This window comes from Abyssibacter profundi (genome assembly GCF_003151135.1).
Taxonomy (GTDB): Bacteria; Pseudomonadota; Gammaproteobacteria; order Nevskiales; family OUC007; genus Abyssibacter; species Abyssibacter profundi.
This window is the reverse complement of record NZ_QEQK01000009.1, coordinates 1-55,133: the sequence shown is the minus strand read 5'-3', so window position 1 is coordinate 55,133 and position 55,133 is coordinate 1. Positions and strand designations below refer to the sequence as shown.

61 protein-coding genes and 2 pseudogenes (1 of these 63 running past the window's edge) are annotated in these 55,133 nt (G+C 60.8%); 42 read left to right on the top strand and 21 right to left on the bottom strand.

The features are described 5' to 3' along the window. The 4 genes from aroQ to cutA all read right to left on the bottom strand — a co-directional run. On the bottom strand, positions 1-340 hold the 5' portion of the coding sequence (gene aroQ / locus DEH80_RS11095) for a type II 3-dehydroquinate dehydratase (RefSeq protein ID WP_109720666.1). The gene continues 116 nt to the left of window position 1, outside the view; the window shows 340 of its 456 coding nt (coding positions 1-340); its start codon is at positions 338-340; its stop codon lies beyond the left edge, outside the window. Positions 341-461: 121 nt separating this feature from the next. Continuing rightward, the gene (locus DEH80_RS11090) at positions 462-989 is read right to left on the bottom strand and encodes a TlpA family protein disulfide reductase (RefSeq protein WP_109720567.1); all 528 of its coding nucleotides are present in this window, start codon (positions 987-989) and stop codon (positions 462-464) included. A 3-nt stretch (positions 990-992) separates the two neighbouring features. Then, positions 993-1,400 (bottom strand): protein-disulfide reductase DsbD domain-containing protein, encoded by a 408-nt coding sequence (locus DEH80_RS11085; protein WP_109720566.1) that lies wholly within the window; start codon positions 1,398-1,400, stop codon positions 993-995. Next, positions 1,373-1,705 carry a divalent-cation tolerance protein CutA gene (gene cutA, locus DEH80_RS11080; protein ID WP_109720565.1) on the bottom strand — a complete coding sequence of 111 codons (333 nt, stop codon included), beginning with the start codon at positions 1,703-1,705 and terminating at the stop codon, positions 1,373-1,375. The genes DEH80_RS11085 and cutA overlap by 28 nt, the downstream gene beginning before the upstream one ends. Positions 1,706-1,775: 70 nt before the next feature. On the opposite strand from cutA, the gene yajC reads away from it, so the two are divergent. The 5 genes from yajC to DEH80_RS11055 all read left to right on the top strand — a co-directional run bounded on the left by yajC (position 1,776) and on the right by DEH80_RS11055 (position 6,956). Then, entirely contained in the window at positions 1,776-2,105 is a 330-nt protein-coding gene (gene yajC, locus DEH80_RS11075; RefSeq protein ID WP_109720564.1) for a preprotein translocase subunit YajC, read from the top strand. Beyond that, positions 2,105-3,961: a protein translocase subunit SecD gene (gene secD / locus DEH80_RS11070; protein WP_109720563.1), complete on the top strand. Its 1,857-nt coding sequence runs from the start codon at positions 2,105-2,107 to the stop codon at positions 3,959-3,961. Before yajC ends, secD begins: the two co-directional genes overlap by 1 nt. 3 nt (positions 3,962-3,964) lie before the next feature. Next, on the top strand, positions 3,965-4,906 hold the full coding sequence (gene secF, locus DEH80_RS11065; RefSeq protein WP_109720562.1) for a protein translocase subunit SecF: 942 nt from the start codon (positions 3,965-3,967) through the stop codon (positions 4,904-4,906). Positions 4,907-5,054: 148 nt separating this feature from the next. After that, complete coding sequence (locus tag DEH80_RS11060) at positions 5,055-6,194, top strand: acyl-CoA dehydrogenase family protein (RefSeq protein WP_109720561.1); 1,140 nt, start codon at positions 5,055-5,057, stop codon at positions 6,192-6,194. 75 nt (positions 6,195-6,269) lie between these two features. After that, positions 6,270-6,956 (top strand): hypothetical protein, encoded by a 687-nt coding sequence (locus DEH80_RS11055; protein WP_109720560.1) that lies wholly within the window; start codon positions 6,270-6,272, stop codon positions 6,954-6,956. 33 nt (positions 6,957-6,989) lie between these two features. Here DEH80_RS11055 and DEH80_RS11050 read toward each other — a convergent pair whose 3' ends face one another. Further along, on the bottom strand, positions 6,990-7,778 hold the full coding sequence (locus DEH80_RS11050; RefSeq protein ID WP_109720559.1) for an inositol monophosphatase family protein: 789 nt from the start codon (positions 7,776-7,778) through the stop codon (positions 6,990-6,992). Positions 7,779-7,844: 66 nt separating this feature from the next. On the opposite strand from DEH80_RS11050, the gene DEH80_RS11045 reads away from it, so the two are divergent. Then, positions 7,845-8,576, top strand: coding sequence for an RNA methyltransferase (locus DEH80_RS11045; RefSeq protein WP_109720558.1), 732 nt, complete (start codon positions 7,845-7,847; stop codon positions 8,574-8,576). A gap of 24 nt (positions 8,577-8,600) precedes the next feature. Here DEH80_RS11045 and DEH80_RS11040 read toward each other — a convergent pair whose 3' ends face one another. Next, positions 8,601-8,963 carry a hypothetical protein gene (locus DEH80_RS11040; RefSeq protein ID WP_165831427.1) on the bottom strand — a complete coding sequence of 121 codons (363 nt, stop codon included), beginning with the start codon at positions 8,961-8,963 and terminating at the stop codon, positions 8,601-8,603. Between DEH80_RS11040 and cysE the strand changes: the two genes are divergently transcribed. The 17 genes from cysE (at position 8,905) to DEH80_RS10955 (ending at position 24,329) form a co-directional block, all read left to right on the top strand. After that, positions 8,905-9,765 carry a serine O-acetyltransferase gene (gene cysE, locus DEH80_RS11035; RefSeq protein ID WP_109720556.1) on the top strand — a complete coding sequence of 287 codons (861 nt, stop codon included), beginning with the start codon at positions 8,905-8,907 and terminating at the stop codon, positions 9,763-9,765. The two genes, DEH80_RS11040 and cysE, sit on opposite strands and share 59 nt — an antisense overlap. Continuing rightward, complete coding sequence (locus DEH80_RS11030) at positions 9,762-10,202, top strand: Rrf2 family transcriptional regulator (protein ID WP_109720555.1); 441 nt, start codon at positions 9,762-9,764, stop codon at positions 10,200-10,202. The genes cysE and DEH80_RS11030 overlap by 4 nt, the downstream gene beginning before the upstream one ends. Positions 10,203-10,204: 2 nt before the next feature. Further along, positions 10,205-11,362, top strand: coding sequence for a cysteine desulfurase family protein (locus tag DEH80_RS11025; protein ID WP_109720554.1), 1,158 nt, complete (start codon positions 10,205-10,207; stop codon positions 11,360-11,362). Continuing rightward, positions 11,359-12,513 (top strand): cysteine desulfurase family protein, encoded by a 1,155-nt coding sequence (locus DEH80_RS11020; protein WP_109720553.1) that lies wholly within the window; start codon positions 11,359-11,361, stop codon positions 12,511-12,513. Before DEH80_RS11025 ends, DEH80_RS11020 begins: the two co-directional genes overlap by 4 nt. Further along, the gene (locus tag DEH80_RS11015; protein WP_165831430.1) at positions 12,513-12,899 is read left to right on the top strand and encodes an iron-sulfur cluster assembly scaffold protein; all 387 of its coding nucleotides are present in this window, start codon (positions 12,513-12,515) and stop codon (positions 12,897-12,899) included. The genes DEH80_RS11020 and DEH80_RS11015 overlap by 1 nt, the downstream gene beginning before the upstream one ends. Further along, positions 12,896-13,237, top strand: coding sequence for a HesB/IscA family protein (locus DEH80_RS11010; RefSeq protein ID WP_109720551.1), 342 nt, complete (start codon positions 12,896-12,898; stop codon positions 13,235-13,237). The genes DEH80_RS11015 and DEH80_RS11010 overlap by 4 nt, the downstream gene beginning before the upstream one ends. A gap of 154 nt (positions 13,238-13,391) precedes the next feature. Next, on the top strand, positions 13,392-13,823 hold the full coding sequence (gene ndk, locus DEH80_RS11005; RefSeq protein ID WP_109720550.1) for a nucleoside-diphosphate kinase: 432 nt from the start codon (positions 13,392-13,394) through the stop codon (positions 13,821-13,823). 4 nt (positions 13,824-13,827) lie between these two features. Continuing rightward, on the top strand, positions 13,828-14,937 hold the full coding sequence (gene rlmN, locus DEH80_RS11000) for a dual-specificity RNA methyltransferase RlmN (RefSeq protein ID WP_109720549.1): 1,110 nt from the start codon (positions 13,828-13,830) through the stop codon (positions 14,935-14,937). Then, complete coding sequence (pilW, locus tag DEH80_RS10995) at positions 14,934-15,701, top strand: type IV pilus biogenesis/stability protein PilW (protein WP_109720548.1); 768 nt, start codon at positions 14,934-14,936, stop codon at positions 15,699-15,701. The genes rlmN and pilW overlap by 4 nt, the downstream gene beginning before the upstream one ends. After that, positions 15,694-16,614 carry a RodZ domain-containing protein gene (locus DEH80_RS10990; RefSeq protein ID WP_109720547.1) on the top strand — a complete coding sequence of 307 codons (921 nt, stop codon included), beginning with the start codon at positions 15,694-15,696 and terminating at the stop codon, positions 16,612-16,614. Before pilW ends, DEH80_RS10990 begins: the two co-directional genes overlap by 8 nt. 41 nt (positions 16,615-16,655) lie before the next feature. Beyond that, positions 16,656-17,744, top strand: coding sequence for a flavodoxin-dependent (E)-4-hydroxy-3-methylbut-2-enyl-diphosphate synthase (gene ispG, locus DEH80_RS10985; protein ID WP_438938291.1), 1,089 nt, complete (start codon positions 16,656-16,658; stop codon positions 17,742-17,744). Then, positions 17,738-19,021 carry a histidine--tRNA ligase gene (gene hisS / locus DEH80_RS10980; RefSeq protein WP_109720545.1) on the top strand — a complete coding sequence of 428 codons (1,284 nt, stop codon included), beginning with the start codon at positions 17,738-17,740 and terminating at the stop codon, positions 19,019-19,021. Before ispG ends, hisS begins: the two co-directional genes overlap by 7 nt. Positions 19,022-19,045: 24 nt before the next feature. Beyond that, a complete protein-coding gene (locus DEH80_RS10975) occupies positions 19,046-19,699 on the top strand; it encodes a YfgM family protein (protein ID WP_109720544.1) in 654 nt (217 codons plus the stop codon). Continuing rightward, on the top strand, positions 19,699-20,844 hold the full coding sequence (gene bamB / locus DEH80_RS10970; protein WP_109720543.1) for an outer membrane protein assembly factor BamB: 1,146 nt from the start codon (positions 19,699-19,701) through the stop codon (positions 20,842-20,844). Before DEH80_RS10975 ends, bamB begins: the two co-directional genes overlap by 1 nt. A gap of 23 nt (positions 20,845-20,867) precedes the next feature. Next, the gene (gene der, locus DEH80_RS10965) at positions 20,868-22,295 is read left to right on the top strand and encodes a ribosome biogenesis GTPase Der (protein ID WP_109720542.1); all 1,428 of its coding nucleotides are present in this window, start codon (positions 20,868-20,870) and stop codon (positions 22,293-22,295) included. Between the two features lie 460 nt (positions 22,296-22,755). Beyond that, positions 22,756-23,274, top strand: coding sequence for an EF-hand domain-containing protein (locus DEH80_RS10960; RefSeq protein WP_109720541.1), 519 nt, complete (start codon positions 22,756-22,758; stop codon positions 23,272-23,274). 146 nt (positions 23,275-23,420) lie between these two features. Next, complete coding sequence (locus DEH80_RS10955; protein ID WP_133249213.1) at positions 23,421-24,329, top strand: hypothetical protein; 909 nt, start codon at positions 23,421-23,423, stop codon at positions 24,327-24,329. Here DEH80_RS10955 and xseA read toward each other — a convergent pair. Beyond that, positions 24,326-25,681 (bottom strand): exodeoxyribonuclease VII large subunit, encoded by a 1,356-nt coding sequence (gene xseA, locus DEH80_RS10950; RefSeq protein ID WP_109720539.1) that lies wholly within the window; start codon positions 25,679-25,681, stop codon positions 24,326-24,328. The genes DEH80_RS10955 and xseA overlap by 4 nt on opposite strands. A gap of 72 nt (positions 25,682-25,753) precedes the next feature. Here xseA and guaB point away from each other — a divergent pair, with 72 nt between their 5' ends. Both guaB and guaA read left to right on the top strand, forming a co-directional pair. Then, positions 25,754-27,217 (top strand): IMP dehydrogenase, encoded by a 1,464-nt coding sequence (gene guaB, locus DEH80_RS10945; RefSeq protein ID WP_109720538.1) that lies wholly within the window; start codon positions 25,754-25,756, stop codon positions 27,215-27,217. 39 nt (positions 27,218-27,256) lie between these two features. Continuing rightward, on the top strand, positions 27,257-28,828 hold the full coding sequence (guaA, locus tag DEH80_RS10940; RefSeq protein WP_109720537.1) for a glutamine-hydrolyzing GMP synthase: 1,572 nt from the start codon (positions 27,257-27,259) through the stop codon (positions 28,826-28,828). A 170-nt stretch (positions 28,829-28,998) separates the two neighbouring features. Here the strand turns inward: guaA and DEH80_RS10935 are convergent. Then, a pseudogene (locus DEH80_RS10935) lies at positions 28,999-29,727 on the bottom strand (IS3 family transposase); the annotation flags it as partial. 93 nt (positions 29,728-29,820) lie between these two features. Here DEH80_RS10935 and istA point away from each other — a divergent pair. Then, complete coding sequence (gene istA / locus DEH80_RS10930) at positions 29,821-30,843, top strand: IS21 family transposase (RefSeq protein WP_109720536.1); 1,023 nt, start codon at positions 29,821-29,823, stop codon at positions 30,841-30,843. Continuing rightward, positions 30,840-31,607 carry an IS21-like element helper ATPase IstB gene (istB, locus tag DEH80_RS10925; protein WP_109720535.1) on the top strand — a complete coding sequence of 256 codons (768 nt, stop codon included), beginning with the start codon at positions 30,840-30,842 and terminating at the stop codon, positions 31,605-31,607. Before istA ends, istB begins: the two co-directional genes overlap by 4 nt. Positions 31,608-31,663: 56 nt before the next feature. On the opposite strand, the pseudogene DEH80_RS17600 reads toward istB, so the two are convergent. Next, positions 31,664-32,181 (bottom strand): annotated as a pseudogene (locus DEH80_RS17600) (transposase); the annotation flags it as partial. A 555-nt stretch (positions 32,182-32,736) separates the two neighbouring features. Here DEH80_RS17600 and DEH80_RS10910 point away from each other — a divergent pair. From DEH80_RS10910 to DEH80_RS10860, 11 genes are all read left to right on the top strand, one after another. Beyond that, positions 32,737-33,141, top strand: a complete 405-nt coding sequence (locus DEH80_RS10910; protein WP_109720665.1) for a MerR family transcriptional regulator — start codon at positions 32,737-32,739, stop codon at positions 33,139-33,141. Positions 33,142-33,161: 20 nt separating this feature from the next. Next, positions 33,162-33,479: a heavy-metal-associated domain-containing protein gene (locus DEH80_RS17810; protein WP_102792496.1), complete on the top strand. Its 318-nt coding sequence runs from the start codon at positions 33,162-33,164 to the stop codon at positions 33,477-33,479. Positions 33,480-33,619: 140 nt separating this feature from the next. Beyond that, on the top strand, positions 33,620-36,154 hold the full coding sequence (locus DEH80_RS10900) for a heavy metal translocating P-type ATPase (protein ID WP_109720532.1): 2,535 nt from the start codon (positions 33,620-33,622) through the stop codon (positions 36,152-36,154). 66 nt (positions 36,155-36,220) lie between these two features. Then, complete coding sequence (locus DEH80_RS10895) at positions 36,221-36,490, top strand: DUF2933 domain-containing protein (RefSeq protein ID WP_109720531.1); 270 nt, start codon at positions 36,221-36,223, stop codon at positions 36,488-36,490. Between the two features lie 24 nt (positions 36,491-36,514). Continuing rightward, positions 36,515-37,165 carry a methyltransferase family protein gene (locus DEH80_RS10890; RefSeq protein ID WP_068812488.1) on the top strand — a complete coding sequence of 217 codons (651 nt, stop codon included), beginning with the start codon at positions 36,515-36,517 and terminating at the stop codon, positions 37,163-37,165. After that, positions 37,146-37,601 (top strand): hypothetical protein, encoded by a 456-nt coding sequence (locus tag DEH80_RS10885; protein WP_207774569.1) that lies wholly within the window; start codon positions 37,146-37,148, stop codon positions 37,599-37,601. The genes DEH80_RS10890 and DEH80_RS10885 overlap by 20 nt, the downstream gene beginning before the upstream one ends. 47 nt (positions 37,602-37,648) lie before the next feature. Further along, complete coding sequence (locus DEH80_RS10880) at positions 37,649-37,996, top strand: hypothetical protein (protein ID WP_068812743.1); 348 nt, start codon at positions 37,649-37,651, stop codon at positions 37,994-37,996. Between the two features lie 12 nt (positions 37,997-38,008). Beyond that, positions 38,009-38,377, top strand: coding sequence for a hypothetical protein (locus tag DEH80_RS10875; protein ID WP_109720529.1), 369 nt, complete (start codon positions 38,009-38,011; stop codon positions 38,375-38,377). A gap of 111 nt (positions 38,378-38,488) precedes the next feature. Continuing rightward, on the top strand, positions 38,489-39,841 hold the full coding sequence (locus DEH80_RS10870) for an APC family permease (RefSeq protein ID WP_109720528.1): 1,353 nt from the start codon (positions 38,489-38,491) through the stop codon (positions 39,839-39,841). 208 nt (positions 39,842-40,049) lie between these two features. Beyond that, positions 40,050-40,508, top strand: coding sequence for a hypothetical protein (locus DEH80_RS10865; protein ID WP_008296005.1), 459 nt, complete (start codon positions 40,050-40,052; stop codon positions 40,506-40,508). A 47-nt stretch (positions 40,509-40,555) separates the two neighbouring features. Next, on the top strand, positions 40,556-40,810 hold the full coding sequence (locus tag DEH80_RS10860; protein ID WP_022960193.1) for a DUF5676 family membrane protein: 255 nt from the start codon (positions 40,556-40,558) through the stop codon (positions 40,808-40,810). A gap of 24 nt (positions 40,811-40,834) precedes the next feature. Here the strand turns inward: DEH80_RS10860 and DEH80_RS10855 are convergent, their stop codons facing one another. From DEH80_RS10855 to DEH80_RS10840, 4 genes are read right to left on the bottom strand one after another with little or no spacing between them, the layout of a single operon-like run. Beyond that, positions 40,835-41,416 carry a c-type cytochrome gene (locus tag DEH80_RS10855; RefSeq protein ID WP_109720527.1) on the bottom strand — a complete coding sequence of 194 codons (582 nt, stop codon included), beginning with the start codon at positions 41,414-41,416 and terminating at the stop codon, positions 40,835-40,837. Between the two features lie 18 nt (positions 41,417-41,434). Next, the gene (locus DEH80_RS10850) at positions 41,435-41,722 is read right to left on the bottom strand and encodes a hypothetical protein (RefSeq protein ID WP_165831428.1); all 288 of its coding nucleotides are present in this window, start codon (positions 41,720-41,722) and stop codon (positions 41,435-41,437) included. Positions 41,723-41,779: 57 nt separating this feature from the next. Next, positions 41,780-42,610 (bottom strand): copper resistance protein B, encoded by an 831-nt coding sequence (locus DEH80_RS10845; RefSeq protein ID WP_243412797.1) that lies wholly within the window; start codon positions 42,608-42,610, stop codon positions 41,780-41,782. 11 nt (positions 42,611-42,621) lie between these two features. After that, positions 42,622-44,496, bottom strand: a complete 1,875-nt coding sequence (locus DEH80_RS10840; protein ID WP_109720524.1) for a copper resistance system multicopper oxidase — start codon at positions 44,494-44,496, stop codon at positions 42,622-42,624. A 184-nt stretch (positions 44,497-44,680) separates the two neighbouring features. On the opposite strand from DEH80_RS10840, the gene DEH80_RS10835 reads away from it, so the two are divergent. From DEH80_RS10835 to tadA, 3 genes are all read left to right on the top strand, one after another. After that, positions 44,681-45,373 carry a heavy metal response regulator transcription factor gene (locus tag DEH80_RS10835; RefSeq protein WP_109720523.1) on the top strand — a complete coding sequence of 231 codons (693 nt, stop codon included), beginning with the start codon at positions 44,681-44,683 and terminating at the stop codon, positions 45,371-45,373. Continuing rightward, positions 45,360-46,823, top strand: coding sequence for a Cu(+)/Ag(+) sensor histidine kinase (locus DEH80_RS10830; RefSeq protein WP_207774568.1), 1,464 nt, complete (start codon positions 45,360-45,362; stop codon positions 46,821-46,823). The genes DEH80_RS10835 and DEH80_RS10830 overlap by 14 nt, the downstream gene beginning before the upstream one ends. A 261-nt stretch (positions 46,824-47,084) precedes the next feature. Beyond that, the gene (tadA, locus tag DEH80_RS10825) at positions 47,085-47,582 is read left to right on the top strand and encodes a tRNA adenosine(34) deaminase TadA (RefSeq protein WP_109720522.1); all 498 of its coding nucleotides are present in this window, start codon (positions 47,085-47,087) and stop codon (positions 47,580-47,582) included. 27 nt (positions 47,583-47,609) lie between these two features. Here the strand turns inward: tadA and DEH80_RS10820 are convergent, their stop codons facing one another. From DEH80_RS10820 to DEH80_RS10790, 7 genes are all read right to left on the bottom strand, one after another. Further along, complete coding sequence (locus DEH80_RS10820) at positions 47,610-48,179, bottom strand: NADPH-dependent FMN reductase (protein ID WP_109720521.1); 570 nt, start codon at positions 48,177-48,179, stop codon at positions 47,610-47,612. 17 nt (positions 48,180-48,196) lie between these two features. Next, positions 48,197-48,826 (bottom strand): carbonic anhydrase, encoded by a 630-nt coding sequence (locus DEH80_RS10815; protein ID WP_109720520.1) that lies wholly within the window; start codon positions 48,824-48,826, stop codon positions 48,197-48,199. Between the two features lie 8 nt (positions 48,827-48,834). Beyond that, on the bottom strand, positions 48,835-49,359 hold the full coding sequence (locus DEH80_RS10810; RefSeq protein WP_109720519.1) for a GNAT family N-acetyltransferase: 525 nt from the start codon (positions 49,357-49,359) through the stop codon (positions 48,835-48,837). Between the two features lie 58 nt (positions 49,360-49,417). Beyond that, complete coding sequence (locus tag DEH80_RS10805; protein ID WP_109720664.1) at positions 49,418-49,891, bottom strand: gamma-glutamylcyclotransferase family protein; 474 nt, start codon at positions 49,889-49,891, stop codon at positions 49,418-49,420. Further along, entirely contained in the window at positions 49,846-50,589 is a 744-nt protein-coding gene (locus tag DEH80_RS10800) for a dienelactone hydrolase family protein (protein WP_109720518.1), read from the bottom strand. Before DEH80_RS10800 ends, DEH80_RS10805 begins: the two co-directional genes overlap by 46 nt. A 125-nt stretch (positions 50,590-50,714) precedes the next feature. Then, positions 50,715-51,698, bottom strand: a complete 984-nt coding sequence (locus DEH80_RS10795; RefSeq protein ID WP_109720517.1) for a DUF4382 domain-containing protein — start codon at positions 51,696-51,698, stop codon at positions 50,715-50,717. Positions 51,699-51,717: 19 nt separating this feature from the next. Continuing rightward, positions 51,718-52,557, bottom strand: coding sequence for a DUF6502 family protein (locus DEH80_RS10790; RefSeq protein ID WP_133249211.1), 840 nt, complete (start codon positions 52,555-52,557; stop codon positions 51,718-51,720). Between the two features lie 255 nt (positions 52,558-52,812). Here DEH80_RS10790 and DEH80_RS10785 point away from each other — a divergent pair, with 255 nt between their 5' ends. After that, positions 52,813-53,523, top strand: a complete 711-nt coding sequence (locus DEH80_RS10785; RefSeq protein WP_133249210.1) for a hypothetical protein — start codon at positions 52,813-52,815, stop codon at positions 53,521-53,523. On the opposite strand, the gene DEH80_RS10780 is transcribed toward DEH80_RS10785, so the two are convergent. Further along, the gene (locus DEH80_RS10780) at positions 53,520-54,899 is read right to left on the bottom strand and encodes a flavin monoamine oxidase family protein (RefSeq protein WP_109720514.1); all 1,380 of its coding nucleotides are present in this window, start codon (positions 54,897-54,899) and stop codon (positions 53,520-53,522) included. The two genes, DEH80_RS10785 and DEH80_RS10780, sit on opposite strands and share 4 nt — an antisense overlap. Between the last annotated feature and the right edge of the window lie 234 nt (positions 54,900-55,133).

Sequence of the window (55,133 nt, the reverse complement as noted above, 5' to 3'; positions counted from 1 at the left end):
AATGCCGGAACGGCTCGCGTGCGTGGACATTCGAGAGGTGGATCTCGATGAATGGGAGCCCCACGCCCAGCAGGGCGTCGCGCAGGGCAATGCTGGTGTGGGTGTAGGCGGCGGGGTTGATCAGCAGGAACGCGACCCCGTCTGTGGCCGCTTGGTGAATGCGGTCGATGAGCGCGCCTTCGTGGTTGGACTGAAAGCACTGCAGCTCGTGGCCAAGCGCCTCAGCCTCTTGGCTGAGCGACGACTCCAGGTCGGCCAGCGTTCGCGCGCCGTAGATCTCCGGCTCACGAGAGCCGAGCAGATTCAGATTCGGACCATTGATCAAAAGCAGCGTGGCCACCACCAGCCCCCATTCGGTTTGCAGGGAGGAGTGTGCCGTAGCTAGGTGTGGGTGTGAACCCTTTCGCGGAAGATATGTGAAATTTCGCGTCAGTTAGCCGCAAATTCCAGCAGGGTTGGGCCTAGGAAGCGCTGCCGGGGAGCCGGGCGCGTATCTCGTCGCCCGTGACGGCACCCTCGTGGCGCATGGCGACCGAGCCGTCCGGGTGGATCAGCACGTTAAAGGGCAGGCCGCCCACCTGTGCACCGTAGGCATCCATCAGATCGAATCCCTCGGCGCCTTCGACGACCAGCACAGGGTAGTTCATCCCCATGCGAGCTGCATATTCCGCCACGCGCGCTCGATCGTCCAGTGCAATGCCCAGCACCTGCAACTCGCTGTCGCCGTAGGCTTCCTGCAGCTCGATGAGCTCCGGGATCTCATCGCGGCAGGGCGGGCACCAGGTTGCCCAGAAGTTGATCAGCACCGTTTTGCCGGGAAAGTCGGACGGGGTCACCGGCTCGCCGCCCAGGTCGGCGATGCTAAAGGTTGGCAGCGGTCCGGCGGGCGCGTCGCCCAGCGTCTGGTCTTGCTGCAGGTAGCGCTGCAGGCCGTAGCCGGCGGTAGCGGCCAGCAAAGCGACGAGTCCGAGGGTGATCCAGGTTTTCATGGGCTAGGGCAGTGGGTATCGACGTTGCTGGGGTGGGTAGCATAGGCCGGCGTCGGCGCAACCCTGGTAGTGAATCACCAGTTCCGTGCCGTCGCTACCAGCCGGCAGGGTGACGAACAACTGGTCTCTGTAGATGGAGACCTCGCCAAAATGGGCGTCATGGTAGGGCGTGCCCGGTGGCACATCGGCGGCGACAGCTTGCCCGTCAATCTCAAAGGCCAGGGCATGGCCGTAGAGGTAGTAGCCCGGTGCAATGGTCCAGGCAACCGTATGACCATCTGCCTCGCTCCATACATCGGATGCAAATGCCTGGTCAGCCGGCAGAAACGCGCTGGTCTGCGACAGGCCGGCCGCACTGGCCAGCGGTAGGACCGCACAAAGCATCAGGGAGAGCAGGTGTCGTGAACCCATTGCAAGTAGTCGGGAAGGCCGAGGGCGGCTTCGACCGCGATGATTTCGGGAAGTTCGTAAGGATGCGTGCTTCGGATCGCGGTTTCCAGCGCCGGATAGCGCGCGCTTGTTGTCTTGATCATGAGCAGCCATTCCTGATCGGTTTGCACCGCACCCTGCCAGACATAGGTCGACTGTAGGCCCGGGATGCTGTTCACGCAGGCGGCGAGCTGCCGGGTGACCACGGTTTCGCTGATCTGTTTCGCCGTGGTCTGGTCGGGGCAGGTGCAGTACACGATGAGCGTTGTCGGCGTGGGATCAGACATAGGGGCGTTAGTGGTTCGGGGGGTTCTGGCATACTACGCCGCCTTTCGTCTCCCCAAAGAACTCGGAAACATGGATTTTCTGATCTCCACGGCTCACGCCCAGCAAGCCGGCGCTGCCGCGCCGAACCCCATCGTTCAGCTCCTGCCTTTGATCGGCCTGATCGTCCTGTTCTATTTCATGCTGATCCGGCCGCAGATGAAGCGGAACAAGGAACACAAGCAGCTGATCGCCAGCCTGTCCAAGGGTGATGAGGTGATCACCGCTGGCGGTTTGACCGGCTCGGTCACCGATCTGGGTGATGAATACGTCAAGCTGCAGATTGCGGACGGTGTGGTGATTACCGTTCAGCGTCAGTCCGTATCCAGTGTCCTGCCCAAGGGCTCGCTGAAGTCGATCTGATGAATCAGAACTCCTTGTGGCGATGGCTGGTGTTGCTGGCCGTTGTGGCCGTGGGCGTGATCTACGCACTGCCCAATGTTTTTGGCGAAGATCCGGCGATTCAGATTTCTGCTGATTCCGGCGAAGCCGTGGACGCGCAGTTCGTCTCGCGCGTGGAAGCGATTCTGGAACGCGCCGAGATCGCGCCCAAGCAGGTCGATGTCGTCGATGGCCAGCTGCTCGCACGCATGCCGGATGATGCCAGCCAGCTGGAAGCCGCTGAGGCGCTGCGTGAGGTCCTCGGCCGCGACTATGTCGTGGCTTTGAGCCTGGCGCCGCGGACACCGGGCTGGCTGGTGGGCCTGGGCGCCGAGCCCATGTCGCTGGGTCTGGATCTGCGCGGCGGCGTGCACTTCCTGTTGGAAGTCGATGCCCAGTCGGTGCGCGAGACGGCCATGGAGCGGTATCTCCAGGAAATTCCCGCCTTTCTGCGAGCGCGTGAACTGCGATACACCTCGCGCAAGGTGGACGATGGCCAGCTGATCATCAGCCTGCGTGACCAGCAGACGCTGCAGGCCGCACAAGCGGCGTTGACGCAGGAGTTCAACGAACTGACGGTGAGCGAGGCGCCGAGCCGCGCAGACACGCTGGCGATCGCCCTGACCGAAGAGGAAGAGCAGCGGATTCTCGATTTTGCGGTCAAGCAAAACCTCACCACGCTGCGCAGCCGCGTCAACCAGCTGGGCGTGGCCGAGCCTGTGGTGCAGCGTCAGGGTGCGGCGCGCATCTTGGTGCAGCTGCCCGGCGTGCAGGACACGACGCGCATCAAGGATTTGCTGGGGGCCACCGCCACGCTGGAGTACCGCGCGGTCTCGCTGGAAGGCGATGCCGAGCGCGCGGCACGCACGGGCATTGCCCCGGCAGGCACGCAGCTGTTCTTTGAACGTGGGACCGGTCGTCCCTACCTGCTCAAGCGCAAGATCATCGCCACCGGTAACCAGCTGGTCGATGCAGCGGCCACGGTCGACAGCGAAACGGCCAGCCCGGCGGTGTCGGTGACGCTGGATGGACGCGCCGCCAAGCGCATGTTCGAGTTCACGGAGAAGAACGTCGGCAACCCGATGGCGGTGCTCTACAAAGAGACCATCATCACGACCACGTATGACGACGAGGGCAATCCGGAATTCGAGCGCGAAAAGATCGAGGAGATCATTTCGGTCGCGACGATCCGCGGTGTCTTCGGCAAGCGGTTCCAAACCACCGGTCTGACCAGCAAAGAGGCGCATGATCTGGCGCTGCTGCTGCGGGCCGGTGCACTGGCGGCGCCGATCGCCATTGTCGAGGAACGCACCATCGGGCCGAGCCTGGGTCAGGACAATGTCGAACAGGGGCGCAATGCCACCTTGCTCGGCTTCGCCCTGGTCGTGCTGTTCATGGCAGTTTGGTACAAGGCGTTCGGTCTGATCGCCAATGCCGCGCTGCTGCTGAACGTGGTCATGATTGTCGCGGTCCTGTCCATGCTGCAGGCCACGCTCACCCTGCCGGGCATTGCCGGCATGCTGCTGACGGTGGGCATGGCGGTGGACGCCAACGTGTTGATCTTTCAGCGGATTCGTGAAGAGCTCAAGGCGGGTGCCAAGCCGCAGGAAGCCATTGCCGGAGGCTACGACAAGGCCTTTTCGACAATTGCCGACGCCAATATCACCACGCTAATCGCGGCCGTCGTGCTGTTCATTTTTGGTACCGGCCCGGTGAAAGGTTTCGCCGTGACCCTGTCCATTGGCATCGTCAGCTCGATGTTTACCGCCATTTTCGGAACCCGCGTGCTGGTCAATGCCTGTTTCGGCGGCCGTCGCCTCTCCAAGCTACCGATTTAAGCCATGAAATTTTTCAGCCAAACGCCGAACTTCAACTTCATGGCCCAGCGCAAGATTGCGCTGGCGATTTCCCTGGTCTTGCTGGTGGCCTCCGTGGCCTCGCTGGCCACACGCAGTCTGAACTTCGGTATTGATTTCACCGGCGGCGTGATTGTCGAGGTGGGGTATCCGGAAGCCGTTGACCTGAACATTGTCCGGGCGCAACTGGCCGACGCCGAGTTCGGTGACGCGACGGTGCAGTACTTCGGTGCACGTAACGACGTGATGATCCGCCTCGCTCCACGGGCCGAGGAGAGCAACGCCGATCTGTCCACCCAGGTCTTGCGGGCGCTGCAGGCCGATGAACTGGCACCTGAGTTGCGACGGGTCGAGTTCGTCGGCCCGCAGGTGGGCGAAGAGTTGACCATTGATGGGTCGCTGGCGACGATCATCGCGCTCATCCTGATTTTTGCGTACGTCTGGTTTCGCTTCCATTGGAAGTTCTCCGCGGGCGCGGTCGCGGCGCTGGGTCACGACGTGATCATCACGCTGGGGTTTTTCTCCTTCTTACATCTGGAGTTCGACCTCACGGTGCTGGCGGCGGTGCTGGCCGTCATCGGTTACTCGCTGAACGACACCATCGTGGTGTTCGACCGTTGCCGAGAGAATTTCCAGCGGGCGAGTTCCGGTGACGCCAAGGCCACAATTAACCGCTCCGTGAACGAGAACCTTTCCCGGACGCTGGTGACCAGCATGACCACGCTGCTCGCCCTCATCGCGCTGCGGCTGATCGGTGGCGAGGCCATGGCGGGTTTCTCCACCGCGCTGATCGTGGGTGTGATTGTGGGGACTTACTCCTCGGTGTACGTGGCCAGCCCAGTGTCCATCGCACTGCGCGTCAGCCGGGATGATGTGCTGCCGCCGGCCGATGACGATGACCGGCCAGCCGATGGAGCCGTGGTTTAGGGGGGGCAAGTCCGGTCACCCTAGCCCGGCGATGCGAGCCGATGCGTCTTCGTGACCATCGGCTCGCGTTCGTTTTGGGGGCATGGTCGAATACGTGGTCTGACCAAGATCGGCCGAGCCGTGCCGACGAGACCGACGAGGAGACCCTATGCCCATGTACTGGGAGACCGAGGAGCACGGTCGCTTTCGCGACCAGGTGCGCCGCTTCACCGAGCAGGCGGTCATGCCGCATTTGGACGGCTGGGAGGCCGAGGGCCGCTTGCCGGTATCGCTGCATCAGCAGGCGGCGGAAGCAGGCATTCTGCAAATCGGCTTCCCGGAAGCCTACGGCGGCATCGAGGTGCCCGACGGATTCTACGAGCTCATCGTCATCGAGGAGCTTTGCCGGGCGGGCTCGGGCGGATTAATCGCCTCGTTGCTGTCCCTGGGCATTGGCTTGCCGCCGATCGTCGCGCTCGGGAGCGAAGCGCTAAAGGCGCGGGTGCTGCCACCGGTGCTTCGCGGGGATGCGGTATCGGCGCTGGCCATTACCGAACCCGGGGGCGGGTCGGATGTCGCCAATCTGCAGACACGTGCTCGCCTGCAGGACGACCACTACGTACTCGACGGCAGCAAGACATTCATCACCAGCGGCATGCGCGCCGACTGGTTGACCGTTGCAGCCCGCACCGGACCGGCTGGCATGCAGGGAATTACCCTGTTTGCGGTACCCGGTGACGCGCCGGGGCTGGACCGCAGCGCGCTCGATAAGATGGGTTGGCGCTGCTCCGACACCGCGACGCTGTACTTCCAGAACTGTCGGGTGCCTGCCGACTGTGTCATCGGGCAGGTCAATGCCGGTTTTCTCGGGATTATGCGCAACTTCAACAACGAACGACTCGCACTGGCTGCCCAGGCCGTGGGGCTGGCCCAATGTGCGTACGACGAGGCCCTGGGCTGGGCTCGGGAGCGGGAAACGTTCGGCAAGCCGCTGATCCAACGCCAGGTGATCCGCCACCGTTTGGTGGACATGCTCACCGCCATTCGCGCCCAACGGGCCTGCCTCTACGAATTGGCTTGGCGCTGTGGTCAGGGCGAGGCGCCGATTGCCGAACTGTGCATGCTCAAAAATGGCGCCACCTCGATGCTCGAACAGGTGGCTGGCGAGGCGGTGCAGATTCTTGGTGGCTCCGGTTATCTCACGGGCTGCCGCTCCGAGCGTATTTTCCGCGAGACCAAAGTGCTGTCCATCGGCGGCGGGGCCAGCGAGGTCATGAAGGACCTTGCTGCGCGACAACTCGGCTTGTAGCCGCCTGCGGCTGCGGGCGTTATCCTAAACGAACGTTCGGCGGAGACCGGACTCATCCTGCGTCAGGGAGACCCCATGCGAACCACCATGATTTCCGTGCTCGGCTTGGCCGCGGCCGGCCTTGCCACTCAGCCTGCAGCGGCTGACGAAACCTCCATCGTTTACACCAGTTTGGGTGTCAGCCATGCCCAGCTTGATTACGAAACCTCCGGCTCCGGGCTGGATCAGCCAGAGGCCGTCAACCTCACGGGCGACGCCGATGCCGTGACCTATGACCTGTCGATGGCCGTGCGCCGGGCGGGTCCTCTGGAGGCCTTGTTTCTGGCGGCGCGCTACAGCGATGGCGAGTACGACAACGACACCGCAGTCACCGCGACGCGGATCGGACTGGGCAAATACTTCATCGGTGAAGGCGGGGAGGGGCGACTCTCCTTCAACGGCCGGCTGAACTACGAGGAATACACGTTCGGCGACAATGAGCAGATCACCCAGGACGGCTATTCGCTGATCGGGCAGCTGCGCGGCTACATCGACCAGTACTGGGAAGTCGGCCTGGGGGCGGGCTGGGTCGACCTGGGCGAGCCGCAGGGTTTTCGTGTGACGCTGAGCACCGCCATTGAATTGCCCTATCAGTTCTTCCTGACGGCTGAGTGGGAAACCCAGTCGCTGAATCAGGACTTTGATCGTCGGACCAGTGACGACGTGCAGCAGGACCAGACCAACCTGCGTGTCGGGCTGCGTAAGGACTTCAATTTGTTTTAGCCAACGCCGCGTAGGCGTTGGCCAGGGTGCTGGCTAGCGCTTGCGCAGGTGGCGCATGATCTTGCCGCCCAGCGCCTCATAGACCTTGGGGTTGCCGGCGACGATGTTGCCGGTGTTCATGGGGTCGCCGCGGCCGGCCATGTCGCCGACCATGCCGCCGGCTTCGCGCACCAGCACAATTCCGGCCGCCATGTCCCAGGGCTTGAGTCCCTGTTCCCAGAAGCCATCCAGCCGTCCGGCCGCCACAAAGGCCAGGTCCAGCGCGGCTGCGCCGGCGCGGCGCACGCCTGCCGTATTGGCCATCACGTCCTTGAACAGGGCGACATAGGCATCGATGTCCTGGTCGTCGCGGAACGGGAAGCCCGTGCCGAGCAGGGCACCGTCCAGGCTGCTGGCCCGGCTCACGCGAATGCGTCGACCGTCCAGGCTGGCCCCTGCGCCACGGCTGGCGGTGTACAGCTCCTGGGTATAGGGGTTGTAGACCACCCCATGCTCCAATTTGCCGCGAACCTCAATGCCGATGGACACCGCGAACTGTGGAAAGCCGTGCAGAAAGTTGGTCGTGCCATCCAGCGGATCGATGATCCACCGAACCTCGTCGGAACCCGAGGCACCGCTTTCCTCACCCAGAATCGCGTGATTCGGGTTGGCGCGATGAATATGTTCGATAATGCGCGCCTCTGCGGAGCGGTCGACCTCGGTAACAAAGTCGTTGCGTTGCTTGGTCTGTACACGCAATTCATCGACGCGATCATAGTGACGCATGATTAGATTGCCGGCCGAACGGGCCGCGCCAACTGCAATATTGACTAGTGGATGCATCGTAGTGACTTGTAAAGAGCGGGGATTAGGGGCGCGAGGCCGCGCGAGATTAGCACGGGAGTTGCCATGCGTGACCTGAGTTCGATTCGAGTGGTGCTGGTTGGCACTACCGACTCCGGCAACATTGGCGCGGCTGCACGCGCGATGAAGACCATGGGTTTGAGTGATTTGGCCCTGGTGGCACCCCGTGAGTTCCCTAGCGCCAAGGCCACGGCGCGGGCGTCGGGCGCCACCGATGTGTTGGCGCAGGCGATGGTGGTCGAGCGCGTGGAAGACGCCATTGCCGATCGCAATCTGGTCATGGGCGCCAGTGCGCGACTGCGGGCGATTACGGTGCCGGCCGACACGCCACGCGAAGCAGCCGAGCGCATCGCGACGCTGCCGGACGATACCCGTGCCGCCGTGCTATTCGGTCGCGAAAAAACGGGGCTCACCAACGCGGAACTGGATCTTTGTCAGCGCTTGATTCACGTCCCGGCGAACCCCGAATACAGCTCGCTGAATCTGGCGATGTCGGTACAGGTGATGGCCTATGAACTGCGTCAATGCCTGCTCGCGCCCCGCATTGATCTGGCGGAGGGCGCTGCGCCCGCGACGCAGGCGGCCATGGATGGGTTCTTCGAGCATTTGGAACGTGCGTTGACGCATGTGCGCTACCTGGATCCCGACAACCCGCGCCAGCTGATGCGGCGCATGCGTCGGTTGTTCCACCGCGCGCAGCCGGATGGCGATGAGGTGAATCTGCTCCGGGGTGTACTGACCAAGATCGAGCGCTGTACGCCGCCAGACCGGGGGTAGACCGCCACGGGCGCCGGGACGCGGCTAGGGCGAGTCGTCCGCACCTTGCAGCTTGTCCAGGGCTTCGGCCCAGCGGCGTTGATGGTCCGGGTGCGTGGCCTGAATGCCTTCGCCCTTGAGCCCCAGTGCCTCCAGCGCCTCGTCGGTACGCGTTGGCGTTTCGGTGGCCTGCGTGTCGAGTTCCGGCAGTGTCTTGCCGATTTCACGAATACGGCGCTCGGCTTCGTAAAGCGGATTGGCCCGCTCGTAGATCGTGATCGGTTCGAGTTCCAGCAGGTCGGCATCTTCGCTGGCCAGGGCCCCGACGCCGGGTAGCAAAGCGCCCACCATGCACAGGGCCAGCTTGCGGCGTATAATTCTGAGTAATTCAGTCGGAATAACTGCCATGTTCCAACGCCTGCGCGAAGACATTCGTATCGTGTTCGACCGCGACCCGGCGGCCCGTCACGCCCTGGAGGTGCTGACAGCCTACCCCGGTCTGCATGCCATCTGGGCGCACCGTATTGCGCATTGGTGCTGGACCCACGGGCTGAAGTGGCTGGCGCGGTTACTGTCGCATCTCAGTCGCTGGTTCACGGGCATCGAAATTCACCCCGGTGCGCAAATTGGTCGTCGGCTGTTTATCGATCATGGCATGGGCATCGTCATCGGTGAGACGGCCGTGGTCGGTGACGACTGCACGCTCTATCACGGCGTCACTCTCGGCGGTACGTCCTGGTCGCCGGGTAAACGGCATCCGACGCTCGCGAACAATGTGGTTATCGGCGCGGGCGCCAAGGTGTTGGGGCCGCTGGCAGTGGGTGATGGTGCGCGCATCGGCTCCAATGCGGTGGTGGTGGCCGACGTGCCCTCGGGCGCCACGGTGGTTGGCATTCCCGGTCGGGTGGTGACCAAGCGGCAGGCGCCGACACGTGAGATGGTCGCCATGGCCGAGAAGATGGGCTTCGATGCCTACGGCATGACACGCGACATGCCCGACCCGGTGTCCAAGGCCATTGGCTCCATGCTGCACCACATTCACGTCCAGGACAGTCGGATCGAGCAGCTTTGCAAGGCGCTGCGCGAACATGTCGACGCCCAGGATCTGCCGCGACTCGACGTGCCGGAATTCGCGCGTGATGAGGCGGAGCAGGCGGCCGAGTCGATTGTGCGCGAGTCCGCGGAGCGGGCCGCGCATAAACCGTCATGAAGCTCACCACGCGCGGACGCTACGCCGTTATGGCCATGGTCGACCTTGCCGAGCATGCCGACGAAGATCCCGTTTGTATCGGCGATATCGCCGAGCGGCAAAACCTCTCCGTGGCGTATCTGGAGCAGCTGTTCGCCCCGCTTCGGCGAGCGGGCTTGGTTACCGCCCGCCGCGGTCGTTGTGGCGGCTACGCGCTGGCTCGTGGTGCGCAGGACATCTCCGTCGCCGAGGTGCTGGCCGCATTGGATGAAAACCTCGATGCCACCCGCTGCGGCGGCGAGGCGGCCTGCACGGGCGGTTCGGACCGCTGCCGCACGCACGGGCTTTGGACGGCGCTGTCGGATCACATGCAGCAGTTTGTTGCCGGTGTTTCTCTGGCGGACGTGGTCGCCGGTCGCCTCGAGACGCGCGAATCCGTTGTCACGTTTGCAGCCTGACCATGACGCTTTATTTCGATCACAACGCCACCACTCCACTGGATCCTCGCGTACTCGAGGCCATGCTGCCCACCTTCGAGGCGCGCTACGCCAATGCCTCCAGCCTGCATCGCAGCGGCCGCAACGCCCGAGACGTGGTCGAGCGGGCGCGGGCGCAGGTCGCTGCGCTGATTGGCGCGCGCGCAGACAGCCTCATCTTCACGACGGGGGGCACGGAGTCCAACAACCTGGCGTTGCGAGGCGTCATGTCGGCGCGGCCGGGAAAAACCTTGCTCATCGGTGCGACCGAACATCCCGCGGTCCTGGAGTGCGCAGAAGCGTTAGTGCGGGAGGGGGGCGCAATGGAGCAGATTCCGGTGGATCGCCAAGGCGTGCACGACCTGGACTGGCTGTCGGCCCGGCTGGCGCGCGGAGATGTGGCCCTGGTGTCGGTGATGGTTGCGAACAACGAGACGGGTGTCATCAGTGACTTGTCCGCCATCGCCGAAGCCGTTCACGCCCACGGTGCCTGGCTGCACTGCGACGCCGTGCAGGCGGCGGGCAAGCATCCGCTGGACTGGGCCGCCAGCGGTGCGGATCTGATGTCGTTGTCCTCGCACAAGCTTTACGGACCCAAGGGTGTCGGGGCGCTCGTGGTCGCGGACCATGTGGTCTTGCACCGGCAAATGCATGGCGGCGGGCAGGAGGCCGGTTTACGCGGTGGGACCGAGAATGTCCCGGCGATCGCCGGATTCGGTGCGGCCGCCCAACTGGCGCGGGAAGAGTTGTCCGCGCGCATGGCCCATTTGCAGGCGCTGCGCGAGCAGCTGGAGGCGGGCCTTGACGCTATGCCAGGTGTCCAGCGGTTTGCGGCTGCCGCGCCACGGCTTTGCAATACCACCCAGTTCCGGTTGAGTGGGTTCGATGGCGAATCGCTGTTGATGGCCCTGGATCAGGCCGGCTGCGCGGTGTCCTCCGGGTCTGCCTGCGCCAGCGGCCGGGGCGAGCCCAGCCATGTGCTGCTGGCAATGGGGATCGATCCGGAGGTGGCGAAGGGGGCGATTCGGGTCAGCCTGGGTCGGGACAATCAGCCTGATGACGTCGAGCGCTTGCTCCAGGCGTTGCAGCGCCTGAACCCAGCCAGCTCCCGGCTCATGCGCTCGGTGGGCGCGTCCGCGTGAACCCGCTGTACTTCGATCACGCGGCGACCACGCCTGTCGATCCGGTCGTGGCTGAGACCATGCTGGCCGCGTTGCGCTTGGCCAATCCAGCGTCGCCGCATGCCGCCGGGCGGGAGGCGGCGAGCCAGGTCGAGGCCGCGCGGGCCCGGGTTGCGGCGCGGGTCGGTGCTCGGCCTGAAGAGCTGACCTGGACCAGCGGGGCGACCGAGGCAGATAACTTGGCGATTCTGGGCAGTCAGTCACTGGATGATCCCGGTCACATCGTCTGTGCACGCACGGAGCACAAGGCTGTGCTGGACCCGGTGCGGCAGCTGGAGCGGGCCGGTTGGCGGGTGAGTTGGCTCAAGCCCGGTGCCGATGCGGTGGTGGATGCGGCAACGGTGCTCGATGCCGTGCGGCCAGATACCCGGCTGGTGACGGTCATGCACGTGAACAATGAGACCGGGGCCGTGCAGGACATCGGTCGCATCGGTCAGGCACTGGCTGATCATCCGGCCGTGTTTCATGTTGATGCGGCGCAGTCGCTGGCCTGGTTGCCGATTGATGTCCAGGCCATGGGCATCGATTTGCTGGCGCTGTCTGCTCACAAGTGTCACGGCCCCGCCGGCGTGGGCGCGCTAGTCCACCGGCGGGGGCGGGCGAGGCTGCGGCCGCTGCTGTTCGGCGGGGGGCAGGAACGTGGACTACGGCCCGGGACCTTGCCCGTCCACCAGCTACTCGGCTTTGCCAAGGCGGTGGAGCGGCTGGATGCCGATCCCGATGCACCCGCCCGGGTCGCCAGCCTGCGAGAGCGCTTGTGGGCTGGGTTAGCGGATGTGGGGGGCGTGCTGCGTAACGGTGACCGGGAGACCTGCGCGCCGCATATTCTCAATGTGACGTTGACCGGCGTGCAGGGCGAGAGTCTGGTTTACAGCCTGCCTGACGTGTTGATGTCACAAGGCTCCGCCTGCACTGCGGGCGGCGATGAGGCCTCCTACGTGCTGCGTGCGCTGGGTCGCAGTGATGCCGAGGCGCGCGCGAGCCTGCGGCTGAGCCTGGGACGTGGGACCACTGCCGCCGATGTTGATGCGGTCGGACAGCGGATCTGCGGAGCCGTCCGACGTTTGCGCGGGCTCGCGCCGCTATGCCCCCCCATGCAACGGTCAGCCTGATGGACGGGCTACGTGCACGCTTCGATGCCCTGCGCTGGGCGGCAGATGACCGAATCGCGCATCGGGCCCGGTTTGTTGGGCAGGCCACCACCCCGGCCGGTGATGATCGTGTGGAAATCTGGCTGGCGGTGGTCGACGGGCGCATTGAAACGGCTCGCTTCAGGGCCCATGGTGGACCTGCGGTGCTGTGCGCAGCCGACTGGCTTTGCGAGTATTGCGAGGGTCGGGAGCTGGCGGCAGCGCCGCCTGTCCCAGCCGAGATCATGAAGGCACTGGCGCTGCCGCGTGTGCAGATGCCGGCCGCCTTACTTGCGGTTGACGCGCTGGACGCCGCGCGTCAGCACGCGATGGAACATCAGACGTCCAGGACGGTCAGCAGAGTATGAGCGAAACAGCGAACATCGAAATTACCGAGGCTGCGGCTACCCGGATCCAGGAGCAGCTGGCCAAACGAGGACATGGACTGGGGTTGCGTGTGGGTGTGCGCAGCTCCGGATGCTCCGGTTATGCGTATGCGCTGGATTACGCCGATGCGGTTGAAGCGGACGACGTGACCATCCAGGCGCATGGCGCGACGGTGGTTGTCTCGCGCGAGCATCTGGCCCTGCTGGAAGGGCTGCGGCTTGATTTCCGGCGCGAGGGCTTGAACCAGATGTACCACTTCGAGAACCCCAACGTGGTCGATCACTGCGGTTGCGGCGAAAGCTTTGCCGTTGCCAGTTGACCGCAGGGCGGTGCTGCATTGCCGCAAGCGACGCCGGTCTTTAGAATATATGGGTTAACGCCGTCCTTTGTGACGGCGTTTCTTTCTGAATAGGTCCGGAATCGAACGCGAGTCCGGACCAGCCATCCCCCGAATACTACGCGTAGGAGCACGCATGGCCGTCGAGCAAACCATTTCCATCATCAAGCCGGATGCCGTTGGCAAGAACGTTATCGGTGATATCTACACCCGCTTCGAGCAGGCCGGTCTGCGCATTGTCGCGGCCAAGATGAAGCATCTGTCGCAAGCGGAAGCCGAAGGCTTTTACGCGGTCCACGCCGAGCGCCCGTTCTTTAACGACCTGGTCGACTTCATGACCTCGGGTCCGGTCATGATCCAGGTGCTGGAAGGCGAGAACGCCATCGCCAAGAACCGTGAGCTGATGGGCGCCACCAACCCCAAGGATGCCGACGCCGGCACGATCCGTGCAGATCACGCCGAGTCGATCGACGAGAACGCCGTCCATGGTTCGGACAGCCCTGAAACCGCGGCCGTCGAGATCGCGTACTTCTTCAGCACGACCGAACTCTGCCCGCGCACCCGATAAGGACATGACTTCCACGGCCGCACAACCCGTCAATCTGTTTGGCCTAGACCGCGCGGCCCTGGAAGCGTTTGTCCAATCGCATGGCGAGCCCACCTTTCGGGCTCGCCAGCTCATGCAGTGGCTTTACCAGAAGCGTGTCACGTCCTTCGAGGACATGACCGATGTCAGCAAGAAGTTCCGCGCGAGGCTGCCCCAGATTGCCGATGTGCGCCTGCCGACACTGGAGGCCTCGCAGCTGTCGGCCGATGGCACCCGCAAGTGGGTGTTGCGGCTGGATAGCGGCGGCGCCATCGAAACCGTGTTCATCCCGGAGGCGAACCGGGGCACGTTGTGTATTTCTTCCCAGGTGGGTTGCGCGCTGGACTGTGCCTTTTGTTCGACCGCGCAGCAGGGGCTGCAGCGCAATCTGACAGCTGCCGAGATCGTCAGCCAGGTCTGGTTTGCCATCCGCACATTGGTGGATGAGCTGGGCAATGACCGCCCCATTTCCAACGTCGTGTTCATGGGGATGGGAGAGCCGCTGGCCAATTACCAGCAGGTGATCACCGCGATTCGGCTGCTACAGGACGACCTGGGTTTCGGTCTGTCCAAACGACGGGTGACGGTCAGCACCTCCGGGCTGGTGCCGTTCATGGACCGGCTGGCGGAGGATGTCGATACGGCGCTGGCGGTTTCGTTGCATGCGCCGAACGATGCGCTGCGCAATGAGTTGGTGCCGATCAACCGGAAGTATCCGATTGCAGAACTCATGGCGGCCTGCAAGCGCTACACGCAGCGGGATCGCAAAATGCACATCGTCTATGAGTACGTCATGCTGGATGGCGTCAATGATGGTGATGCCGAGGCAAGGCAGCTTGCGCAACTGCTCAAGCACATGCCGGCCAAAATCAATCTGATTCCGTTCAATCCGTTTCCGGAAACGCGGTTTCGCCGCTCCAGTGCCGAACGAATCGAAGCGTTTGCCCACATTCTTCGCAAGGAGAACCTGTTGGTGACCACCCGCCGGACGCGGGGTGACGACATCGATGCGGCCTGTGGCCAGTTGGTGGGGCGGGTCGCCAGCCGGCAGCAGCGCCGACTGTCTGACATCCCGGTGAGGGTGACGGGCGCATGAGGCAGTTCGCGGGGGGGGTGATTGCACTGCTGTTATTGGCCGGTTGCGTGACGGAATCGCCGCAGGGCCTTTACTCGCAGTCCCAGGCCGATTACACCGAAGCCGCCCGCATCAATACCCAGTTGGGTATCGATTACATGCGCAAGGGTGAATCCGAGCGGGCTTTGTCCAAGCTGCAGCGCGCGCTGGAGCAGGATCCGTCGCTGGCACTGGCCCATTCGTCCATCGCTTTTGTCTATCAGAGCCGGGGCGATGCCGTTTCGGCCGACCGGCATTACCGCAAGGCTTTGGCCTTGCAGCCCAACAGTCCTGACACACAGAACAACTACGGTGTGTTTCTGTGTGGTCAGTCGCGTTACGATGAGGCGCTGGCCGCGTTCGAACGGGCACTTCGTGTAACCGGTTACCGGACACCCGAGGTGGCCATGACGAATGCCGGTGTGTGTGCACGCAAGGCGGGGAACATCGCCCAGGCAGAGCAGTATTTTCGTGGGGCACTTCGAGAAAACGGCACGTTTGCGAGCGCGTTGGCGCAAATCGCCCTGTTGTCCTACGAGCGCGGGGATTACCTGCGGGCTCGCGCATTTTTGCAGCGTTACACGCAGTCGGCGGCGCACAGCCCGCAAACGCTTTGGCTAGGTGTGCGGACCGAGCGGGCCCTGGGGGATCAAGCAGCAGCGCGGCGCTACGCCGATCAGTTGAAGCAGCGGTACCCGGAGTCCGAGGAAACCTACTCATTATTGAGATCTGAACGGAATGGCTGAACAAGAGCCGATGGAGCCGGCTGAGCAACCAAGCAGCTTGCCGCCGAAGCCGGGGGGGCTGCTCAAGGCCGCACGTGAGGCGCGCGGGCTCAGTCTGGATGAGCTGGTCGTGCAGACGAAGCTGCCGCGCTCGATGATCGATGCCATCGAAGGCGACAACTTCGCGCTGTTATCGGAGCCGGTCTACGTTCGCGGCTATTACCGTAAGTACGCACGTGTCGTCGGTGCGGATGAGGCCATGGTCATCGCGGCCTACGAGGCCCATGCCGGTGGCGAGCTGCCGAAGCTGGAAATTCCGGTCCTGCTACAGGACGAGCCGATGCGTGAGCGTCGGCGCTGGCCGCTGATCCTGCTCATCCTGCTTCTGATGTTGGGTGTCATCGGCTTGGCGTGGTGGCTGCTGGCATCGGATGCCGAGACAAGCACGTCGCCGACCAGTAGTCAGGCTGTGCCGCGAGTCAGCGAGCCGGCTATTTCGCGCCAACCGGCGGTGACGCCGCCGGCCGGAGAGTCCACAGATGCTGAGCCGGAGGCACCGACGGCAGGGGCCCGGTCCAGCAGCAGTGCGGGTGGGCCGCGACGCTTGGCGCTGGAAACGCGTATCGCGTCGACCCCGCAGCCTGTGGAGCCTGCAGCGGCCGCCGAGCCTGAAGCTGAGCCAGAACCAGAGCCGGAGCCACCGTTGGTGCTGCGTTTCCGCGAGGCGTCCTGGGTTCGCGTCGAAGATGGGTCCGGCCGTCGCGTGCTCAATGGCCTGGTCCAGGGTGGTGAGCTGCGCGAGATCGACGAACAGGGCCCTTATGCGGTCTTTCTCGGCTACGCGCCGGGTGTCGAGGTGCGCTACCAGGGTGAGCCCGTCGACGTCTCCGCCTACGTGCGCGGGAACAACACCGCCCGGTTCACGGTCGAGTAGCCAGCGCGCTCAGAACGAGCGCAGCCCACCGAGTTTCTCTCATGGCAATGCAGAGCAAGCACAGAATCACGCGACGCGTATCGCGCCAGATCCATGTTGGCGATGTGCCTGTGGGCGGCGATGCGCCGATCTCCGTGCAGAGCATGACGAATACCGAGACCGAGGATGTCGATGCCACGGTTGAGCAAATCCAACGTATTCAGAAGGCCGGGGCCGACATCGTGCGCGTCTCCGTGCCCACGCTGAAGGCGGCGGAGGCGTTCAAGGAGATCCGGCAGCAGGTTGAGGTTCCGCTGGTTGCCGATATCCATTTCAACTGGAAAGTGGCGATTGCCAGCGCAGCCAACGGCGCCGACTGCCTGCGGATCAATCCCGGCAACATCGGTGGTGAGCATCGTGTGCGCGAGGTGGTGGCCTGTGCCCGTGAGCACCAGATTCCGATTCGGATCGGTGTGAATGCCGGTTCGCTGGAGCGTGAGCTCCAGGAGAAGTACGGCGAGCCCAACTCCGATGCGTTGGTCGAGTCGGCCATGCGGCATATCGACATTCTCGAGCGTCACGACTTTCCCGATTTCAAGGTCAGCCTGAAGGCGTCCGAGATCTTCATGACAGTCGAGGCCTACCGCAAGCTGGCCGACCGCATCGAACAGCCGTTGCACCTGGGTATCACCGAGGCCGGCGGCGTACGATCCGGGGCTGTGAAATCCGCCATCGGGCTCGGGATGCTGCTGGCCGACGGCATCGGTGACACCGTGCGTGTGTCGCTGGCAGCGGATCCGGTCGAAGAGGTGAAAGTGGCCTGGGACATGCTCAAGTCGCTGCATCTGCGGACCCGGGGCATCAACCTGGTGGCCTGTCCGTCTTGTTCACGTCAGAACTTCGACGTCATCAAGACCGTCAATGAGCTGGAGTCCCGATTGGACGACATCGATGCGCCGTTGGACCTCGCGGTCATCGGCTGCGTGGTGAACGGCCCGGGTGAAGCGCGGGAGGCCCAGGTCGGTGTCACCGGCGGCAAGCCGAACAGCATCTTTATCGACGGCTCCATCCAACACAAAACCAATAACGAGGATCTGGTGGACACGCTGGAAAAGCTGGTCCGCCAGAAACTGACCGAAACCGCATCGTGAGTATTCAAGCCATCCGTGGCATGCCGGACGTGTTGCCGGATGCCTGTAACCTGCGCGCGCAGTTATTGCGTGCCGCCAGCGAGATCATCGAGAGCTACGGCTTCCGCGAGATCAGCCTGCCCTTGTTGGAGAAGACCGAGCTGTTCGCTCGCTCTATCGGCGAGGTGACCGATATCGTCGAGAAGGAGATGTATACCTTCGACGACCGCAACGGTGAGTCCATGACGCTGCGGCCCGAAGCCACGGCCGGTGTGGTCCGTGCGGTGGTCCAGCATTCACTGGCTCACGGTGGCGCCCAGAAGCTGTGGCTGGCCGGGCCGATGTTCCGCTATGAACGTCCGCAGAAGGGACGCTATCGTCAGTTCAATCAGATCAACGTCGAGGCCTTTGGTCTGGCGGGCCCGGACATCGATGTTGAACTGATCGCCATCGGCGCCCGGCTGTGGAAGCGTCTGGGCGTGTCGCATGCACTCACCCTGGAACTGAACTCGCTGGGTGACGGCGAGGGCCGACAACGGCATCGGGCGGCGTTGGTGGAGTATCTGCGCGGTCATGCGGATGTGCTGGATGCGGATGCCACCCGGCGTCTTGAGTCCAATCCGCTGCGGGTGCTGGATTCCAAGAACCCTGACATGCAGGCCATGTTGGCCGGCGCCCCGCAGTTGCCGGATTTCTGGGATGCCGAGTCGCGCGAGCACTTCGAGACGCTGACGGCCCGTCTGGATGCCCTGGGGATCGCGTGGACGTTGAATCCCCGACTGGTGCGCGGACTCGATTACTATTCGCGCACGGTGTTCGAGTGGACGACCACGGAGCTGGGTGCCCAGAACGCCGTTTGTTCCGGTGGTCGCTATGACGGACTGGTGGAGCAGATTGGTGGTAAACCGACACCGGCCGTGGGCTTTGCCATCGGCGTCGAGCGCCTGGTTGCCTTGATGGAGGCGGCGGGTGCGGCGCCAGAGCCCGTGGCGGATGTGTTCCTGGCGGCGCTAGGCGGCGCAGCCGAGGCCCAGGCACCGGTGTTGGCCGAACAGCTGCGCGATGCGCTGCCAGGCCTGCGCCTGCTGGTCAACGCCGGCGGGGGCAGCTTCAAAGCCCAGCTCAAACGCGCAGATCGTAGCGGTGCGCAGTTCGCGCTGGTGCTGGGTGATGCCGAGGTCGAAAGTGGGACCGTCCAGGTCAAGCCGCTTCGGGTTCGTGAGGATCAACAGGCGGTGGCGCAAGCGGCGCTGGCCGACTTCATTCGCAAGCAGTGGTCGGCAGCGCCGGCGAGCTGAGCGAGACAGAGAACGGGAAGACACGTGGAACAGAGAACAGACGAAGAACAAGTCCAGCGCCTGCGCGAATGGGTGGGCGAGTACTGGAAGCCGGTCGTCGGCGGTGTGGTGGTCGGCTTGGCCGCCGTGTTGGGCTGGCAGGGCTGGGGCAGCCACCAGGAGCAGCAAGCCCGTGCGGCTTCGGGGCAGTTTGATGCTGTGACCGAGGCAGTCGAGTCCGGCGATCTTGATGCCGCGGCAGCGGGCGTCGACGCGCTGACCAGTGACTACAAGGGCACGCTGTATGCCTCGCTGGCCAATCTGACGCTGGCCAAGGCCTATGCGGATGTCGAACGCTATCAGGAAGCCGCCGACGCCTTGTCCTGGGTGGCCAACTACGGCCAGGACGCCCCGACACGCGCGCTGGCCACTCTGCGGCTGGCTCGGGTGCAATGGGCCGAGGGTGATGCCGATGCTGCGCTGGCCACCTTGACCTCGTCGGAGCCGCCGGAGTCCTTCCAGGCGGCCTATCTCGAACTCCAGGGGGACTTGCAGTCCGCCAAAGGTGAGTCGGCGGCGGCGCGCCAGGCCTATGCGGACGCACTGGCCGCCATGGATGTGAACGCTCCGACGCGCGCGGCCGTGGATCGCAAGCTGGCTGAGCTCGGTGGCCCGGCACAGGATGAGCAGGCCTCGTGATGCGTTCTGTCCTGATTCTGGCCCTGCTGGCAAGCCTGGCCGCCTGTTCTGGTAACAAGGTGGTGAACAAGCCGGCGGAACTCACAGCTGTTGAGCGCGCTGAACTGCAGTTCGAGCGGGTCTGGAGCAAGCGTGTCGGTGCCGGCACCGCAGGCAAGTTTGCTGCACTTGCGCCGCTCATCGTGGACACGCGGGTTTTCGCGGCTGATGCCAAAGGGCGCGTACGGGCCTTCGACACGGGCGCCGGTGCGACCCTGTGGACGCAGGATACCGAATACCGTTTTGTCGCCGGTCCCGGAATGGGCGCGGATCAGATTCTGCTGGGCACGCTTGATGGTGAGGTCGTGGCGTTGGACGCCGTCACCGGCGAACAGCGCTGGCGGGCAATGGTCGATGCCGAGGTGCTCGCTGCGCCGGTGCAAGACCGTAACCGTGTGATCGCAAGAACAGTGGATGGTCGCGTCGTGGGCCTGGATGCGGACACCGGGGACGCCGAATGGGAGTTTACCCGGACCGCGCCGGCACTGACGCTGCGCGGACTGTCCAACCCGGTGCTGCGCGGTTCCAGCGTAATCGTCGGCCTGGACACCGGTCATGTCGTGTCCTTGGACACGCGCACCGGTGAAGTCGAATGGGAGCAACTGATTCGCGAGCCGACGGGTCGATCCGAATTGGAGCGCATCGTCGACGTCGACGCCCAGCTGCTCATTGACGATGGTCGTTTGTTCACGGCGAGCTACGGCGGGGAACTGGTCGTGCTGAGCGCGATTACCGGCCGTGAGATCTGGCGACGCAATCTGCGCAGTTACACCGGCATGGCGATTCAGGGTGACCAGCTTTATGTCACCGACGCCGAGGGCAAAGTCTGGGCGCTGGATGTGGTGACGGGCGCGGCGATCTGGGATCAGTCCGAACTGGCTTTTCGCGGCCTGACGCAGCCCGTTTGGTACCGCGGTAACCTCATTGTGGGCGACTACGAAGGCTATCTGCACGCGTTATCGCCAGCCGACGGACGCATCATCGGTCGGACACGGCCGGCCCGCGACGCCATGCTCACGGCGCCGCGTGTGCAGGGCGAGCGCCTCTACGTGCTGGCAAGCGATGGCACCCTGGCCGCCCTGGAAGGCGCGCCGGTGTCGCGCTAAGCCCTTCGACGCAGCCTACCGTCATGTCCACGCCTCCGGCAGAAACCGGCGCGTTGCCGGTGGTCGCCCTGATCGGGCGTCCCAATGTCGGCAAATCGACGCTGTTCAACCAGCTCACCGGCACGCGCGATGCGCTGGTCGCTGATTTTCCGGGGCTGACCCGTGACCGCCAATACGGTATCGGCCGGCTGGAAGAGCAGCGCTTCATCGTGGTCGATACGGGCGGCATCGGGCCGGACCAGGATCCCGACTTCCGTGAGATGACCGAGGCCCAGGCCACGGCCGCGCTGGAAGAGGCGGATGTGGTGGTGTTCCTGGTCGATGCCCGTGCCGGACTGGACCCGGCCGATCAGGAGATTGCCCGGCGTCTGCGCCGCCAAGACACGCCGGTCGTGCTCGTGGTGAACAAGTCCGAAGGGCTGACCAGCATCGAGGCCAATGCGGATTTCTATGCGCTGGGCATGGGCGAGCCGTTACCGATTGCCGCTGCCCACAACCGGGGTATGGCCTCGCTGGGCGAACGCCTGGCGGCGCATGTCCCGGCCATGGAGGCGTTCGAGGCTCCGCCGAGAGACCCGGGCATTCCGCGTATCTGCGTCATCGGTCGGCCGAATGTTGGCAAGTCGACGCTGGTCAACCGGTTGATCGGTGAGGACCGTGTCGTTGCAGCCGATGCGCCTGGGGCCACACGTGACAGCGTGGAAGTGGCCTTCGAATGGCAGGGCCGTTCGTTCCGGCTCATCGACACCGCAGGCCTGCGGCGTCGTTCCAAGCGAGACGGTATTGCCGAGAAGTTCAGCGGGGTCAAGACACTCCAGGCCATCGAGCAAAGCGACGTGGCGATTGTTGTGGTCGATGCCCGATCCGATATTGGCGCCCAGGATGCCCGGGTGCTGGGTCTGGCCGCGGCAGAAGGGCGGTCGATCATCGTGGCCGTTAACAAGTGGGACAAGCTGGAGGAAGACGTTCGCAAGCAGATTCGCGAAGACCTCGACTACAAGCTGCCCTATCTGGAGTTCGCGCCGGTTCACACGATTTCTGCCCTGCGCGGCTCAGGGCTGGGCGAAATGATGCGCTCGGTGATCCGCGCCTCTGATGCGGCCAATGCCGATCTCAGCACCTCGCGGCTCACCCAGGTGCTGGAGGACGCTGTCCGCGCCCATGCGCCGCCGGCTGTTCACGGGCGCAGGATCAAGCTGCGCTACGCCCATCAGGGAGGGCGCCGGCCGCCGAAGATTGTCATCCACGGCAACCAGACCGCACGGGTGAGTACCGACTACAAGCGGTATTTGTCGAACCGGTTCCGAGAAGCCTTCGACTTGTTTGCCACGCCCGTGGAAATCCTTTTCAAGAGCAGCGACAACCCCTACGAAGGCCGGCGCAATACGCTGACGCCCCGTCAGGAGCGCAAGCGCAAGCGTACGATCAAACGGTTCGGCAAAAAGAAGTAAGCCGGCTCATCGGGCGCGCGGTTGCAATGCCCAGCTGGAATCATCCATCTCCCCTCGCCAGACTTGGGCCGCTCGCACGGCTGCTGCATGACACGATCCGGCCTGGCGACAGGCGCGAAGCGCGTGTACATGCACGCCTGTTGCCCCCGGCCCCATCGATCGAAGCCTCGCCCCGTTTGCGGCCGGCATGCGTCGGCTTGACCCCTGACTCGCCTAAGTCCCCGCCGGCGTGTTGGTGGCTGGGCGAAAGTCGTCCCCAGCCGGCAACACGCATAAGTGACTGATAAATATGAAGATTGACCAGATCAGTCAACTTGCGGCGGGGGTGGGTGTAACCATTAGGAGACAGGGGTGCAATCGTAAGTTATTGAAATTTAAATGAAAAATATTGGCACGCTCGCTGCGACATGTGGTTTGTCAGCTGAAAAGCTGCATTCCACTTCAAATGGAGAGATGAACCATGAAAACGCAGATTGCCTTGATCAGTTCCGCACTGATGGCCAGTGGTGCCGCGCTTGCTGGTTCGGGTTCCGTCGACACGGAAACCTCGTTCGAAACCGAACAGCGCAGCTATGAATCCAGCACCAGCGGCTCGGGCGACATTTCGCGCGATGGTATTTCCACCGAATTGAACCGCGAGGCCGAGTACTCCGGTCCCCGCGGGCAGGCCAGCTCCAGCACCGCGCTGTCGAGCAACCTGAACCTGGGCGACATGGTCAATGCCCCGGACCAGGCCTTTAACCGCATGGACGAAGACAGCGATGGCGTCCTCAGCAAGTTGGAAACCGAGGACACCCCGCTGGCGGATCGTTTCGAACGCGCCGATGCCAACGGCAATGCCCAGCTGTCCAGTGGCGAGTTCGATGAGTTCGTTGCCTCGCTGGGAGACAACATGGGTGATGACTCGGACGCCGGTGACGAAGCCGAAAGCGAGTTCGACGAAGCGGAAGAAGAGGCCGAGGAAGAGTTCGGCGAATAAGCCCTGATCGGGCGGATACCCAGCGCGCTGGCCTTCGGGCCAGCGCGTTTTTTTTGGCTGCAATTGCAGATGGCCGCGGGCCGCAAACCCGGTGTGGGTGGTATTCTCAACCCTTCGTATGCGATGGCAGGTCAAGGAAGGACGCCATGTCGATAGGGCAGATGCGGGGACTCATGGCGGGCATGCTGGCACTTGGGCTGGTTGCCTGTGGGTCGGAGACGACGGATAACGCCACCCAGGCCGATGTCTTGTCGGAAGGGGCCGGGTTTGTTGGATTGGTGGCCACGCTGCTGTCCGATAGCGATGTGGCTGCAGGCAAATCATTGGGCTTTGCAACGGCCAGCGCAGGTCGCAAGACGGCTGTCACCACCCACTGTGATGCCGGCGGCACCGTCAGCCACGATGCGGAGACCGGACGCACCGAGTACAGCCAGTGCGTGACACGATACGTCCAGGGCGACTACGTCCTGACGTCGACTGTTGACGGTGTCGAGATCATTCGCGAGACCGGTTGTCCCGACAGTGGCTGCGAGGCACAGACGCGTTACTACCTGGATCAGTACGGCGAGAACGGTGAGCCACTCACCGCTCAGACTGCCGACAGCGACGGTGAAGACGTGATCTCGACCCTGTTGCTGGACGATCAGTATTCGATCACGGATCTGGCCGACGGCACGGCCTACACCTCGGTGCTGGATGGTGTCGTGACCACCCGGGATCGCGCCCGGGGCGGGCCGGAATTGCGGCTTGTTTATCAGCAGACCCGATTTGCCGAGGTCGAGACCTCCACGGGTTATTCACTGGAGATCGACGGTGCCTTCACGGCCAATGCTGGCGCGATCTCACCGGGCTGCGGCCAGGGCGCGGTCAGCTTCGAAACGACCACTCCCATCCAGTTTGATGCCAGCAATGCCCTGGTTGCGGGGGCATTGAACCTGCTCTTGTCAGACGACCGGGTCGTGCAGGTCCGGGTGGAGCAGGGTGTGTTTGTCCTCGAAAGTGAGGGCGCCAGTCGCCGGTACAGCGTCGACGAATTGCAGCAGCTCTGTAGCTAGTCGCCGTTCGAATCGGTCGATTCCACCCGCGTGGCGACCTGTCCGTCCACCAGGCGCAGGTTGAGCAGGTCGCCCGGCGCCACATGCTTGACCGATCGCAGGATCTGACCCTGGCCATCGCTGGCCACGGCAAATCCGCGATTGAGCACCGCCAAGGGGCTCACGGCTTCGAGTTCTCGGCCCAGTGCCTGCACCCGCAGGCGCTGTCGATCCAGTTGCTGTCGCAGGCTGCGGTCTAGCCCCGTCGCAAGACGCCGGACGGTTTCTTGGGCGTCGCGCAGGCGATGCGCCGGATGTTGCTGGCCGAGTCGGGTCGCGGCGTGATCGACCCGCTGCGAGGCCACGTGCAGCTGGCGGTTGATTTCGCGCTGCAGCCGTTCCGATAAGCCGTCAACGTGTTGGCTGCGCTGCTCCAGCTGCCGGCCGGGGTGCGCCATGGCGACGCGGTGATGCAGGGTCGAAACTTCGCGGCGACTGCTCTGTACCCGGCTTGACAGGCCTCGCTGCAGTCTTGCGCCCAGCTGCCGCAGGCGGGCCAAGTGCTCTTGAAGATCAGGCACGGCCATCTCCGCCGCAGCCGATGGTGTCGGCGCCCGCAGATCCGCGACCAGATCGGCAATCGTCGTGTCCACCTCATGACCCACGCCGCTGATCACCGGCATACGCGCTCCAATGATGGCGCGCGCCACCACCTCTTCGTTGAACGGCCACAGGTCTTCCAGTGAGCCGCCGCCCCGGCTGACTAACAGCAGATCGCAGACGCCGTGGAGATTGGCGCGTTCGATGGCCGCTGCAATGCCCGCCGCTGCCTGATCGCCCTGGACCAGGGTGGGGTAGACCACCACATCGATGAGTGGACAGCGCCGGGCGAGTACGGCCCGGATGTCCCGCAGCGCAGCACCGGTGGCCGAGGTGACGATGCCGATACACCGCGGATGGCTGGGCAGCGCCCGTTTCCGTTCGGGCGCGAACAGGCCCTCCGCCTGGAGCTGACGTTTGAGCGCCTCGAACTGCAGTCGCAGTGCGCCCTCTCCAGCCGCCTCCAGGTGTTCGATGATGAGCTGGTAGTCGCCGCGTGCTTCGTACAACCCCAGGCGCCCGCGGACCAGCACCTGGTCGCCATTGCTCGGTACATCGCGCAACAGCCGGTTGGCATTGCGGAACATGGCGCAACGCAGCTGTGAATCACGGTCCTTTAACGTCAGATACCAGTGCCCGGAACGGGGGATCGACAGATTCGAGATCTCGCCCTGGACCCAGATGCGGCCGAAGCCTTCCTGCAGCAGCAAGCCCACCTCGCGATTGAGCTGACTGACGGTGAAGATGGCACGGGTGTCCGTTGACGGCGTCATATTGATAATCGGGGAGGTCAGACCAGGGCGCAGCCGCGTATACTACGCGCCCCTTCCGACCTGAAGTCCGCCATGCGCTTGAGTGAAGAGGCACTCACCTTCGATGATGTCCTGCTAACGCCGGCCTACTCGAACATCCTGCCACGACAAGTCGATCTCACCACAGCGCTGACGCGCGAGATTCGGCTCAATGTTCCGCTGCTGTCCGCTGCCATGGACACGGTCACCGAAGCGCGGCTGGCGATCAGCCTGGCGCAGGAAGGTGGTCTGGGCGTTATTCACAAGAATATGCCGCCAGCAGCCCAGGCGCGTGAAGTTCGCAAGGTCAAGAAATTCGAATCCGGCGTGATCAGTGACCCGATCACGGTGGCGCCTAGCGCCACCATCCAGCAGGTGCTGGACCTGACCCGCAAGCACAGCATTTCCGGTGTGCCAGTGGTCGATGGCACGGAACTGGTCGGCATTGTCACCAGCCGCGATCTGCGCTTCGAGACGCATTACGACGCGCCGGTCACCAGCGTCATGACACCTAAGGAACGACTGGTGACGGTGCGTGAGAACGCCAGCAAGCAGGAGGTCATGGACTTGCTGCACAAGCATCGCATCGAAAAGGTGCTGGTCACCAACGATGCCTTCGAGCTGCGCGGCATGATTACGGTCAAGGACATCCAGAAGTCCTCCGACTTCCCCAACGCCTGCAAGGATGGCCAGGAACGCCTGCGCGTGGGGGCGGCGGTCGGCACCGGTGCGGATACCGAAGAGCGCGTTGCTGCGTTGGTTGAGGCCGGCGTGGACGTGGTGATCGTCGATACGGCTCACGGACACTCGCAGGGCGTGCTGGAGCGGGTGAGCTGGATCAAGCAGCAATACCCGGACCTGCAGGTCATCGGCGGCAACATCGCCACGGGCGACGGTGCGTTGGCGCTGGTTGAGGCCGGTGCAGATGCCGTCAAGGTTGGCATCGGGCCGGGCTCGATTTGCACGACCCGCGTGGTCGCCGGAGTCGGCGTGCCGCAAATTACGGCGGTTGCCAATGTGGCGAATGCGCTGCGCAGCAGCGGCACCCCGCTGATTGCCGATGGCGGTATTCGGTATTCCGGCGATATGGCCAAGGCGCTGGCGGCCGGCGCCTACTGCGTCATGGTGGGCGGCATGCTCGCCGGCACCGATGAGGCCCCCGGTGAGGTCGAGCTGTATCAGGGGCGCTCGTACAAGTCCTATCGCGGCATGGGCTCGCTGGGCGCCATGGGGCAGGGGTCCAAGGACCGGTACTTCCAGGACGCCACCCAGGAGCTGGAGAAACTCGTACCCGAGGGGATTGAGGGGCGGGTGCCTTACAAGGGCTCCATGTCTGCCATTGTTCACCAGCTGATCGGCGGTGTGCGCGCGGCCATGGGCTATACCGGCTGCGGCAGCGTGGATGCGCTGCGGACCGAGGCCAGCTTTGTGCGGATCACCGGTGCGGGCGTCCGCGAGTCACACGTCCACGACGTCTCCATCGTCAAGGAAGCCCCGAACTACCGCGTCGACGGCTAGTTTCGCCACCGACGTTCGAATCGCTCGACAGAGAACAGCATGCAGCCCAGTGACGAAAAAATCCTGATTCTGGATTTCGGTTCCCAGTACACCCAGCTCATCGCGCGCCGCGTGCGCGAACTGGGCGTCTACAGTGAGATCCATCCCTGGGACTGGACGGCAGAGCAAATCCGCGGATTCGCGCCCAAGGGCATCATCCTGTCCGGTGGGCCCGAGACGGCTTCGGTGGATGGCGGCCCCAAGGCTGACCCCGAGGTCTACGCCATGGGCGTGCCGGTGCTGGGCATTTGCTACGGCATGCAGACCATGGCGGCCGAGTTGGGCGGGCGTGTGGCGCCCTCCAGCAAGCGTGAATTCGGCTATGCCCGGGTCGCGCGCACGGGTCCCTGTCGGCTGCTGGACGATATCGAGGACGCCGTGACCACCGACGGGCTGGCCCAGCTCGACGTATGGATGTCGCATGGTGATCGGGTCGAGGCACCGCCCAGCGGTTTTAGCGTCGTGGCTGGTACCGAGTCGGCCCCAGTGGCCGGTATTGCCGACGATGGGCGTGGCTTTTATGGCCTGCAGTTCCATCCCGAGGTGACCCATACGCTGCAGGGCGCACGGATTCTCGGTCGTTTCATCCACGACATCTGTAACTGCGGCAATGCCTGGCAGCCCGGCAACATCATCGAGTCGCTCATCGAGCGAGTGCGTGATCAAGTCGGCGCCGGTAAGGTGCTGCTGGGGCTATCCGGTGGCGTTGACTCCTCGGTCGTCGCTGCACTGCTGCATCAGGCCGTTGGCGACCAGCTCACCTGCGTGTTTGTCGACAATGGCCTGCTGCGTAAGGACGAGGGCGACCAGGTCATGGCAACCTTCGCCCAGCATCTCGGCGTGAAGGTGATTCGCGTCGACGCCGAGGACCGATTCCTGTCCGCCCTCGCTGGAGAATCCGATCCCGAGGCTAAGCGCAAGATCATCGGCAAAACCTTTATCGATGTGTTTGATGAGGAAGCCGGCAAGCTCACCGAAGTCGATTTTCTCGCCCAGGGCACGATTTACCCGGACGTGATCGAGTCGGCGGGTGCGGCCACGGGCAAGGCCCATGTCATCAAGTCGCATCACAACGTAGGCGGCCTGCCCGAGCACATGAAGCTGCATCTGGTGGAGCCGCTGCGCGAGCTGTTCAAGGACGAGGTCCGCAAGATCGGCCTGGAACTGGGGCTGCCCCGCGAAATGGTCTACCGGCACCCGTTCCCTGGGCCGGGCCTGGGTGTACGCATTCTGGGCGAGGTCAAAAAGGCCTACGCCGATCCGCTGCGCGAGGCCGATGACATCTTCATCTCGGAACTGCGCAATCACGGTCATTACGACAGCGTGAGCCAGGCCTTTGCCGTGTTCCTGCCCGTGCGTAGCGTCGGTGTCATGGGCGACGGGCGTCGTTACGAGCATGTCATCGCTTTGCGGGCGGTCGAGACCATCGATTTCATGACCGCACGCTGGGCGCATCTGCCTTACGAATTCCTCGATCACGTGGCCCGTCGCATCGTCAACGAAGTCGATGGCATATCTCGCGTGGTCTATGACATCTCCGGCAAGCCCCCAGCCACCATCGAGTGGGAATGATTCCACGTCTGGCACTGGCTGGCATTCACAAGCAGTAAACCTCTATTAACCCATTGATATCAATGGGTTTTTCTTTATTTTTTCTGGCAATGTCAGGCACTCCCTAGCACCCTCAAGCAAACTTTTTTCATGGTATTTTTGATGGTATTGTTTGAATCGCTACGGATTTCTTAGACACTCTCGAGCCGCTTAGTAGCCCGCTGTTCAAACTGTACCGGCGACAGCCCGTCGTTGTAACCGTGCCGCCGTTTCCTGTTGTAGAACATCTCGATGTAATCGAAGACATCCGCGCGAGCCGCGTCGCGGCTCGGATAGATCTTTCGCTTGATCCGTTCGCGCTTGAGCAGTTGGAAAAAGCTTTCCGCGACGGCATTGTCGTGGCAGTTGCCTCGCCGACTCATGGAGCACTCCAACTTGTGATCCTCGAGGAATCTCTGCCACTCGTAGCCGGTGTATTGGCTACCTTGATCGGAGTGGACCAGCACGCCGGGTTCCGGCTTTCTGCGCCACACGGCCATCAGTAGCGCCTTGAGCACCAGGTCGGCATGAATGCGCGACTGCATTGACCATCCCACCACCTGGCGCGAGTACAAGTCCACGACGACTGCAAGATAAAGCCAGCCCTCGTAAGTGCGAATCATGGTGATATCGGTGACCCAAGCCTGATTGGGGCCCGTCGGGTCGAATTGCCGGTCCAGCGAGTTCGGTGCCACGACAGCTGGCTTGCCGCCATAGTGCCCTCGTCGGCGGTTGTAGCCGACCTCCGCTTTAATTCCGGCGATACGCATCAGCCGATAGACACGGTTCTTGCCGCACATCTCGCCAAGGTCGCGCATGTCGTCATGGACTTTGCGGTAGCCGTACACACCGCCACTCTCCAGCCAGGCCTGCTTGATCAAGCAGTGTCACCGGACACCCGAAACTGACCCACTTCGGACGAAATTATTGACCCACCTTTGATTCACTGGGCCGGCCGCTAGGAGGTCGGTCCGATGGTTTCTAAGGAAAGGGTGATGGAGATACAGATTTTGCATCGGCGGGGCATGAGCATCCGCTCGATTGCGAGGGAGTGCGGGGTGTCACGCAATACGGTGCGTAAGTACCTGAGGGGTGATGTTGTCGCCGAGGAGCGGCAGGGAGGCCCCGGTCGACCGAGTAGTTTGGAGCCGTACTTGGACTGGCTGAGGCGGCGGGTGCAAGGCGCAGCGCCCATCCGCTTGCCTGCGACGGTATTGCACCGGGAGGTGTCGGCGATGGGCTACACCGGCTCGGTGCGCAGCGTGCAGCGCGCCATCGCGAAGCTCTCGCCGCCGCCGGCGGCCGAGCCGCTGGTGCGCTTTGAAACGCCGGCCGGGCATCAGGCCCAGATGGATTGGGGCGAGTACCGGCTTGGCGGTCGGCGTGTTTATGCCTTCGTCGGCGTGCTGGGCTACAGCCGGTGGCTCTATGTCGAGTATGTGGACTCGATGAAGGCCGAGACGCTGGTGGCCTGCCATCAGCGGATGCTGGCCGATTTTGGCGGCGTGCCGCGTGAGATTCTCTACGACAACATGAAAACAGTGGTGACCCAGCGCAATGCCTACGGCCGTGGCCGCCACAAGTTTCATGACGCCATCTGGGACCTGGCCAAGACCGCGGGCTATCGGCCCCGGCTGTGCCAGCCCTACCGGCCGCGCACCAAAGGCAAGGTCGAGCGCGCGGTGGACTACATCGCCACGAGCTTCTTCCATCCGCTGGTGACACGCCTGGCGCTGGATGGCCGGATCCCCACGCTCGATGAGCTCAATGCCGAGGCCCGGTGCTGGCGCCGAAGCATCGCCAATGTCCGCGTCCATGGCACCACCGGTGAGCGCCCGATCAATCGGCTGGCAGCGGATCAGGCGGCGATGAATCCCTACATGGGTGAAGCACCGGACGCGGCCTTGGATGACTGGGTACCTCTGCAGTGGCCGCGGTATCCGCTGCAGCGCAGCCCACGCGAGTACGACGCGATCCTTGCGGAGGCGGCAGCATGAGCGAACGCATCGATTCGCTGTGCCAGGAGTTGTCGCTTGGCGCGGTGCTGCTGCAGTACGCCAATTTGGCCGATCAGGCCGCCCGGGACGAGGCCAGCTACACCGACTACCTCGAACAGGTGCTGTCGGCCGAGGCGGCCCTGCGCAGCGAGCGCAGCCGCCAGATGCTCATCAAGCTGGCGACCTTCCCGGTGGTCAAGACGCTGGAGCAGTTTGATTTCGACGCCGCCGCCGGCGTGCCACAGGCCAAGCTGCAGGAACTCTCCGGACTGGCGTTCGTCGAGCGCCGGGAAAACGTGATCCTGCTGGGACCCAGCGGCGTGGGCAAAACGCATCTGGCCATCGCCCTGGGCGTGCGGGCCACCGAGCGCGGCTACAAGGTGCGCTTCATCACCGCCGCCGATCTGGTGATGCAGCTGGAAAAGGCCCAGCGAGAGACGCGTTTCGAGCAGTATTTGCGGCGCGCCATCCTTGGTCCGAGACTGTTGATCCTGGACGAGATTGGGTACCTGCCGCTGAAGAAGGAGCAGTCCGATCTCTTCTTCCAGGTCATCGCCAAACGCTACGAACAGGGCTCGGTCATCCTGACCTCGAACCTGTCATTTGGCGACTGGCAAGACACATTCGACGGCAACGCTGCACTGACCAGCGCAATGCTGGACCGGTTGCTGCACCACGCCCACGTCATCCAGATCAAGGGCGACAGCTACCGGCTGCGGCAGGCCCGTCAGAGCGGATTACTCACCGGCAGATCATCCGCGTGAGTGCCATGGGGGTGGGTCAATATTTCTGTCGCGAAGTGGGTCAATTATTTTTGTCCGTTGACACCGCACATCTCGCCAAGGTCGCGCATGTCGTCATGGACTTTGCGGTAGCCGTACACACCGCCACTCTCCAGCCAGGCCTGCTTGATCAAGCAGGTCTGACGGCGATCCTCCAGAGCCCGGCGTGAGAGCGGATTGCGAAGCCAGGCGTAATAGCCGCTGCGATGAACATTCAGCACACGGCACATCGTGCGTACGCGAAACTGGTGCTGGTGATCTCGCACGAATTCGTACTTCACCCGGACTGCTTGGCGAAGTACGTTGCGGCCTTTTTTAGGATGTCGCGCTCCTCTGTGACCCGGCGAAGATCCGCCTTCAGGCGACGCAGCTCCTGCTGCGCGTCGTCCAGCTCCTGCTTGTCCGAAGCCTTAGGCCCGAATTTCTTCAGCCACGCGTAGAGGCTGTGGGTCGTAACACCGAGTCGCTCGGCCACGTCGACCACCGAATAACCCCGATCTGTGACTTGTCGGACCGCTTCAATCTTGAACTCGTCCGTGTACCGCTTGCCGCTCATGAACACCTCCTGAAGTGCCAAAGTGTATGGCTTCGAGGTGTCTACAGAATCCGTGGCGATTCACCTGAACCTTTGAAATCCCTGCTGGCGGTTCTCCCGCTTTGTGCTGGGAGCAACGCATGTTCCGACTAGACTAGCCAGGGTAAACAGGATTACACATCCATTACAGCAATGTAATACACGGGTCATCTTAAGGTCAGAAACGCCGCTCTACTATGACAATGGATAAGTCCAGGTGCAGCTTGGGAGTTGTGTACGGGTCGATTCAATGCAGAAACGCCGCGACAGGATATCTGGCCAATATTAACGGTTGACGGCGTACAGGCTACAGATCGAGGTGCGTGTAATAGTGAGTACGAGAGGCCTGATACCTGTTAATGAAAATTGCTTGACCTGTGTCTTGGACACAGGTGTAAGGTGACAAAAAGCCGGACAAATTCTTTGGATTTTCTCTCGGGTTTAGAACTGATGATTGACTCATATCAAGGCAAGGAACAGATCTTCGGGGTTAATCTGAATCCTGCGATAGTCAGACTGAGCTGCGAGGAGGGCTGTGTGAAAGTTATCGAAATGGCCAGGCGTTTAGGGGTTACGGCCGATACGGTGCGGTTTTATACCCGGATCAAGATTCTGAAACCGGGGAAGAACAAAACCAATGGATATCGGGAATACAGCGAAAATGATTACAACCGCTTGCGATTCGTGCTGAGTGCACGGCAACTGGGCTTTTCCGTTGAGGATATTCAGGAAATTTTGAACCACGCGGATAAGAAGAAATCGCCTTGCCCGACGGTGCGCCGCTTGATTGACCAACGTCTGGGCGAAACTGAACAACGGTTCGCGGAAACTCAGCAACTGCGGGAACGCATGCAGCAGGCCGTGGTTGAGTGGAGCCAAAAGCCGGATAAGGTGCCGACCGGCCATATGATCTGTCACCTGATTGAAGAGTTTGCCCAGTAAATCAACATAGAGGATTTGCCATGAATACACAGAAATTCGAGAGCCCTACTCATCACCGGGGCGGCTGCTGTTGCGCCAGCAAGTCATCCACTGCAGCTAACACTCGGAGCAGTGTTGACTCAGATAGCGATATCCCGCTGCAGCGGCTACAGGTGCAGGGCGCAACGTGCGGTGGTTGTGTAAGAAGTATTGAGCAAACGCTACGCTCTGTTTCCGGCGTAAGCGATGCGTGTATGGATCTGGCGACGGGTGTCGCTTCGGTCGTTGGCATGGTCGAGTCTAACGCTCTGATAGAGGCGTTGGATCGAGCGGGTTTTCCTTCGACCCAAATCAATTAGTTTATGGCTGATGGTTGGAGTAATTAGCAGTTGGTAAGCCTAAGCATGTTACAGGCGTGAAATCTGGTTTGTTAGCTGCTTAATAAATTGAAAAGAGATTACCCCTTCCGTAAAAAATGGCCTGAAAATTGGAGAAATACATGGATCACCCCACAACTTTTCCTTCGTCGAAATCAGTCAACAGCCCGATGAGCAAGTCCGTTCAACTGATAGTGCCTGGCATGGGGAGTAACCACTGCGCTGGTCTGATCACCACTTCGGTTGAGCGGCTGCCGGGTATCATCAACCTCACCACCAATATCGCCAATCACCGTGTCGAGGTTGAATTCGACGCCAACCTGACCAGCGACAACCAGATCCGAGGCGCCATTGAAAAAGCTGGCTACGACGTGACCAGCACGACATCTGCAACACCGGAGACCGGAGGTGAGGCCAGTCTCACTGTCCCCGGCATGGGCAGCGATCATTGTGCCGGACTGGTCTCCAGCTCCATCAAGCGTCTCGCCGGCATCACTGACATTTCCACCAACATTGCCAATCACAAGGTGACGGTTCGTTTTGATGTGGCAACGGTGGATGCGGAAAGAATCAAAGTCGCCATTGAGAAGGCGGGATACGAAGTGGCAGGCGTCAGTGAAAGCCGGGCGCAAGCGGACGCGACAGTGGATGAAGCTGTCGAGGAGCGCTATCTCGACCAGGCCTGGCATCGCGTTTGGTTTGCCGCCGTACCCACCACCATCATCATGATATTGATGATGGTGGACATGTTCTGGATACCAATACCGGGATACCTTGTGTGGGTGGCCATTCTCGGTTTCCCCGTGGTCTTTTTCAAGGGCGGCTGGGCCACCCACCGCTCGTCCTGGCGCTCCCTGACCAACCGTACCGCCAACATGGACGTGCTGATCTCCATGGGCAGCCTGCCACCCTACCTGATCGGGCTGGTGGGCTTTGTCTATCCCATGACGTCCTTTATCGAGATGGCCGTTACCATCATGACCTTCCACATGCTCGGACGATATCTGGAAACCCGGGCCAAGGGCAGAGCGTCACAGGCGATCAAAAAGCTGCTGAAGCTCGGCGCCAAGACTGCCTCTGTGTTGCGGGACGGGCAAGAAGTTGAAGTCCCGGTGGCAGAATTACAAGTGGGAGACATCATGGTGGTTCGGCCCGGCGCCAAGGTCCCCACCGACGGCGAGATCGTCGAGGGTAACAGTCATTTGGATGAATCCATTGCCACCGGCGAGTCAGTGCCGGTGGAAAAAGGGCCCGGTGATGCCGTGATTGGTGCGACCATCAACAAGGAGGGCATGCTCAAGGTGCGTGCCACCCGGGTGGGTGCCGATACCTTCCTGTCACAGGTCGTCCGGTTGGTGGAGCAGGCACAGGGTTCAAAGGTGCCCATACAGGAATTTGCCGACAAGGTGACCGCGAAATTTGTCCCGGGAGTTATTGTCATCAGTTTGGCAAGCTTGGTGGTGTGGGTGCTGTTCGCCGAGCCGCTGCGACCGATTCTCTATTGGGGCGCCGAGTTCCTGCCTTGGGTCAACCCGGAGCTTTCACCTTTAATGTTGGGGATTCTCTCGGCGATTTCCGTGCTGGTCATCGCCTGCCCCTGCGCTTTGGGACTGGCCACCCCCACTGCCATCATGGTGGGATCGGGTTTGGGCGCTGAGAGCGGCGTGTTGATCCGCTCTGGCGAAGCCATTCAGTCCCTCAAGGACATCAAGGCCGTGGTCCTCGACAAGACCGGTACCATCACCAAAGGCGAGCCGGCACTCACCGACGTGATTGCCACCGCCGACTTCGATGAGGGCGACGTGCTCCGTTTCGCGGCGTCGGTGGAAGCGGGCTCCGAACACCCTCTGGGGCAAGCCATCGTAGCCGGTGCGCGAGAAAAGGGCTTGGATGTTCCGACCGTCGCCGACTTCCGGGCCATTACCGCCCGCGGGGTGGAGGGCCGGGTGGACGACCAACTCATTCGCGTCGGCAGCCGCCGGCTTCTCAATGAGGCAGATATCGAACTGGGCGACCTGGAAGAGGCGCTGGTCCGGCTGGAAAATGAGGGCAAGACCGCCATGCTGGTGGCCGCAGGAGACCGCGCCGCTGGCATTGTCGCCGTGGCCGACACCATCAAGGAGGACTCGAAAGCTGCTATTGCCGCTCTTCACCGATTGGGCATTCACACCGTCATGATCACGGGTGACAACGAACGCACCGCACGCCACGTCGCGGATCAGGTAGGCATCGACGAGGTACTCGCGGGTGTCTTGCCTGAAGGCAAGGTGGAGGCCATCAGAAAGCTGCAGACAAAATACGGGCAGCAGGTGGCTATGGTGGGTGATGGCATCAACGACGCCCCGGCACTGAAACAGGCTAATGTGGGTATCGCCATCGGCGCCGGCGCGGATGTCGCCATCGAAGCGGCGGATGTCACCCTGGTGAAAGGCGAGCTGTCCAAGGTGGTGGAGGCCATTCGCCTGTCCCGCGCCACTTTCCGCAAGATTGTCGAAAACCTGTTCTGGGCCTGGTTCTACAACGTGGCGGCCATCCCCATTGCCGCGGTGGGCCTGCTCCATCCCATGATCGGGGTGATCGCTATGACAACCAGCTCCCTGTCAGTGATCGGCAACTCTTTGCGTCTCAAGCGGGTAAAACTGAATGTGGATAAGTAATCCGACAACCGGTAAACAGTGCCGCCCAGCAGGCGGAACATTTCAATTCTATTGGTGAGGTGTGACATGGCAACCCAAAAATCATCATTCTGGTTGACCCCAAAAGGTCTCGCCGCTCTGGGTTTAATTGCAGTAGCAAGCTATTTCCTATTGATCGAGCACCGGCAGCACGTCTGGCAGTTTTTGCCTTTCTTGATTCTCTTAGCCTGTCCGTTTATGCATCTGTTTATGCACGGGGGGCATGGTGGACATGGCCAGCACGAGGATGAATCCGACAAGGCTGCCTATCAGCGTGGGCTGGAAGATGGTCGCAAAGAAAATGAGCATCATCACTAACAGAATATTAACAGGAGAAAAGCTATGCACGGTGAATCTGCTTACGGCCTCTGGACGCTGGTGATACTCAATTCGGCGATATTTATCTTCTTTGCCTTCAGCTTTACCAAGCCGCAAACCAAAACCGATTGGCGAAGCTTTGGCGCTTTCTCGGCGTTTGTTATTGCCCTATTTACTGAGATGTATGGCTTTCCATTAACCATTTATTTTCTCTCCGGCTGGTTGGCGGAAAAATATCCTGGCATTGATTTTCTGTCCCACGAAAACGGCCACCTGTTGCACACGTTGCTTGGTTTTGAAGGTAATCCACATTGGGATCCGCTGCATATCGCCAGTAATGTTCTGATCGTTTTGGGTTTCTTTTTGCTGGCCTCGGCGTGGGGTGTACTGCACAAGGCGCAGCAGACCCGGTCGCTGGCGACCACAGGCTGGTATGCCCGCTGTCGTCATCCGCAATACATTGCTTTTATTCTGATTATGTTCGGCTTCCTGTTGCAGTGGCCAACCATTCCAACGCTCGTGATGTTCCCGATACTGGTAGTGGTCTACGTGCGACTCGCTAAGCGAGAGGAGCGGATGGCGCTGGAAGAATTTGGCGAAATATATCGCCATTATATGGAATCTACGCCAGCGTGGATTCCGAAATTTAAAATCAATGAACCTGAAACTGTCTGAGGATAAAACAATGAAAAATTTAATGTCAGCACTCGCTATTTCCGCATTATTGGCATCTCCAGTCTTCGCCGAAGGTGAGCATCAACATGACGGTGACCCGAACACACAGGGTAAGCAAGGCAGCATGATGATGAGCCATGAGCGAATGATGCCAATGATGCAAGAACACAAAAAATCCATGGAGCGCCTGATGGGTCAGCTGAAAAAGGAAGCAGACCAAGGCAAACGGGATGAACTCATCGAAGCACATATGAAAGAGATGCAGCAATGCATGATGACGCTAAATCAGGGTGAAGGCGACATGGCATCCAGCTCTACCGAAGAGCGCATGAAAATGATGGAAGAGCGTATGGGGATGATGCAGATGATGATGGGGCAGATGATGGACAACATGGTCGAAGCTCGCAAGAGTCGTCCTGAACACATTAAGAAATAAGCAAAGCGGACTATTGATCGTTAGTAATCGATAATTTGGAGAAAGTGGTGGCAGAGCATCGACTGGGTATCAATCCGGGTTTTCTAACCAAGCACAGCTTAAGTTTGCGCGGGGTGAATGAAAGTAACGCGCATGCTATCACAGCGGAGTTGGATGGACTTCCTTGTGTTGACCGTGTTTGGCTGAACATGACGAAAGGTACTCTCAAAATCGCCTATGACGCCTCTCACCACAATATCGATGAAATGATCGCCATTGTCGAAAAACATGGCGCGGTTATTAAAGATAGTTGGTGGAACCGTACAAGGCTTAGTTGGCAGCGACAGACGGATGAAAATATCAAGGATAACGCCAGGCATGAAGCGCATTGTTGCAACAAGATGCCGCCTCATTAGAGGAAATCGAAAATGAGCAAAAAAGAGCATCGGCTGGGCGTATCAGAAATCAATCTTGTGGTACGCCATTTAAAACTGGAACCTGCCGATCAGAACAACCTGCAAGCAGTGGTTGCTGAAGTCGATCAGCTTTACGGGCTCGACGCCATTTCCTTTGATGAAAAAAGTCATGTGCTGAATCTTGCTTATGACGCCTCCAGGATTTGTCTGGATGGTATCGAAGATGTGTTGAAAAAGCATGGCGTCGAAGTAAGCCATGATTGGTGGACGCATTTTAAAGAAGATTATTACAAATTTGTCGATCAGAACGTTAAAAACAACGCCAGTCACGAACCGTGGAGCTGTCATCAAATACCCCCGGGCGCTGGCCGCAAGCGCTAGTGTATACCTCCATGGTGAATGTCGATAAATAGAGAATTGCAGTTAAGCAGCCTGCATACCTTGCACCGAAAGCCCAGAAAGGGGATTAACCATTATTTTTAGGAGTCCTGAATGAAGGAAAAAGACGATCGTTCGACACATTATGACGAGGGTAGCCTCTCTCTGTCAGGTACGGTGATGCTCGGGACTGGGGTGATGATCGGCGCAGGAATATTTGCGCTAACCGGGCAAATGGCAGAGATGACTGGTGCATTATTCCCATTGGCATTCCTCGCGGCCGCGATCATCGTTGGTTTCAGTGCTTACTCATACATCAAAATATCCAATGCCTACCCATCAGCAGGGGGGATCGGCATGTATCTGCATAAGGCCTATGGCGACCGGTTGCCCACTGCGTTTAATGCACTACTTATGTATTTTTCGATGGTCATCGCGCAGAGTTTTCTAGCGCGTACGTTCGGTTCTTACACCATGCAATTATTTGGCGGTGACCCTTCAGGGCAAATGACTCCTATACTCGGCGTCTCCCTAATTCTGGCGGCGTTCATTGTGAACCTGTTGGGTAATCGGTTGATTCAAGGGGTTGCAGGGTTTATCGGCCTACTGAAAATTGGTGGAATTCTAATCTTTGGTCTCGTCGGCATCTGGTTAGCTGATAGCCTGGCAGTGGACTTTGACCATGTAAGCGAGACCGGTTCAGCCAGTAATTTCCTCGGCGCCACAGCGCTGGGGATTCTGGCATTCAAAGGCTTTACCACTATTACCAATAGTGGTTCCGAGGTGATCGATCCACACCGCAATGTTGGTCGCGCCATTGTTATTTCGATTGCTGCCTGTGTCGTTATCTATACATTGGTTGGTTTTGCGGTGGCCAGTAACCTCTCACTCAGGGAGATTATTCAAACTCGAGATTATTCCCTGGCTGCGGCCGCTCGACCTGCACTCGGTGAGTACGGCGTGTGGTTCACCGTTGCGATTGCCATGCTGGCGACGGCGGGAGGGATTCTTGCCAGTATTTTTGCGGTCTCCAGAATGCTGGCGATGCTAACGGAAATGAAGTTGGTGCCCCATAGCCATTTCGGTATGCCGGGTAGCATTCAGAAACATACATTGGTGTACACCGTGGTTCTTGGACTTGTGCTCACCGCGTTCTTTGATCTTTCCCGTATAGCAGCACTTGGCATCATATTCTATCTGGTGATGGATATCGCCATTCACTGGGGTGTTCTGCGCTACTTGTTGGACGATGTTAAAGCCAAAAGCTGGGTCCCCGTTACCGCGATTATATTAGATTCGCTTGCACTAAGCGGGTTCGTTTGGGTGAAGTTGAATTCAGATCCATTTGTGTTGGGTGTGGCCGTTGTCACAATGATGCTAATCGCGATCGGAGAGCAACTATTCCTTGGATCTGAAAAACGAAAGCAAGCTGTGTCCCAAAGTCAGGCGCATGAACATCATCATTAAAAATCATGTGGAGGAAGCCTGCCAGGCACAGAACGGGACTCTAGTGGTTAACTTTTGTTGTTTGGAGAATGGTAATGGATCAAGTTAGCACACTTAAAGCGATCTATATGGGCATCGACACCCACCAGGAACTGGTGGTGTGTATGCGCAGCTATCGTGACTTTTTGAGACTCTAATCGATGAGTCAATCCACAACTGAGAAAAAATTATGCAAATTGAAACCTTAAAAGATGTGCTGCACTGGACCCGGGAATTTCACCAACATCTCAGTCAGTGCTTATCCCATTGCGCAGACAAGAATACGGATGAACGGGCCCGGATGATTCTTGCTTACCTGTCCGATCACGAAAAAAGTCTCACAAAAGTTGTCAATGGCTTCGAAACCTCGGGCGATGAACATGCGCTGAACACCTGGTGTATGGAATATGTGGCAAAGCATCCTATCGTCCGACATGCACATTGCGACGCGCCTTTTGCCGAGCTTGATGCCGCGCAAATCATGGAGGTGATTGTCGATCAGCATCAGCAGGTGATTGAGCTGTATCGCTATCTCGCCTCAAGGGCGGATATCCCCTCTGCCAAGGAGTTGATAGAATCACTCCGGTCGCTGGAGGAACACGAAATGATGCGTATGGTGCAGTCTGCCAACCGGTTCGGGGATATGTAGAGACACTAATTTATTGCAGATACACCACCATAAACGGAGGAATAGTCATGACACTTAATGCGTTCAAATTCGGGATAGCCAGCGCGATTACCGCGGCGATACTGTGGCTGGCTTGCAGCCTGTTGGTGATGTTAATGCCCGCCATGATGTTATCCATGTCTGGGGAAATGGTGCATATGCAACTGAATGAGATGGGTTGGCATTTGACATTCACTGGCGTTGTTGTGGGACTGGTGGCTTGGTCAGTGTCAGCGGGTATCGCCGGGTGGTTGCTGGCGGCTATTTACAACCGCTTGCAGTAAGCCGAAGGATTATGAGGTGCCATATCAGTGACCATGCCCTTCCGAGTCTTGCCCACGTGCGGTGAGTATCTGGTATTGGTCGGGAGACAGTTCCGGCAACTGCTTCAGGAACGCCACCATGTTCCAGATACGTTCATCGTCATGCCCCGGTCCCCAGGCGGGCATGCCCGAGGCCTTGATGCCATGTTTAACAATCCAGAATTGTCGTTTACTGGCCTCGTCGTCATTTTCGGTGTTACCGGTATGATCGTGTCCATGTTCATCACCCGCTAGAGTTAGGTTGGGTGGTGTGGGATATAACCCCAGGGTGAAATCACTTTCGGTTTTACCCGGCTTCAAATGGCACCCTGCACACATATCATTGTAGTCGGCGCCACCCGCCAGTAACCGCTCCGGTGCGTTTAGGTCGCCAGGAACCTTAATGTCACTGGCAGCACGTGCAACTGAACGTTCACGCAAGGTTTCCAGTAGCCAGTAGGTCGGCCGATTGTGTGGTACATCGGCTCCCATGGGGTAGAGACCTGAATAGAGAAACAGCCCACCACCCACCAGCGCGATGACAGCGGTAATGACCAGACTTTTGATAAAGGTGGTGAGCGCCGACATGAAAACTCCTTGGGTTGATCAGTGTTGGTGTTCTGAATGTTGCTCGCCTGAGCTTTTTTCGTTGTCCTGATGATCAGCCTGCGCTTGATCCTTTTTAGAGTCGTTATGATGCATGTCATTCATGCATTGTTTCATCATGGCTTGCATCACGGGATCATTCATATCCATCTTGCTGTGATCCATATTTGTCATGGCTGCACAATCCGGCTTTTCAGCGTCTTTCATATGCTCTTTAGGATCATGGGCCTGTGCAGATAAAGCGATGCCCAGTGTGGAGAGCACGATGACAGTGGCTAGTGTTTTCATAGTAATAAGGTGTTCCTCATAGGTGTTTGAAAAGTTTCCGTATCAACTTGGTTATTGTTAAAACCAGAATCGCAGTCCTGCGACGAATTGGGTGCCTGACGTATCTTCGCCTGCCGCACGGCGGTAATCGGCTGTGTCGCCATAGGTGTCTGTCCATTCCACACCGATGTAGGGTGCAAATTGACGGCTGAATTCGTAACGCAGGCGCAAGCCCACCGCGAGATCCGAGAGGCCCGACCCCAATCTATTATCAAGATCATCCTTGCCATACAGATTCAGTTCCGCGCGGGGCTGTAAAATGAGCCGCTGTGTCAGCAGCAACTCGTACTCGGTCTCGGCAGAGAATGCGGTCCGACCGTCGTCGCCAACATACGCAGTCACATCCAGCTCAAACCAGTAGGGTGCCAGGCCTTGGATACCAATTGCCAGCCACTGGCGATCCTTACCTTCGTTATACTGGTCGAGTCGAACGCCGAGCTGAGTGTCGAAATAGGCATTAAGCGCATGGCCCCACAACAGGTCGGTTGAACTTTCTTCCAGCGTGCCGTCTGCGATATCACCCTCCGCTTTGATGACAAAGCGGTTGTAGGTGGTGCCATACCAGGCCTGTATATCGTAAACCGTGCTCTCGCTGTCTTCGTGATACTCCAGGCGATCGCCCAGAACGGACCAGAAGGCGTGCTCGTCCGCCAGTTTCAGTTGCCGCGGCCCCGGCTGTGCATAGGGGCCTTCGGTCAAGGTGTAACCATCGGAATAAGCGTGGGGATCGCGGGCATCGGCAGGCGCTTTGCCACCTTGCATTTGCATCTCGCCGTGATCCATTTGTGCCAGTACCGTATTCACTTGAAGTGCGCCGACAATAAAAACCAGTGTTGTGAGATATTTCACCGTATTAAGCCTCATGACACCACCACTTCGCGGAACATGCCCGCATCCATATGAAACAGCAAATGGCAATGCCAGGCCCAGCGGCCCAAGTCATGGGGTGTGGTCAGATAACTGATACGCTGCGCTGGTTGCACGGGAATGGTATGGCGGCGAACCCGCAATTTACCCTGATCGGTTTCCAGTTCGCTCCACATGCCGTGTAAATGCATTGGGTGGGTCATCATGGTGTCGTTTTGCAGAATGATTCTAACGCGTTCATTGTGGCGCAGGGAGACCGGTGTGCTTTTACCGAATTCGAGTCCGTCGAAAGACCAGCTATAGCGTTCCATATTGCCGGTAAGGTGTAGTTCCAGCTCCCTCGCGGGCGGGCGGCGGTCATCCAGCACACCATCGATGGATTTCAGGTCGGCCAGCGTCAGCACTCGGTGACCCTGTGGGCGCAACCCACGCTGGCTTAAGTTGCGCAAGCCAATACCCGGGTCGTCGAGATTGGTGCGTGGCATGTCCACTCGCATATCCACCGAAGCAGCGTATTCAGTTCGTGCGTGGCGTATGGTGGATGAGGGTTTGGCAAGAGGGTTATCAGAAGCCCGCTGCATGCCGTGCATACTGTGATCCATGGCCATGCCACCGTGCATCTGGGAATGATCCATGGTGCTGTGATCCATGGCACCCATGCTCATGGACCCCTGATCCATACCGCTATGATTCATGCCTTCGTGACCAGTGCCATGACTCATAGCCCCCATCATGTCAGCCATGGTCAACCACTCAACCGGGTCAGGATCTGGTACTGGAGCGGTTAAGCCTTGCCGCACGGTCAGGGTGCCGCGGGCATAGCCGCTGCGTTCCATGCTCTGGGCGAAGATCGTATAAGCGTCGTCCTGTGGCTCGACCATGACATCGTAGGTTTCGCCGGGGCCAAAGCGGAATTCATCCACAGTGACCGGCTCGACATCCTGGCCATCTGCCTGGATCACCGTTAACTTCAAGCCGGGAATGCGAACATCATAAAAGCTATTGCTGGCGGCATTGATAAACCGCAGCCGTACGCGATCACCGCGCTGGAACAACCCGCTCCAATTGCCCGCCGGGGTGGTGCCATTCATTAGGAAGGTGAGGGTGGCCGCCGACAGGTCCGCCAGATCGGTCGGGTTCATCCGCATCTGGTTCCACATCTGGCGCTTTTCCAGGGCTGCCTGTAAGCCCATCTTTGAAACATCGGCTGTGAAATCGAAAAAGGTGGGCTGATTGAAGTTGTAGACATCGCTTTGTACTTTCAGCTTGCTGAAGGTATGCATTGGATCTTCGTCGGTCCAGTCGGACAGCTGCACCACATAATCCTGGTCGGCACGGTGTCTTTCGCCTGCCCGCGGCTCAATGATCAGGGCGCCGTACATCCCGGTCATCTCCTGAAAGCCGGAGTGACTGTGGTACCAATAGGTGCCGCTCTGCCGAAGTGTAAAGCGATAAACAAAGGTTTCTCCCGGTGCGATGCCTGGGTAGCTGATCCCCGGCACACCATCCATTTGATAGGGCAGCAAGATGCCGTGCCAGTGAATAGAGGTAGAAACAGGTAATCGGTTGGTGACGCGGATGGTGACGTCATCGCCCTCGCGCAGCCGTAGCGTCGGTGCCGGAATGGAGCCGTTGATGGTGGTAGCCATACGTGTGACACCGGTAAAATTGACAGGTGTTGCGGCGATTACCAGGTCGATTTCACGGCCGCTGAGTACCGGTGCCGAGCCCAGCGCGGTCGCGCCTTTTGCGGCGGCCTGCAACCAGGACGGTGTGGCGGCCAGCACGCCACCGGCTGCCAGGCCCTGCACGAAGCGGCGGCGACTAAGCTGCCAGGGCTGCTTGGGTCGGGGGAAACCATGGGTCATGAGTCAATCTCTTTTCGAATAAGTGATGGTTGTTCCACGTTCTGACTCCGCATACTAGCGAGCCGAGCCTGTCACCCGCATGACTTCAAAATGACAAAGTTGTAATCTAGTCGTCATCTTCTTGTGGGTTAGCCAGGTTTAGGCTGTTTCCAAACGCATTCTGAACATACGGAGCAGTGCAACGATGCGGCTATTGGTGGTCGAAGACGAAATCAAGACCGGCGATTATTTACAGCAGGGACTGACCGAGGCGGGCTTTCTGGTCACGCTGGTGCGCAATGGCCTCGACGGCCATCATTTGGCGATGACCGAGACCTTTGATTTGCTGGTGCTGGACGTCATGCTGCCGGATGTTGACGGCTGGCGAATCGTGCAGTCGTTGCGCGAGGCTGGCCGTCAGACACCAGTGCTGTTCCTGACCGCCCGCGACAGCGTGGATGACCGCGTTAAAGGCCTTGAATTGGGGGCTGATGATTACCTGGTCAAGCCCTTCGCTTTTGCCGAACTGCTGGCCCGGGTGCGCACTCTGTTGCGCCGCAGTGCGGTGCCGGTGATGACGGATCAGATCAGGGTCGCCGACCTCACCCTGGATTTGCCGCGGCACCGGGCCACGCGCGCCGGTCGCAGGATCAATCTCAGCCACAAGGAGTTTTGCCTGCTGGAACTGTTGGTCCGGCGGCAGGGTGAAGTATTACCGCGCTCCTTGATCGCCTCCCAGGTATGGGACATGAACTTCGATTCCGACACCAATGTGATTGATGTGGCCATACGGCGCCTAAGAGCAAAAATCGATGACGATTTTGAGCCCAAGCTGATTCACACCGTGCGTGGCATGGGTTACAAGCTGGAGGTTGAAGACGACCATGACGAAGGTTAGCCTCGTCCGGAGACGACCGCTGTCACTCAACAGCCGGGTGATGTTGTTTGTCGCGATCGCCATCAGCCTGAGTCTGCTGATGATCGGCCATCTGGTGCAAAACGAGGTAGAGCGCCATTTTGCTGAACAGGATGCCGACGAATTGGTGGTGATTACCCGTGCTGTTGAGAAGGCCCTGCAAACGGCGAAGGATCAGGGTCTGGCTCCGGAGGACGCCCTTGCGCGAGCTGTGTCTGGCCATCACGGCGTCTATTTTCAAGTTTGGGATGATACTGGACGTTTGGTCTATAGTTCCGTGGATACCGGATCTTTGCTACAGGCGAACACCTATGCCCCTGTGGCCCGCATCCAGGTAGACAATCTTTACACCTGGCAATCTGATGGCAAAACCTACCGTGGCACTGCCACCCAAGCTCGTATCGGTGGTCAGGACTATCGCATCATTGCTGCCATCGATATGGATTTCCACATCCACTTTCTGGAAAATTTTCGTCGCAGTTTGTGGATGATCATGGTGGCGGCAGGGGCCATCACTCTCCTGGCGGCCTGGTATGGCGTGCATCAGGGGTATGCCCCAATACGTACTCTCAGTGAGTCTATGGGTAATGTCCAGGCGGATCGGCTGCATGTGCGTCTCGATCCCGATACCGTACCGGGGGAGCTGAAAACGCTGGTTGATTCGTTCAACCATATGATTGGGCGATTGGAGGACAGTTTTGTTCGACTTTCTCATTTCTCTGCTGATATCGCCCATGAATTGCGCACACCGCTAACCAACCTGATCACCCAGACCCAGGTGGGTTTGGGTAAGTCCAGAAGCCTGGAAGAATATCGCGAACTGTTATATTCAAACCTGGAAGAACAGGAGCGCCTGACCAAAATGGTTAATGACATGCTCTGGCTGGCCCAGAGCGAACACGGCCTGCTCAAGCCTGTCTGGGAACCGCTGGATCTGGCTCGTGAAGTGCGCGAGCTGTTCGATTTTTTCGAGGCGCTGGCGGAGGAAAAACACATCGAATTGGTATTGGAGGGAAAGGCGCCGATCATACAGGGTGACCGCGCCATGCTGAGGCGCGCGTTATCTAATCTGCTGTCCAATGCCCTACGTCATGCGCCCGCGGGGGCAAGTGTGCTGATCCGGCTGGATTCATCGGGTGAGGGTAGGGCGTTACTCAGCGTACAGAATCCGGGGCCAGAAATTCCAGCCGAGCATTTGCTCAGGATTTTCGACCGGTTTTACCGGGTCGATCCTTCCCGGCAACGCCAAAGCGAAGGTGCTGGCTTGGGGCTGGCTATCGTCAAGTCCATAGTCGAGGCCCATGAAGGAAACATCGCGGTGATCTCCGAACGCGGCGTCACGCGCTTTACGATCAGATTTCCCAGAACAGGTGATGCAGGGAATATTGCGATGCGTGGTTTGCATCGAAGGCTCGTGTCGAGAGAACTGTAAAATTGTGAACGTCAGTATTAGGCTGTTGATATTCAATAGGGATGGAGCATTTCTATAGTGCTGGTAGGATTTTGGTCAAGGCTGGTTGGCTCGCGGCCTTTGAATTGACCCGTTTTCAAAAAAAGGATTTATTTTTAATAAATTTCTGAGCATGGTATTTTTCATGGTATTACCGATTAGCGGGAAAATAAGTCGTTGAATACAAAAGATAAAAATGGCTTATTGATAATCGAGTGGGAATAGGCCGCGAGCCCTGCGGCTATGGCTGAGCAGCCGGATGCTTTAGAGGCAGACGCGCAGCAGGCGATCGACCAGCGCTGGATGCAGCATGCGCTGTCGCTTGCCGAGCGGGCGGCCGAAGCGGGCGAGGTCCCTGTCGGAGCGGTGATCGTGCACAACGGCCAGTTGCTGGCCGAGGGCTGGAATCGACCCATTGAGTTGTCCGACCCGACGGCCCACGCCGAAATCCAGGCCCTGCGGGCCGCGGCCGCCAAGATGGGTAATTACCGGCTGGTCGACTGCGATTTGTATGTGACGCTGGAACCTTGTGCCATGTGTGCCGGGGCCATCATCACGGCACGCATTCGCCGCGTTGTGTACGGCGCTGATGATGTGCGAGCTGGCGCGGCCGGCTCGGTATTCAACGTGCTACCCGGCGAACAGCTCAACCATCGTTGCGGACTACGGGCGGGCCTGGAGGCCGATGCCTCGGCGCAGATGTTGAGGAATTTTTTCCGCGCGCGGCGTCAGCGGCGCTAGATCAGCGTTTCCCTAGGATAGGTTGCGTCACGGGGCCGTGTCCGCAGCGGCGGCCTTCGGTGCCATCAAGTGGCGCAGGGCTTCATCCAGCGCCTGCTGCTGCGCCGGGTCGGTAAGTCCGTCAGCCTCTGAGAAGGCCTGCTCAAAGCGTGGCAAGGAAAAAGTCGCCCGAACCTCGCCACCCTGAAATCCCGCGCGCTCGCTGGCCATCTTGAGCACACTGGCGCCGCCGCGCCCACCCGGTGAGGTGGAGAGCATGAGCAGTGGCTTGCCCTGGTACAGCTTGGTTTCGATGCGCGAGGCCCAGTCGAACACGTTCTTGAACGCAACGGTATAGGCGCCGTTGTGCTCTGCAAACGAAATGATCACGCGGTCGGCCCAGGCCAACCGGTCGAGAAACCGCTGTGCCAGCGCCGGCACGCCGCTGCTGTGTTCCCGGTCGATGCTGTAGATCGGCATCTCGAAGTCGTTGAGATCGAGCATATCGATCTCGGCGTCGGGCACGTGATGGCTGCGCAACCGCTGCAATGCATATCGCGCCAGACGCGCATTGATGGAGCGGCGGCTGTTGCTGGCGCCGAAGCCGAGTACTCGCATGCGGTGCAGCCGGGGGCCTAGCCCGGCATCCCATCAAAAAAGTCGACCTGCCCGGTTTCCAGCGAGTACTCGGCGCCGACGACCATCAGCCCGTCATCGCGAATCAATGTTTCCAGGATTCTCGAGCCGTGGCGCAGCTGGTTGGCAGAGGCGGCAATGTTTGCACGCACGGCGCGGCCGACCAGGTCACCGGGCGGGGTATCTGGGTAGGCGTCGCGTAGCGGCGCCACGGCCGGACGAATCCGATCCACGATGGCATGCAGATTCGGCGAACGGGATTCTGGCGGTTCGTCCAGCTGCTGCAGGGTTGCGGTGACGGCGCCGCACTGCGTATGGCCCATTACCACGACCAACCGGGTGCCAAAGTGTTCGGCTGCGAATTCGACGCTGCCGACCAGCGACGGCGCGATGACATTGCCGGCCACGCGAATGACGAACAGGTCGCCAAGCCCCTGATCAAAGATCAGTTCCGCAGGTGCACGGGAGTCGGAGCATCCGAGCACGATGGCAAAGGGCTCCTGACCGGCGAGCAGGGCGGCACGACGCTCCGGGCTGCTGAGCTGGCTGGCCGCCATGCCGGGGTCGGTCTGGACAAAGCGTTCATTACCTGCCTGCAGGCGTTGAAGAGCTTCTGTGGCTGAGATCATCGGTGGTCCTACGATGGTGTTTCCGTGAAGAGCGATTCGTTGCCGGTGAGCGGCTTGTGCATGACATGCGCATCCACCCGCCCGTGCACGGGATGGTCGAATGCGTCCGGCAGGGTTCCGACTATTGCGAAACCCAGCCGTTTCCACAAGCGCAGGGCACCCAGGTTGGTTGCCACGACAAAGTTAAACTGCATCGCGGTAAACCCCAAGGCATGGGCGTGATCCTGGGCATGGACGCACAAGGCTGAGGCCACGCCGCGTCCCCGCGCAGCCGGGTCGACCGCAAATGCGGCATTGGCCACGTGGGCCCCGCCGCCATCCTGGTTAGCCTTGATGATGGAGGTCCCGAGCACCCGACCATCGCAATCGCAGGCCACAAACGTACGGAGCGGTCGGCTAAACCAGTCGCGACGGGCCGACTGTTCGTCAATCCGCGGATCAACCGCGTAGGTCTCACCGCTGCGAAAGACGGGTTCGAGGATGGCCCATATGCTGGGCCAGTCCTTGGGTTGGGCGAAGCGGATCGAAAACATGGCGAGATGATGTCTGGGACTGTCGATCGAGTCGAGGTGCCCGGTACTCAAACGCGCGCTATCGGCTGCTTTGACGCCATGCAAACAAGTCTGACTTGCATCCGGCCGCGAGGCGTTTGACGACCGGGCGCCGCCGGCTGTTGCGGTTGTAGCGGTACATCCAACACCGCAGGGCTTCGCCTGAATCTAACCAGACGGTTTCCAGCACTCTTCGGTACTCGCCGAAGCGCACGAAGCCGGGTCCCGCCTGCTCGTACCGATCAACCCGGGCAAGCGCGCGGTGATCGGGCAGCAGGCAGACCCAACCCTCCACCCATTGATCGAGTCGCACCGCGTCGATGAGCCCTGGATAGCGCCCCAGATCGACGAGCCGGCCACGGACGCGTGCGCGACCCACCCAGCGGACGGGGCGGCCAATCAACGATCGAATCGGGCAGCTCGTATCCGGTTGCAGGCTGCCGTAGACGAACAGCCGGTGGCTCCAGGCTAACGCGCCAACCTTTGCTCGAGGAATGTCAGAAAAGCGTCCCATGAATGCTGATCAGCGTCGGCGCGGTAGCTGTCCTGCCCGAACACGGTGAAGGCATGGGGGGCGCCGCCATAGGTCGTCATGCTGTGCGGCAGACCGGCGGCTTCCAGCGCCTCGGCCAGCGCGGCGAACTGCGCCATGCTGATATGCGAGTCGGCTGTGCCGTGTTGGATGAGGTACGCGCCCTTGGCACGATCATAGTTCTGGCCCTGTCGTGTCCCCAGCCCGCCGTGGAAGGTGGCAAAGCCTTCCAGGTCGGCGCCGGACCGCGCCAGTTCCAGCACCGCTGCACCGCCGAAACAATAGCCCATGGCCACGGCTCGACGGGTGTCGGCCCCTAATCCCCGCGCTGCTCTCAGGGCGCCTTGCATCAGTGCGCGGAGTTTCTCCCGGTTCTGATACAGCTCGCCGGTATGCGCACGCTTGTCTTCAACTGTGGTTGGGCGCTTGCCCTGGCCGAATAAGTCGGCGGCGAATACGGCATAGCCCTGGCTAGCCAGCATGTCGGCACGACGGATTTCATACTCTGTCAGTCCATCCCAGTCGTGTAGCAGCAGCACCAATGGCGCATCGGGCGCGGGGGTGACGAAATAGCCTTCATACGGCTGTTGATCGACGCTGTATTGCGCGGGTTGGCCCACGCTGGCGAGGGCCAGGCCAGGGGCCAACAGCAGGCAGGCAATGAATCGGCGATGACGCATGCGACAGCTCCATGAATGACTAACCGCAGACTAACGCACCCCCAGGCGACCGTTCACCCATAGAAAAAGGCGACCCGGGCAGGGCCGCCTTTGTTGGGCGTGGCATTAGGCCACTGGGCTGCCGCCTATTCCGGGCTGGTTTCGGCTGCGGCCTCGAAGTTGACCGTGGTTTCGCCGTCGGCATTGATGGTGATGTTGTTCGCGACGTCACCAAATCCAATCGCGTCGTCCTGCTCGCTATTGTCATCACGGGCCTGGCAGGTGAAAGCCGCCGTGTACTCGCCTGCCAGCAGGAAGCCGACCTCGTACTCATAGCCGACGACCGCGTCTGATTCGTCGGTGACGGGCGTGAGCAGCGCCGTGGTGAGCGGATCGACATCCTCCTCGGTTGAGGTGTCGACGTCATCCGGCACGGTGGTCCCGCCGGCGAAGACGTACACGGCTCCACCGTCACCCGTCGTCGGGTCTGCGCTGGCACAGGCAGCGTCGGCGAACAGGTCGGGATCGACGGTGCCGGTCAAAGTACCCACCTCGGCATTGTCGACCACCCGCACCACTGGGCGCAGGTTGTAGCAGTTGGTTGCCCCACGCTCGGCGATGGATTGACGCAGATCAAAATCCACCGTGTAGGCTGCCGACTGGCCGGCTGCAACAGTGATCGGCCCCTGGAATTTCAGGCCGGATTGCGCGCCGCTCGGGACCACCAACGGGTAGTCGACGCCGTCGATGGTGATGTACGACGGTAGCGGGTCCGGAATGTTGTTGCAGCTCGGGGCCACGGCATCAACGATGAGCCGCACCTGCTCGTATGTGCCGACCGGAACTTCCTCGCCCTCGACCAGGAATGCGCTGTTGTTGCCCTGCAGGGCCAGCAGATCGATTTGCTGTGGGGTGTCGAGGGTAAACGTCTGACGGACAGCATCATCGTCGCCCAGCAACTGGACTTCGGTGAAGGTCACCACCACCGCATCGGCATTGTCGACTGGCGCGTCGGTGACGCCAAGGGAGACGAAACCGGTGCCGGTGATATCGGCGCTGCTGCTGCCGCCGCCACACGCAGATAGGGCGAAGGCGAAAGCGGTCGGCAGGATGAAGCGTGTGCTGCTCATGATGACTCTCCGAGAACTGTTAACTGGATTCAACGGTACTGGTCGGAACGTCCGTGCCGGACTCGCTGAATACGTAGATCCCCATCCCCGCAAACTCTCCACCGGTTTCGGTTCTGTGCTGAGCCAGTTCCGAATCCAGGTGTCGTAATAAATCCATTCCCTGGTTGGCAGCAGCGGCAGTTAGTGCCGCGACGCCAGCGGGAGTAAGGTCGTTAAAACTGACCTTTCGCTGAAATTTTGGTGACTGCGGGTGCTCAAGATTCCAGCCGATGGTTTCCAGAAGAGCGGCCACGTCCGTGCCCATGAACTCGAGTTTCGCGGAGGAGTCCTGGTATGGCACGTAACCGTCGACGCGCAGCGCGATCCGGCCAGGACGGGTCGCATCATCATCAGCCGATCGGGCGACGCCGGTGTTCAGTAGCTCACGCGTCACCGCCGTGATCGGGACGTCCGGGCAAACCGTGCTACGCAGCGCCTCGATAGATGGAGCAGGGCCGAGGACCGGTAACTCCCGTGGGTGCCCCTCCGAGTCCTGGTACGCCGGGTCGCGAATCCAGGTCGACACAATGCGCAACGCCGGGTTGTACATCTGAGGCGGGCTGTCGGTTGTCGCGAGCCGCTGTACGCGGGCAACGTCTCGACGATTCAGCCCGGTCATCAATGCCACACGCGACTTGCTTGCCGGCCGTGATCGCAGGCCGAATTCTTCGGTTGCGACCGTTACGAAGACGCGTTTTGCGGTTTCTGCAAATGCGGTATAGCCAATGCCCTGGCGGAGCAGTACACGCGCCAGCGCGGTCAGGATGCGCTCAAGCGCGCGCTGCACCCGGCTCTGTGCCGCAGGGTCGAATTGCGTCATCGAGTCCATAATTGGCAGTGTGATGCCAAATACTTTCCTGTGCAACTCGTATCCGTATACTGGTCGCACAGACCTCGCACAACGCGCGATCAATGCAATCGTGCTGGCAGGTCGTCACATTGAATACATCTGGGGAATTACATGAATGCTCTGAACCGCGCGTGTGCAGCGGCACTCGTTTGCTTCGCGTCAGTAGGATCGACAGTCGCGTCGCCTAGCGCTCCGTTGGATGAACTGGCCCTTCAGTCGATCGTCGTGGCTGCTAAACCCTTGGCCGAAACCTTGGCCACCCAGTACGCGGGTGGCGACGCTGTGCCGGCAACGACCGCGGAGCTGTACCAGCTGGAGTACATCGGCTACCGGAGTGCGTTTCAGGGACTCGCCATTTCGACGCTTTCGATGTTGACACTACTGCAGGATGCGCAGGCCCCAGGGCGGTCACCGGCTGCTCTGCAGCTTGATACCAACGCTGATGGTCGGCTCGATCTGCTGGACTTCGCCGCTGTTGAAGGGTCGGGCGATCAGTTTGAAACGGCTCGACCGGCATTTCAGGATCTGAGTGGCACCGGTTGGATCGGGCCTTACCTATGGCAGACGCCGATGTACGGTGAACGTGATATCACCGGAACCGGATTCGACCTGAGTGTGCGGGCGACTCGGTCGATGACCCAGGACCGGGACATCACCGGTACAGGTTTCGATCTGATTCTGGACCTTGGTGAGTCGATGCGTGAGGAGCGGGATATTACCGGCACCGGGTTCGATGCGGTCATGGAGCGACTAGCAGCGTTGCAGGTCAACCGAGACATTACCGGCACGGGTCGCGTGAGTGCCGACAGCTTCGACATCCTCGGCCAGCAGGTGATCAACGCCATGAATCGTCTGGCGGCTGATGACGTGGCCGGGGCGGGGGCTGAGCTGGTACTGGGTTATCTGGCCGCCGCGGCGATGCTGACGGAAGACTAGCGGCGACGATCGGCCAGCGCGATCCGCACTTCATCCGCGGCGCGCTGGCCGGATCGGATGGCGCCTTCGATATATCCGCAGAACTCGGTGGCGGTTTCCGTGCCTGCCCAGTGGATGCCCGACCATGGCGTGCGCAGGGCAGGGCCCAGTTCGGTGAGCAGCCCTGGGGTCATGAGCCCCACGTAGCAGCCGCGCGACCAGGGGTCGCTAATCCAGTCGTGTTCGACGTAATCCAACGGGTCAGCCGCGTCCGGGCCGAAGTAGCGGACCAAGCTGTCCAGCACCGCACGGCGTCGTTCGTCCGGCGTGTGCGCAGACCAGATGCGTGCCGGACCACCATCGATGAACCCCACCAGCGCACCGGATGAGCCGTCTTGCGGTGAAGCATCGAACACGGTGTTGAACGGCAGGCTGTGGCTGACGGCCTCGCCCGATAAACCGGCCTGTCGCCAGAACGGTGTTGGATACGCCACGACCACCTTGATGACCGAGCCCATGGGCATGCGATTGGCCAGCTGCGCGCGGTTGGCGGGCAGCGCGGGTTCGAACGCGATGCGATCCTGGAGTGCAGGCGGCAGAGCGCAAACCAGTCGCCGGGCATGCCAGCTGCGCTGTTCGCGATCCTCGACGCGCCAGCCCTGTTCGGTCAGCGTCACCCGGCTGACATCAGCCTGTAGCGTGACACGGTCATCGGCGCGCAACGGGGCGGCCAGGTGCTCAGCCAGTTGCACCATGCCGCCGTCCACCGTGGCGGCCTGCGCGCCGCCGTCGACTGAGGTCAGCGCTTCGAAGCCCTTGTTTGAGGCGCAGTAGAACAGAAAGCCGAGCAAGGACAGCATGCCGGGTTCAGCTGTCATGACGGATCGCACGGCGATGTCAAAAATCTCGCGCCCCGTCCGCGTCCGCAGATGTCGCTGTTTCCAGGTGGCCAGGGTTTCGTGATCCCAGTCCCGGGCTTTCGCCGATTCCCAGGGGGTCTCCAAATTCAGCGTCTGGCTGGCGCGGTTGATGCGCCGGATCGCCCGGTCGAGTTCCAGCAGCGCGAGCGGATTGGCATTGGGGATGAGACCGCGATACCGCTTAAGACGGTCCCGGCCGCCGCTGGCCAGGTGGAGCAGGCGCGCGCCCTGGGCATATTGCGGAACGATGTTCGCGCCCGCTGCCTGGGCCAGCGCCGTCAGTTCGGCGTGGTCAGCCCCGATCCACTGGCCGCCGATGTCCACGGTGCGCCCCGCTAGCGGGGCGACACGGGTCCGGCCGCCGAGGCGGTCCCTGGCTTCCAGCAGGTGTACGGCAAGCCCCGCCGCCTGCAGTCGATTGGCACATTGCAGGCCGGCGAAGCCGCCGCCAATGACCAAGCAGTCGAGTGTATTCATGGCAATGGCGCACCTAGGGGAAACACTGATCTATTCGCGCCGCCAAGTTGCTGCCTGCAAACAGGCCAGGCAAGGCGCGAGGAGCTAAGTTTGGTCATTCCAAATGAACGACGAGCAACGCAGTCTGGCCTGTTTGCAGGCGCAATCCAGACGGAACGGGCCGGTTTTCCCGCGATCCTGCGTTGCGAAGCGCGTCCATGCGCTTCGCCCTTCGGGCCGGCCTGCGGCCGTCCG

Excerpts from the sequence above, each read along its gene's own strand:
- DEH80_RS10960 (WP_109720541.1), top strand. The coding sequence starts at position 22,756 with ATGAAAACGCAGATTGCCTTGATCAGTTCCGCACTGATGGCCAGTGGT.
- cysE (WP_109720556.1), top strand. The coding sequence starts at position 8,905 with ATGCACAGGGCCAGCTTGCGGCGTATAATTCTGAGTAATTCAGTCGGA.
- secF (WP_109720562.1), top strand. The coding sequence starts at position 3,965 with ATGAAATTTTTCAGCCAAACGCCGAACTTCAACTTCATGGCCCAGCGC.
- DEH80_RS10900 (WP_109720532.1), top strand. The coding sequence starts at position 33,620 with ATGGATCACCCCACAACTTTTCCTTCGTCGAAATCAGTCAACAGCCCG.
- cutA (WP_109720565.1), bottom strand. The coding sequence starts at position 1,705 with ATGTCTGATCCCACGCCGACAACGCTCATCGTGTACTGCACCTGCCCC.
- guaB (WP_109720538.1), top strand. The coding sequence starts at position 25,754 with ATGCGCTTGAGTGAAGAGGCACTCACCTTCGATGATGTCCTGCTAACG.
- DEH80_RS11030 (WP_109720555.1), top strand. The coding sequence starts at position 9,762 with ATGAAGCTCACCACGCGCGGACGCTACGCCGTTATGGCCATGGTCGAC.
- DEH80_RS10955 (WP_133249213.1), top strand. The coding sequence starts at position 23,421 with ATGTCGATAGGGCAGATGCGGGGACTCATGGCGGGCATGCTGGCACTT.
- istB (WP_109720535.1), top strand. The coding sequence starts at position 30,840 with ATGAGCGAACGCATCGATTCGCTGTGCCAGGAGTTGTCGCTTGGCGCG.
- bamB (WP_109720543.1), top strand. The coding sequence starts at position 19,699 with ATGCGTTCTGTCCTGATTCTGGCCCTGCTGGCAAGCCTGGCCGCCTGT.
- DEH80_RS10840 (WP_109720524.1), bottom strand. The coding sequence starts at position 44,496 with ATGACCCATGGTTTCCCCCGACCCAAGCAGCCCTGGCAGCTTAGTCGC.
- DEH80_RS10990 (WP_109720547.1), top strand. The coding sequence starts at position 15,694 with ATGGCTGAACAAGAGCCGATGGAGCCGGCTGAGCAACCAAGCAGCTTG.
- DEH80_RS10865 (WP_008296005.1), top strand. The coding sequence starts at position 40,050 with ATGCAAATTGAAACCTTAAAAGATGTGCTGCACTGGACCCGGGAATTT.
- DEH80_RS10810 (WP_109720519.1), bottom strand. The coding sequence starts at position 49,359 with ATGTTTTCGATCCGCTTCGCCCAACCCAAGGACTGGCCCAGCATATGG.
- DEH80_RS10850 (WP_165831428.1), bottom strand. The coding sequence starts at position 41,722 with ATGAAAACACTAGCCACTGTCATCGTGCTCTCCACACTGGGCATCGCT.
- DEH80_RS11055 (WP_109720560.1), top strand. The coding sequence starts at position 6,270 with ATGCGAACCACCATGATTTCCGTGCTCGGCTTGGCCGCGGCCGGCCTT.
- DEH80_RS10820 (WP_109720521.1), bottom strand. The coding sequence starts at position 48,179 with ATGCGAGTACTCGGCTTCGGCGCCAGCAACAGCCGCCGCTCCATCAAT.
- rlmN (WP_109720549.1), top strand. The coding sequence starts at position 13,828 with ATGACTTCCACGGCCGCACAACCCGTCAATCTGTTTGGCCTAGACCGC.
- DEH80_RS10835 (WP_109720523.1), top strand. The coding sequence starts at position 44,681 with ATGCGGCTATTGGTGGTCGAAGACGAAATCAAGACCGGCGATTATTTA.
- istA (WP_109720536.1), top strand. The coding sequence starts at position 29,821 with ATGGTTTCTAAGGAAAGGGTGATGGAGATACAGATTTTGCATCGGCGG.
- ndk (WP_109720550.1), top strand. The coding sequence starts at position 13,392 with ATGGCCGTCGAGCAAACCATTTCCATCATCAAGCCGGATGCCGTTGGC.
- guaA (WP_109720537.1), top strand. The coding sequence starts at position 27,257 with ATGCAGCCCAGTGACGAAAAAATCCTGATTCTGGATTTCGGTTCCCAG.
- DEH80_RS11015 (WP_165831430.1), top strand. The coding sequence starts at position 12,513 with ATGGACGGGCTACGTGCACGCTTCGATGCCCTGCGCTGGGCGGCAGAT.
- DEH80_RS10875 (WP_109720529.1), top strand. The coding sequence starts at position 38,009 with ATGAGCAAAAAAGAGCATCGGCTGGGCGTATCAGAAATCAATCTTGTG.
- DEH80_RS10855 (WP_109720527.1), bottom strand. The coding sequence starts at position 41,416 with ATGTCGGCGCTCACCACCTTTATCAAAAGTCTGGTCATTACCGCTGTC.
- DEH80_RS11050 (WP_109720559.1), bottom strand. The coding sequence starts at position 7,778 with ATGCATCCACTAGTCAATATTGCAGTTGGCGCGGCCCGTTCGGCCGGC.
- DEH80_RS10815 (WP_109720520.1), bottom strand. The coding sequence starts at position 48,826 with ATGATCTCAGCCACAGAAGCTCTTCAACGCCTGCAGGCAGGTAATGAA.
- DEH80_RS11090 (WP_109720567.1), bottom strand. The coding sequence starts at position 989 with ATGAAAACCTGGATCACCCTCGGACTCGTCGCTTTGCTGGCCGCTACC.
- DEH80_RS10800 (WP_109720518.1), bottom strand. The coding sequence starts at position 50,589 with ATGCGTCATCGCCGATTCATTGCCTGCCTGCTGTTGGCCCCTGGCCTG.
- DEH80_RS10895 (WP_109720531.1), top strand. The coding sequence starts at position 36,221 with ATGGCAACCCAAAAATCATCATTCTGGTTGACCCCAAAAGGTCTCGCC.
- DEH80_RS17810 (WP_102792496.1), top strand. The coding sequence starts at position 33,162 with ATGAATACACAGAAATTCGAGAGCCCTACTCATCACCGGGGCGGCTGC.
- der (WP_109720542.1), top strand. The coding sequence starts at position 20,868 with ATGTCCACGCCTCCGGCAGAAACCGGCGCGTTGCCGGTGGTCGCCCTG.
- DEH80_RS10795 (WP_109720517.1), bottom strand. The coding sequence starts at position 51,698 with ATGAGCAGCACACGCTTCATCCTGCCGACCGCTTTCGCCTTCGCCCTA.
- DEH80_RS10870 (WP_109720528.1), top strand. The coding sequence starts at position 38,489 with ATGAAGGAAAAAGACGATCGTTCGACACATTATGACGAGGGTAGCCTC.
- DEH80_RS10890 (WP_068812488.1), top strand. The coding sequence starts at position 36,515 with ATGCACGGTGAATCTGCTTACGGCCTCTGGACGCTGGTGATACTCAAT.
- DEH80_RS11085 (WP_109720566.1), bottom strand. The coding sequence starts at position 1,400 with ATGGGTTCACGACACCTGCTCTCCCTGATGCTTTGTGCGGTCCTACCG.
- DEH80_RS10790 (WP_133249211.1), bottom strand. The coding sequence starts at position 52,557 with ATGACGCAATTCGACCCTGCGGCACAGAGCCGGGTGCAGCGCGCGCTT.
- DEH80_RS10805 (WP_109720664.1), bottom strand. The coding sequence starts at position 49,891 with ATGGGACGCTTTTCTGACATTCCTCGAGCAAAGGTTGGCGCGTTAGCC.
- yajC (WP_109720564.1), top strand. The coding sequence starts at position 1,776 with ATGGATTTTCTGATCTCCACGGCTCACGCCCAGCAAGCCGGCGCTGCC.
- DEH80_RS11045 (WP_109720558.1), top strand. The coding sequence starts at position 7,845 with ATGCGTGACCTGAGTTCGATTCGAGTGGTGCTGGTTGGCACTACCGAC.
- DEH80_RS10780 (WP_109720514.1), bottom strand. The coding sequence starts at position 54,899 with ATGAATACACTCGACTGCTTGGTCATTGGCGGCGGCTTCGCCGGCCTG.
- secD (WP_109720563.1), top strand. The coding sequence starts at position 2,105 with ATGAATCAGAACTCCTTGTGGCGATGGCTGGTGTTGCTGGCCGTTGTG.
- tadA (WP_109720522.1), top strand. The coding sequence starts at position 47,085 with ATGGCTGAGCAGCCGGATGCTTTAGAGGCAGACGCGCAGCAGGCGATC.
- xseA (WP_109720539.1), bottom strand. The coding sequence starts at position 25,681 with ATGACGCCGTCAACGGACACCCGTGCCATCTTCACCGTCAGTCAGCTC.
- DEH80_RS11060 (WP_109720561.1), top strand. The coding sequence starts at position 5,055 with ATGCCCATGTACTGGGAGACCGAGGAGCACGGTCGCTTTCGCGACCAG.
- DEH80_RS11010 (WP_109720551.1), top strand. The coding sequence starts at position 12,896 with ATGAGCGAAACAGCGAACATCGAAATTACCGAGGCTGCGGCTACCCGG.
- DEH80_RS11025 (WP_109720554.1), top strand. The coding sequence starts at position 10,205 with ATGACGCTTTATTTCGATCACAACGCCACCACTCCACTGGATCCTCGC.
- DEH80_RS10885 (WP_207774569.1), top strand. The coding sequence starts at position 37,146 with ATGAACCTGAAACTGTCTGAGGATAAAACAATGAAAAATTTAATGTCA.
- DEH80_RS10830 (WP_207774568.1), top strand. The coding sequence starts at position 45,360 with ATGACGAAGGTTAGCCTCGTCCGGAGACGACCGCTGTCACTCAACAGC.
- DEH80_RS10860 (WP_022960193.1), top strand. The coding sequence starts at position 40,556 with ATGACACTTAATGCGTTCAAATTCGGGATAGCCAGCGCGATTACCGCG.
- pilW (WP_109720548.1), top strand. The coding sequence starts at position 14,934 with ATGAGGCAGTTCGCGGGGGGGGTGATTGCACTGCTGTTATTGGCCGGT.
- DEH80_RS11040 (WP_165831427.1), bottom strand. The coding sequence starts at position 8,963 with ATGGCAGTTATTCCGACTGAATTACTCAGAATTATACGCCGCAAGCTG.
- ispG (WP_438938291.1), top strand. The coding sequence starts at position 16,656 with ATGGCAATGCAGAGCAAGCACAGAATCACGCGACGCGTATCGCGCCAG.